52 protein-coding genes and 1 pseudogene (1 of these 53 running past the window's edge) are annotated in these 57671 nt (G+C 43.5%); 20 read left to right on the top strand and 33 right to left on the bottom strand.

Annotation, left to right across the window (positions count from 1 at the left end):
- The 3 genes from ettA to QWZ04_RS20920 form a co-directional block, all read left to right on the top strand.
- Positions 1 to 685, top strand: the 3' end of a protein-coding gene (ettA, locus tag QWZ04_RS20930; RefSeq protein ID WP_290330193.1) for an energy-dependent translational throttle protein EttA. 983 nt of this gene lie to the left of the window's left edge; 685 of the gene's 1668 nt are visible here — the last part of the coding sequence; its start codon lies beyond the left edge, outside the window; the stop codon is at positions 683 to 685.
- 206 nt (positions 686 to 891) lie between these two features.
- Complete coding sequence (locus QWZ04_RS20925; RefSeq protein WP_290330192.1) at positions 892 to 1260, top strand: PilZ domain-containing protein; 369 nt, start codon at positions 892 to 894, stop codon at positions 1258 to 1260.
- An 11-nt stretch (positions 1261 to 1271) separates the two neighbouring features.
- A complete protein-coding gene (locus tag QWZ04_RS20920) occupies positions 1272 to 2330 on the top strand; it encodes a peptidoglycan DD-metalloendopeptidase family protein (protein WP_435433643.1) in 1059 nt (352 codons plus the stop codon).
- A gap of 77 nt (positions 2331 to 2407) precedes the next feature.
- Here QWZ04_RS20920 and tyrA read toward each other — a convergent pair whose 3' ends face one another.
- The gene (tyrA, locus tag QWZ04_RS20915; RefSeq protein ID WP_290330190.1) at positions 2408 to 3535 is read right to left on the bottom strand and encodes a bifunctional chorismate mutase/prephenate dehydrogenase; all 1128 of its coding nucleotides are present in this window, start codon (positions 3533 to 3535) and stop codon (positions 2408 to 2410) included.
- Positions 3536 to 3549: 14 nt separating this feature from the next.
- Positions 3550 to 4623, bottom strand: coding sequence for a 3-deoxy-7-phosphoheptulonate synthase (locus tag QWZ04_RS20910; RefSeq protein ID WP_290330189.1), 1074 nt, complete (start codon positions 4621 to 4623; stop codon positions 3550 to 3552).
- A gap of 216 nt (positions 4624 to 4839) precedes the next feature.
- On the opposite strand from QWZ04_RS20910, the gene QWZ04_RS20905 reads away from it, so the two are divergent.
- Entirely contained in the window at positions 4840 to 6510 is a 1671-nt protein-coding gene (locus tag QWZ04_RS20905) for a sensor histidine kinase (protein WP_290330188.1), read from the top strand.
- A gap of 7 nt (positions 6511 to 6517) precedes the next feature.
- Positions 6518 to 7240 (top strand): two-component system response regulator BtsR, encoded by a 723-nt coding sequence (gene btsR / locus QWZ04_RS20900; RefSeq protein WP_290330187.1) that lies wholly within the window; start codon positions 6518 to 6520, stop codon positions 7238 to 7240.
- 99 nt (positions 7241 to 7339) lie between these two features.
- On the opposite strand, the gene nagZ is transcribed toward btsR, so the two are convergent.
- Complete coding sequence (nagZ, locus tag QWZ04_RS20895; protein ID WP_290330186.1) at positions 7340 to 8326, bottom strand: beta-N-acetylhexosaminidase; 987 nt, start codon at positions 8324 to 8326, stop codon at positions 7340 to 7342.
- 101 nt (positions 8327 to 8427) lie between these two features.
- Here nagZ and QWZ04_RS20890 point away from each other — a divergent pair, with 101 nt between their 5' ends.
- The 3 genes from QWZ04_RS20890 to QWZ04_RS20880 all read left to right on the top strand — a co-directional run bounded on the left by QWZ04_RS20890 (position 8428) and on the right by QWZ04_RS20880 (position 12673).
- The gene (locus tag QWZ04_RS20890; protein ID WP_290330185.1) at positions 8428 to 9549 is read left to right on the top strand and encodes an anhydro-N-acetylmuramic acid kinase; all 1122 of its coding nucleotides are present in this window, start codon (positions 8428 to 8430) and stop codon (positions 9547 to 9549) included.
- Between the two features lie 79 nt (positions 9550 to 9628).
- Complete coding sequence (murQ, locus tag QWZ04_RS20885) at positions 9629 to 10558, top strand: N-acetylmuramic acid 6-phosphate etherase (protein WP_290330184.1); 930 nt, start codon at positions 9629 to 9631, stop codon at positions 10556 to 10558.
- 288 nt (positions 10559 to 10846) lie between these two features.
- Positions 10847 to 12673, top strand: coding sequence for a putative bifunctional diguanylate cyclase/phosphodiesterase (locus QWZ04_RS20880; protein WP_290330183.1), 1827 nt, complete (start codon positions 10847 to 10849; stop codon positions 12671 to 12673).
- Positions 12674 to 12772: 99 nt separating this feature from the next.
- Here the strand turns inward: QWZ04_RS20880 and QWZ04_RS20875 are convergent, their stop codons facing one another.
- A complete protein-coding gene (locus tag QWZ04_RS20875) occupies positions 12773 to 13123 on the bottom strand; it encodes a DUF2799 domain-containing protein (RefSeq protein ID WP_290330182.1) in 351 nt (116 codons plus the stop codon).
- Between the two features lie 237 nt (positions 13124 to 13360).
- On the opposite strand from QWZ04_RS20875, the gene QWZ04_RS20870 reads away from it, so the two are divergent.
- The gene (locus QWZ04_RS20870) at positions 13361 to 14854 is read left to right on the top strand and encodes a carbon starvation CstA family protein (RefSeq protein ID WP_290330181.1); all 1494 of its coding nucleotides are present in this window, start codon (positions 13361 to 13363) and stop codon (positions 14852 to 14854) included.
- Between the two features lie 73 nt (positions 14855 to 14927).
- Here the strand turns inward: QWZ04_RS20870 and ispH are convergent, their stop codons facing one another.
- The 6 genes from ispH to murJ form a co-directional block, all read right to left on the bottom strand.
- Positions 14928 to 15872, bottom strand: coding sequence for a 4-hydroxy-3-methylbut-2-enyl diphosphate reductase (ispH, locus tag QWZ04_RS20865; protein WP_290330180.1), 945 nt, complete (start codon positions 15870 to 15872; stop codon positions 14928 to 14930).
- A gap of 61 nt (positions 15873 to 15933) precedes the next feature.
- Positions 15934 to 16365, bottom strand: a complete 432-nt coding sequence (gene fkpB / locus QWZ04_RS20860) for an FKBP-type peptidyl-prolyl cis-trans isomerase (RefSeq protein WP_290330179.1) — start codon at positions 16363 to 16365, stop codon at positions 15934 to 15936.
- A 107-nt stretch (positions 16366 to 16472) separates the two neighbouring features.
- Positions 16473 to 16985 carry a signal peptidase II gene (gene lspA / locus QWZ04_RS20855; protein ID WP_290330178.1) on the bottom strand — a complete coding sequence of 171 codons (513 nt, stop codon included), beginning with the start codon at positions 16983 to 16985 and terminating at the stop codon, positions 16473 to 16475.
- Positions 16985 to 19825: an isoleucine--tRNA ligase gene (gene ileS, locus QWZ04_RS20850; protein ID WP_290330177.1), complete on the bottom strand. Its 2841-nt coding sequence runs from the start codon at positions 19823 to 19825 to the stop codon at positions 16985 to 16987. The genes lspA and ileS overlap by 1 nt, the downstream gene beginning before the upstream one ends.
- Positions 19826 to 19888: 63 nt before the next feature.
- Entirely contained in the window at positions 19889 to 20824 is a 936-nt protein-coding gene (gene ribF, locus QWZ04_RS20845) for a bifunctional riboflavin kinase/FAD synthetase (RefSeq protein WP_290330176.1), read from the bottom strand.
- Between the two features lie 91 nt (positions 20825 to 20915).
- A complete protein-coding gene (gene murJ, locus QWZ04_RS20840) occupies positions 20916 to 22478 on the bottom strand; it encodes a murein biosynthesis integral membrane protein MurJ (RefSeq protein ID WP_290330175.1) in 1563 nt (520 codons plus the stop codon).
- A 257-nt stretch (positions 22479 to 22735) separates the two neighbouring features.
- Between murJ and rpsT the strand changes: the two genes are divergently transcribed.
- Complete coding sequence (gene rpsT, locus QWZ04_RS20835) at positions 22736 to 22996, top strand: 30S ribosomal protein S20 (RefSeq protein WP_102523005.1); 261 nt, start codon at positions 22736 to 22738, stop codon at positions 22994 to 22996.
- A 127-nt stretch (positions 22997 to 23123) separates the two neighbouring features.
- Here the strand turns inward: rpsT and QWZ04_RS20830 are convergent, their stop codons facing one another.
- Together QWZ04_RS20830 and nhaR are read right to left on the bottom strand one after the other, a co-directional pair.
- Positions 23124 to 23426, bottom strand: coding sequence for an ArsR/SmtB family transcription factor (locus QWZ04_RS20830; protein WP_290330174.1), 303 nt, complete (start codon positions 23424 to 23426; stop codon positions 23124 to 23126).
- A gap of 126 nt (positions 23427 to 23552) precedes the next feature.
- Entirely contained in the window at positions 23553 to 24443 is an 891-nt protein-coding gene (gene nhaR / locus QWZ04_RS20825) for a transcriptional activator NhaR (protein ID WP_290330173.1), read from the bottom strand.
- 402 nt (positions 24444 to 24845) lie between these two features.
- Between nhaR and QWZ04_RS20820 the strand changes: the two genes are divergently transcribed.
- Positions 24846 to 25994 (top strand): Na/Pi symporter, encoded by a 1149-nt coding sequence (locus tag QWZ04_RS20820; RefSeq protein ID WP_331813002.1) that lies wholly within the window; start codon positions 24846 to 24848, stop codon positions 25992 to 25994.
- Positions 25995 to 26163: 169 nt separating this feature from the next.
- Here the strand turns inward: QWZ04_RS20820 and QWZ04_RS20815 are convergent, their stop codons facing one another.
- Genes QWZ04_RS20815 through rppH form a run of 5 tightly spaced genes read right to left on the bottom strand, consistent with a single transcriptional unit; the run spans position 26164 to position 31431 of the window.
- The gene (locus QWZ04_RS20815) at positions 26164 to 27015 is read right to left on the bottom strand and encodes a thymidylate synthase (protein ID WP_290330172.1); all 852 of its coding nucleotides are present in this window, start codon (positions 27013 to 27015) and stop codon (positions 26164 to 26166) included.
- Between the two features lie 3 nt (positions 27016 to 27018).
- The gene (lgt, locus tag QWZ04_RS20810) at positions 27019 to 27831 is read right to left on the bottom strand and encodes a prolipoprotein diacylglyceryl transferase (protein ID WP_290330171.1); all 813 of its coding nucleotides are present in this window, start codon (positions 27829 to 27831) and stop codon (positions 27019 to 27021) included.
- 18 nt (positions 27832 to 27849) lie between these two features.
- A complete protein-coding gene (locus QWZ04_RS20805; RefSeq protein WP_290330170.1) occupies positions 27850 to 28650 on the bottom strand; it encodes a sulfite exporter TauE/SafE family protein in 801 nt (266 codons plus the stop codon).
- Between the two features lie 8 nt (positions 28651 to 28658).
- Positions 28659 to 30908, bottom strand: coding sequence for a phosphoenolpyruvate--protein phosphotransferase (ptsP, locus tag QWZ04_RS20800; protein WP_290330169.1), 2250 nt, complete (start codon positions 30906 to 30908; stop codon positions 28659 to 28661).
- Between the two features lie 4 nt (positions 30909 to 30912).
- On the bottom strand, positions 30913 to 31431 hold the full coding sequence (gene rppH / locus QWZ04_RS20795) for an RNA pyrophosphohydrolase (protein ID WP_290330168.1): 519 nt from the start codon (positions 31429 to 31431) through the stop codon (positions 30913 to 30915).
- Positions 31432 to 32055: 624 nt separating this feature from the next.
- On the opposite strand from rppH, the gene mutH reads away from it, so the two are divergent.
- On the top strand, positions 32056 to 32727 hold the full coding sequence (mutH, locus tag QWZ04_RS20790) for a DNA mismatch repair endonuclease MutH (RefSeq protein ID WP_290330167.1): 672 nt from the start codon (positions 32056 to 32058) through the stop codon (positions 32725 to 32727).
- A gap of 41 nt (positions 32728 to 32768) precedes the next feature.
- On the opposite strand, the gene QWZ04_RS20785 is transcribed toward mutH, so the two are convergent.
- On the bottom strand, positions 32769 to 33074 hold the full coding sequence (locus QWZ04_RS20785; RefSeq protein WP_290330166.1) for a DUF6482 family protein: 306 nt from the start codon (positions 33072 to 33074) through the stop codon (positions 32769 to 32771).
- A 207-nt stretch (positions 33075 to 33281) separates the two neighbouring features.
- Between QWZ04_RS20785 and QWZ04_RS20780 the strand changes: the two genes are divergently transcribed.
- Complete coding sequence (locus QWZ04_RS20780) at positions 33282 to 34316, top strand: NADP(H)-dependent aldo-keto reductase (RefSeq protein WP_290330205.1); 1035 nt, start codon at positions 33282 to 33284, stop codon at positions 34314 to 34316.
- Positions 34317 to 34355: 39 nt separating this feature from the next.
- Here the strand turns inward: QWZ04_RS20780 and QWZ04_RS20775 are convergent, their stop codons facing one another.
- From QWZ04_RS20775 to xerD, 7 genes are all read right to left on the bottom strand, one after another.
- Entirely contained in the window at positions 34356 to 34610 is a 255-nt protein-coding gene (locus QWZ04_RS20775; RefSeq protein WP_290330165.1) for a DUF1127 domain-containing protein, read from the bottom strand.
- Between the two features lie 501 nt (positions 34611 to 35111).
- Positions 35112 to 36449 carry a sigma-54-dependent transcriptional regulator gene (locus tag QWZ04_RS20770; RefSeq protein ID WP_290330164.1) on the bottom strand — a complete coding sequence of 446 codons (1338 nt, stop codon included), beginning with the start codon at positions 36447 to 36449 and terminating at the stop codon, positions 35112 to 35114.
- 310 nt (positions 36450 to 36759) lie between these two features.
- The gene (gene lysS / locus QWZ04_RS20765; protein WP_290330162.1) at positions 36760 to 38292 is read right to left on the bottom strand and encodes a lysine--tRNA ligase; all 1533 of its coding nucleotides are present in this window, start codon (positions 38290 to 38292) and stop codon (positions 36760 to 36762) included.
- A gap of 30 nt (positions 38293 to 38322) precedes the next feature.
- Positions 38323 to 39421, bottom strand: a protein-coding gene (prfB, locus tag QWZ04_RS20760) for a peptide chain release factor 2 (RefSeq protein WP_290330161.1) whose coding sequence is annotated in 2 segments (ribosomal slippage) — positions 38323 to 39345 and positions 39347 to 39421 — 1098 coding nt in all. Because the reading frame shifts where the segments join, the coding sequence is not laid out codon by codon here.
- Positions 39422 to 39652: 231 nt separating this feature from the next.
- Complete coding sequence (recJ, locus tag QWZ04_RS20755) at positions 39653 to 41392, bottom strand: single-stranded-DNA-specific exonuclease RecJ (protein ID WP_290330204.1); 1740 nt, start codon at positions 41390 to 41392, stop codon at positions 39653 to 39655.
- A gap of 45 nt (positions 41393 to 41437) precedes the next feature.
- Positions 41438 to 42163, bottom strand: coding sequence for a thioredoxin fold domain-containing protein (locus QWZ04_RS20750; protein ID WP_290330160.1), 726 nt, complete (start codon positions 42161 to 42163; stop codon positions 41438 to 41440).
- A 62-nt stretch (positions 42164 to 42225) separates the two neighbouring features.
- Positions 42226 to 43134, bottom strand: coding sequence for a site-specific tyrosine recombinase XerD (gene xerD, locus QWZ04_RS20745; protein ID WP_290330159.1), 909 nt, complete (start codon positions 43132 to 43134; stop codon positions 42226 to 42228).
- A gap of 151 nt (positions 43135 to 43285) precedes the next feature.
- Between xerD and fldB the strand changes: the two genes are divergently transcribed.
- A complete protein-coding gene (fldB, locus tag QWZ04_RS20740; protein WP_290330158.1) occupies positions 43286 to 43804 on the top strand; it encodes a flavodoxin FldB in 519 nt (172 codons plus the stop codon).
- 122 nt (positions 43805 to 43926) lie between these two features.
- On the opposite strand, the gene brnQ is transcribed toward fldB, so the two are convergent.
- The gene (gene brnQ, locus QWZ04_RS20735; protein WP_290330157.1) at positions 43927 to 45237 is read right to left on the bottom strand and encodes a branched-chain amino acid transport system II carrier protein; all 1311 of its coding nucleotides are present in this window, start codon (positions 45235 to 45237) and stop codon (positions 43927 to 43929) included.
- A gap of 289 nt (positions 45238 to 45526) precedes the next feature.
- On the opposite strand from brnQ, the gene QWZ04_RS20730 reads away from it, so the two are divergent.
- Positions 45527 to 46261, top strand: a complete 735-nt coding sequence (locus QWZ04_RS20730; RefSeq protein ID WP_290330155.1) for a tRNA1(Val) (adenine(37)-N6)-methyltransferase — start codon at positions 45527 to 45529, stop codon at positions 46259 to 46261.
- 72 nt (positions 46262 to 46333) lie between these two features.
- Positions 46334 to 47572 (top strand): ATP-dependent RNA helicase SrmB, encoded by a 1239-nt coding sequence (gene srmB, locus QWZ04_RS20725; RefSeq protein WP_290330154.1) that lies wholly within the window; start codon positions 46334 to 46336, stop codon positions 47570 to 47572.
- A gap of 121 nt (positions 47573 to 47693) precedes the next feature.
- Here srmB and yaaA read toward each other — a convergent pair whose 3' ends face one another.
- Together yaaA and QWZ04_RS20715 are read right to left on the bottom strand one after the other, a co-directional pair.
- On the bottom strand, positions 47694 to 48470 hold the full coding sequence (yaaA, locus tag QWZ04_RS20720) for a peroxide stress protein YaaA (RefSeq protein WP_290330153.1): 777 nt from the start codon (positions 48468 to 48470) through the stop codon (positions 47694 to 47696).
- Between the two features lie 121 nt (positions 48471 to 48591).
- Positions 48592 to 50022, bottom strand: a complete 1431-nt coding sequence (locus QWZ04_RS20715) for an alanine/glycine:cation symporter family protein (protein ID WP_290330152.1) — start codon at positions 50020 to 50022, stop codon at positions 48592 to 48594.
- 721 nt (positions 50023 to 50743) lie between these two features.
- Between QWZ04_RS20715 and QWZ04_RS20710 the strand changes: the two genes are divergently transcribed.
- Positions 50744 to 50929 carry a DUF3545 family protein gene (locus tag QWZ04_RS20710; protein ID WP_102523042.1) on the top strand — a complete coding sequence of 62 codons (186 nt, stop codon included), beginning with the start codon at positions 50744 to 50746 and terminating at the stop codon, positions 50927 to 50929.
- A 169-nt stretch (positions 50930 to 51098) separates the two neighbouring features.
- Here the strand turns inward: QWZ04_RS20710 and QWZ04_RS20705 are convergent, their stop codons facing one another.
- From QWZ04_RS20705 to nfo, 3 genes are all read right to left on the bottom strand, one after another.
- A complete protein-coding gene (locus QWZ04_RS20705; protein ID WP_290330150.1) occupies positions 51099 to 51650 on the bottom strand; it encodes a hemerythrin domain-containing protein in 552 nt (183 codons plus the stop codon).
- A gap of 107 nt (positions 51651 to 51757) precedes the next feature.
- A complete protein-coding gene (gene ung, locus QWZ04_RS20700) occupies positions 51758 to 52432 on the bottom strand; it encodes a uracil-DNA glycosylase (RefSeq protein WP_290330149.1) in 675 nt (224 codons plus the stop codon).
- A gap of 350 nt (positions 52433 to 52782) precedes the next feature.
- Positions 52783 to 53634: a deoxyribonuclease IV gene (nfo, locus tag QWZ04_RS20695; protein ID WP_435433642.1), complete on the bottom strand. Its 852-nt coding sequence runs from the start codon at positions 53632 to 53634 to the stop codon at positions 52783 to 52785.
- A 344-nt stretch (positions 53635 to 53978) separates the two neighbouring features.
- On the opposite strand from nfo, the pseudogene QWZ04_RS20690 reads away from it, so the two are divergent.
- The 3 genes and pseudogenes from QWZ04_RS20690 to QWZ04_RS20680 all read left to right on the top strand — a co-directional run.
- A pseudogene (locus QWZ04_RS20690) lies at positions 53979 to 54191 on the top strand (autonomous glycyl radical cofactor GrcA); the annotation flags it as partial.
- A gap of 190 nt (positions 54192 to 54381) precedes the next feature.
- The gene (gene grcA / locus QWZ04_RS20685) at positions 54382 to 54759 is read left to right on the top strand and encodes an autonomous glycyl radical cofactor GrcA (protein WP_104216215.1); all 378 of its coding nucleotides are present in this window, start codon (positions 54382 to 54384) and stop codon (positions 54757 to 54759) included.
- A 309-nt stretch (positions 54760 to 55068) separates the two neighbouring features.
- Positions 55069 to 55317 (top strand): plasmid replication protein RepB, encoded by a 249-nt coding sequence (locus QWZ04_RS20680; RefSeq protein WP_104216214.1) that lies wholly within the window; start codon positions 55069 to 55071, stop codon positions 55315 to 55317.
- Here QWZ04_RS20680 and QWZ04_RS20675 read toward each other — a convergent pair.
- Both QWZ04_RS20675 and QWZ04_RS20670 read right to left on the bottom strand, forming a co-directional pair.
- Entirely contained in the window at positions 55310 to 55798 is a 489-nt protein-coding gene (locus QWZ04_RS20675; protein ID WP_104216213.1) for a hypothetical protein, read from the bottom strand. The two genes, QWZ04_RS20680 and QWZ04_RS20675, sit on opposite strands and share 8 nt — an antisense overlap.
- 8 nt (positions 55799 to 55806) lie before the next feature.
- The gene (locus tag QWZ04_RS20670) at positions 55807 to 57438 is read right to left on the bottom strand and encodes a site-specific integrase (protein ID WP_290330147.1); all 1632 of its coding nucleotides are present in this window, start codon (positions 57436 to 57438) and stop codon (positions 55807 to 55809) included.
- Positions 57439 to 57671: the final 233 nt, after the last annotated feature.

Genomic DNA, 57671 nt, shown 5'->3' with positions numbered 1-57671 from the left:
CCTAACGAAATCATTCGGTGACCGCGTTCTTATTGATGACCTGTCATTTAGCATGCCTAAAGGTGCTATCGTCGGTATCGTTGGTGCCAATGGTGCTGGTAAATCAACACTATTTAAAATGCTAAGTGGTGCAGAGCAGCCGGATTCAGGTACGGTTGAACTTGGTGAAACAGTAAAACTCGCCTCAGTAGATCAGTTCCGCGACAGCATGGACGACACCAAAACCGTATTCCAAGAGATCTCTGAAGGCGCTGATATCATTAAGATCAACAACTTCGAAATCCCAGCTCGTGCTTACTGCTCTCGTTTCAACTTTAAGGGTAACGACCAGCAAAAGATCATCGGCGAATTGTCTGGTGGTGAGCGTAACCGTGTTCACTTAGCAAAACTGCTTAAAGCAGGCGGCAACGTATTGCTACTCGATGAACCAACCAATGACTTGGATGTAGAAACACTACGAGCACTGGAAGAGGCTCTACTCGAGTTCCCTGGCTGTGCAATGGTTATCTCGCATGACCGTTGGTTCTTGGACCGTATCGCGACGCACATTTTAGATTACCGCGATGAAGGTCAAGTGAACTTCTATGAGGGTAACTACACTGAGTACACTGACTGGTTGAAACAAACCCTTGGCGCTCAAGCTGCAGAACCACACCGCATCAAATACAAGCGCATCACTAAGTAACTTCTATCATCATATAAGTAACTTTGACTCAGTATGACAATAGGCTGCCTTTGGGTGGCCTTTTTTTATATGACTAAAATGGCGATGTGCCAAGCACGAATGACGATTGTTTATTTCCATCACAATTTTGTGTCATTAGGCACTATTTTTACAACACAAGCGCTATGATTAGAAATAGACCAATTTGTATAAATAGAGAGCCAGTTATGATTGAACGCCGCCGATTTTCTCGTGTGATTTACCAAGCCCCCGCCGAGCTCAAGCAAGGTGATGTAGTGCTGAATGCGAATTTACGCGATCTTTCTCTACACGGTTTGCTACTTTCATCACCAGATGAACGAGACCAGTTGGACCAAAATTTACCGATGGACGTACACTTTACCCTGCCAGAAAGTGATGTTGTGTTATCATTGCAGGCCGAAATCGTCGAGCTAAATGAAAATTACATTCGAATTAGCATTCAACATATTGATATAGATAGCATAAGTCATTTAAAAAGACTTATTGAACTTAACGTTGGCGACGAAACCCTTTTACACAGAGAAATTGAGCAGCTGTCCGATTTAGGTGCTTAAGTAGTAGAACCATGCCTAACAACTCGATACAAATTTCGATACCAACTCGAAATGGAAAAGAATATTTCCACATGACACGAAAGGCCGTTTGGGCCTTTTTGCTTTTTATTGCCCTTAGCCCTGCACTGCTCGTGTACGGATACTTTTACTACATCGATTATCAAGAGATGCAGAAATCAAAGCTCGACCAAATGGAGCTTAACTTTGAATCTGCGCAACAGCAAATTGGCTATCTCGATGGTAAAAGTGAACAGTTTGAAACGCTTTATCAAGCTCAGATCATCACAAACCATAGCCTAGCTCAGGAACTTGAAGACAAGAAAGGTCAGATAGTCAGTCTAGGTCAACGTGTTAATGATGTAGAGAGTGTGCTCGGTTTAGGCGCAGAAGACAGTGAAGAACTATCAACTTTATCTTTGGAAGATCGCATCGATGCGGCCGCCATTGACTCTGCAGTAAGAGCAACATTATTTAGGTTGATCCCAAACCAAGCACCAATGGAGTTTCGTCGAATTTCATCTAAGTATGGCTACCGGACTCATCCAATTACCAAAAAGCGCCACTTTCATCGTGGTCTAGATATGACATGTCAAAGCGGCGAACCTATTTACGCTCCTGCTGATGGTGTGGTTGAGTTTACAAGACCAAGCAAGCAAGGTTACGGCAACTATTTGAAGCTTCGTCATTCGTTCGGCTTCATGACGTCTTACGCGCATATGAAGAGCTTCAACGTCCGTAGCGGCCAGTTTATTAGTAAAGGGGACTTAGTAGGACAATGTGGTAACTCCGGAATTTCTACCGGCGCCCACCTACACTACGAAGTTCGATTTTTAGGTCGCACTCTGAACCCAGCTAACTTTGTAAACTGGAATGCAGAACAATTCGATCAAATGTTTGAGAATGAGCGCAGCATCAACTGGAGTGCGCTATTGGATGTCGTGAACAACGTGGTTAAGCAACAAGTATTGTTGACTCAGCAGCCTGCGGTTAACGAGCCACAAGAGTCTGAAACTATCGTCGCACCAGAAACCGCCAGCCATACTTCAGTGGATATTGCGATAACTCAGTAGCCTGATGCCAGCGGAAAGCACTAACAAAAAAAGAGCGGATATCCGCTCTTTTTTTATTCTGATTCTACTTAAGATCATCAACCGCGATGCAGTGCGTCATTCGCTTGCTTGAGCAAACTTTGACTCTCACTCATGAATTGCTGTGAGTAATCACCAAACCACTCACCTACTTTCTCAAAGCTATCAACAAAGGCTTGCTTGTCTTTTGCCTCTAGTACGTTGATCGCTTGACCAAAGCAGTGGTGGAATCGTTTGATCATCGCGATGTTTTCTGGCGATGACATAATGATATCAGCGTAGAGATTTGGATCTTGTGCAAACAGTCGACCAACCATTGCCAATTCCAGACGGTAAATTGGTGAACTTAGCCCAACCAAAGTATCTAGATTTGGGTTCTCACCGCTCAGGTGTAAACCATAAGCAAATGACGTAAAGTGACGCAGAGCTTGGATCAGCGTCATGCCTTGATCGTGCTCTTGCGCGTCAATATGACAAAGACTCGCACCCCAAATTTCAATCTGCTTAAGTAGCCACTGATAAGCATCTGCTTCACGCCCATCGCAATACACGACGACTTGCTTCGCTAGGCTTGGTACATCAGGACCAAACATAGGATGTAAACCAACGACTGGGCCATCATGGGACGCCAGCATGGCTTTCAACGGCTCAGACTTAACCGACGTTAAATCACATAGAATACAGTCTTTCGGTAAGTTAGATAATTGACCAATTACACTTTGAGTCAGGTGAATCGGAACGGTGACAACAACCAGACCAGCACCGTCTAAAATTTCATCCGCACGACCCCAATCCTTGCTGCCTAAAATTTTAACTTCGTAGCCAGAAAGGGTAAACATACGAACAAACACACTACCCAATTGGCCGTGACCACCCACAACGACTACCGTGCCAAGGTCAGGCTTCAAACACTTAAAACCTGAGTCTTTTTCACTGGTGTAGGACTCGCGCATCGTGCGACGAAGTATGTCTTCAATCAACTGTGGTGGCACGCCCTGTTTCTCGGCTTCAGCGCGCCTAGAGGCCAGCATTGATGCTTCTCTTTCGGGAACATAAATCGGTAAGCCATGCTTACTTTTAACTTCACCGACTTTTTCAACCAAAGCCAAACGTTGAGCAAGCAAATCAAGCATCTGCTTGTCGACAAGATCAATTTGATCCCTTAATTCATTCAGTTCAACGGCCATCCCGTACTACCTTATTAGTCCTTCAAACGATTCTGTAAAAACGGCACAAGCTCTTGGTGTGCGTGCTTTAATAGTGCCTCAGTTGAATCCCAATTGATACATGCATCCGTAATCGATACACCGTATTTCATCTCATTTAGTGGGATATCTGACGGCTGATTGCCTTCATGAATATGACTTTCAATCATTAGACCAATAATAGAACGGTTACCCTCACGGATTTGATGGATGGCATCTTCTGCTACAAGAGGTTGTCTGCGGTAATCTTTGCGAGAGTTCGCGTGGCTACAGTCAATCATCAGGGCAGCATCTAAGCCTTGACTTGCCAATTCTTGCTCACACTCATTCACTGAAACTGAGTCGTAGTTGGTTTGCTTACCGCCACGTAAAATGACGTGCCCATCAGGGTTGCCTTGTGTGGTGAGAAGCGCAACTTGACCATCACGATTAATACCCATGAAACGGTGGCTAGAAGACGCCGCTTGCATCGCGTTAACTGCTGTCGATAAGCTACCATCTGTGCCATTTTTAAAGCCAACTGGCATTGATAAGCCACTGGCCATTTCACGGTGTGTTTGTGATTCAGTAGTACGAGCACCAATCGCCGACCAGCTGAATGTATCCCCTAAGTATTGAGGGCTGATTGGATCAAGCGCTTCAGTTGCTAATGGAATTTCCATTTCGGCTAACTCGACTAACAATCGACGAGCCACATGCAGACCGTGCTCAATATCAAACGTCCCATCCAAATGCGGGTCATTGATTAGGCCTTTCCAACCAACGGTGGTGCGAGGCTTTTCAAAGTAAACTCGCATCACAAGGTAAAGCTGATCGCCAACCACTTCTTGAAGCGCCTTTAAACGCTTAGCGTATTCCAATGCAGCATCAACATCATGAATTGAGCAGGGACCACACACCACTAATAAACGGTGGTCCGTCTTCTTAATGATGTTGGATATGTCTTGACGCGTAGACTGAATGAACTGGCGTCCTTTTTCGCTTAACGGCAACTTTTCTTTTAGTTGATTTGGAGTAATTAGAACTTGTTCGCCGCTAATATGGATGTTGCTTAATTCACTTTTTTGCATCTCTACACCTGTAAACTTTAAGTTACACCCATAAAATAAAATGGGCTTATCAATCTCTATTGATGATAAAATAACAGTATACAAACACTTTTCAAGTGTAAATTTAAAAAAACATCACTGTAAATAAAGCATTACACCCAAGTTTTATTGTCGTTATCACGCTATTTATGAGAAAAGTCCCTTAAAATAAACTAAAACCAACTTTTATGAGTGTATATGGATCTCATTCTTTCACTGCTGCAACAAATGTGTGTCTACCTTATGCTCGCATACATGCTTAGCAAGACACCGCTGTTTTTGCCACTGCTGAATATATCAACCAGACCAAGCCATCGCCTAGGTTGCTATGTGGTGTTTTCTCTGTTTTGCATTATGGGCACCTACTTTGGTTTGCAGATCAATGATGCCATTGCCAATACACGGGCAATTGGCGCCGTTATGGGAGGGCTGTTTGGTGGGCCTTTTGTCGGTTTTGCAGTAGGCCTCACTGGCGGGTTGCATCGATATAGTCTCGGTGGGTTTACAGACATTGCTTGTGCTATTTCCACCACAGCCGAAGGGCTAATTGGTGGCCTATTACATAGTTATTATTTGCGAAAAGATAAACGAGATCAGCTCTTTAACCCAATGATTGTTTTCTCGATCACCTTGTTTGCAGAAATTGTTCAAATGCTGATTATTTTACTGGTCGCCAAACCGTTCGACCAAGCGTATCAACTGGTCTCAGACATTGCTGCGCCGATGATCATCGCTAACTCTGTCGGTGCGATGTTATTCATGAGCATCATTCAAGACCGAAAAACCATCTTCGAGAAATATTCAGCTACCTTTTCTCGGCGAGCCCTTACCATAGCAGAGCGTACCGTTGGGGTATTAAGCGATGGCTTTAATACGACCAATGCGGAGAAAATTGCTCGAATCGTGTATGAAGAGACAAATGTAGGGGCAGTATCGATAACCGATAGAAACAAGATTCTTGCTTTCGTTGGCATTGGCGATGATCACCACAAACCCAATACCCCAATTTCCTCTCAATGCACATTAGATTCCATTGAGAAAAACGACATCATTTATCTTGATGGTGCTGAAACCCCATATCAGTGCTCGCTTTCTCAAAGTTGTAAATTAGGGTCGGCTCTTATCATTCCATTACGAGCGGGTAATGAAGTGGTTGGCACAATCAAACTCTATGAGCCGAAGAACAAGCTCTTTTCTACCATTAATATGTCGATGGCAGAGGGAATAGCTGAGCTACTGTCTAGCCAAATATTGTATGGTGATTACCAACAGCAACAAACGCTGCTCACCCAAGCTGAACTTAAATTATTGCACGCACAGGTTAACCCGCACTTTCTGTTTAATGCGCTCAATACCATCAGTGCCGTTATCCGCAGAGATCCAGATAAGGCTCGTCAGCTTATTCAGCACTTATCACAATTCTTCCGCAGCAATTTAAAACAAAACATTGAGACAGTACGTCTTAAAGAAGAGTTAGCACACGTTAATTCTTACTTAACCATTGAAAAAGCGCGCTTTAGTGATCGACTTGATGTAAAAATCGACATTGAAGAGCATCTACTGGAATACACCATCCCCAGTTTCACGTTGCAGCCTTTAGTCGAAAATGCCATCAAGCACGGCGTTTCTCACTTACTAGAAGGCGGTCAAGTTCACATTTACAGCCAACCGCTAGAAAAAGGGGTGCGCATCATAGTCGAAGACAATGCAGGCAGTTATACTGCACCGCCAGCAGACCACCAAGGACTAGGTCTCGAGATCGTCGATAAAAGGCTTACGCATTTACTCGGTAAGAATTCGGCGCTGAAGATAGATTGCAAAACAGATTGCTATACTCGGATGAGTTTTGTTATTCCAACAACGACATGAGGCCATTATGCTAACTGCCATCGTCATAGATGACGAATTGTTTGCTCGAGAAGAGCTGATCGATCTTCTTATCGAGACCAAGCAAATTGAGGTAATTGATCAGGCCAGCAATGCGATTGAAGGATTAAAGAAAATCAATGCGCTAAAACCTGATGTGGTTTTTTTGGATATCCACATGCCACAAATATCAGGTATAGAACTGCTTGCGATGCTTGACCCCGATACCATGCCGAATGTTGTTTTTGTGACGGCTTACGATCAGTATGCGCTGCAGGCCTTTGAAGACAATGCTTTTGATTACCTGCTAAAACCTATAGAGCCTAGCCGGCTGAAAAAAAGCGTCGCTCGTTTAGTAAAAACCGGTGAGTTGAAGTCCCAACCAAATATCAACGCTATTACACCAAGTACATTAAGCCAAGTTCCATGCATTGGGCACAACAGAATTGTTATTATCCCCATTGTTGATGTCGAATTTGCTTATACCGATATCAGTGGTGTACAAGTCAAAACCGCTCAGCAAACGGCCACCAGCCAACTGACCTTAAAGGTATTGGAACAAAAAACACCGTTATTACGCTGCCATCGCCAGTATTTGGTCAACACCAAATGCATCAGGGAGATAAAGCTGTTAGAGCACGGTTTAGCCGAAATCATTACGGTAAGTGGTCACCCAGTGCCTGTCAGTCGACGTTATCTAAAAAGCCTGAAAGAAACACTCGGTTTTCACTAAGCGAATTAATAGCCCCCTAGATGATAAAATATACGTTAGAGCTGAAAACTTTCGTTCTAACGCATATTACAAGACGGCTTCTATCCACTTTTAACCAACCTATAAGTTAGTTAATGGCTTCATCGCTTCCGTTGCCAATTTCCATTCACTGCTCAACTTAAGATCTGCCATTCCAAATGACTGCGATTTTAACAACGTATCTGCTTGCGGTAAGCTAGTAATTGCTAAATTATCTAACACATCAATCGCTGACGGTCGATGGTTGCACATCAAGATCATATCGCAACCCGCATCCAGTGACTGTTTAGCTCGTTGCGCGGCGCTGCCCATTATTTTCGCCCCTTCCATACCTAGGTCATCAGAAAAGACGATGCCTTTAAAGCCAAGCTGTTGGCGCAATACTTGTTTTAACCAAAAATCGCTGCCGCTAGCTGGCTGGTCATCATAATGAGGATAAATAACATGAGCGGGCATCATGGCGTCGAGTACACCAGCATCAATTTGAGCTTTGAATATCGCCATATCTTGGGCAAAAACGTTATCACGAGGATCGATCGGGGTTTCTAGGTGAGAATCGGCAATCACATTACCATGACCAGGAAAGTGCTTACCTGTCGTTACCATACCGACTTGCTTCATGCCTTGCATAAAAGCATTACTATGGGAAACGATAGTAGAGAAGTCTTCGCCAAATGCCCGGCTACCAATGGCTTTACACTCGTGCCCTTGATCCAACACTGGGGCAAAACTTAAGTCGATATCATGAGCGATCAACTCTGCCGCCATTAACCACCCCGCTTGGGTTGCAAGCTCAACGCCATTTTTTTGCTTAGCAAAGTCTTGCGCAGCAGGAATACGGCTAAATCCGTCTTTAAAACGCTGAACTCGACCGCCCTCTTGGTCAACTCCAATCAGAATTGGTCGACTCGCAGCTTTTCGGATGGCTTTGTTTAACGCTAATAGCTGCTTATTGTCATGATAATTTCGCGCAAATAAAATGACGCCACCTACGGTTGGGTGCTGTAAAAGCTCTCTTTCTTCTGCATCTAACTCACAACCTTCTACATCTAGCCAAAGCGGTCCCATTTTTATCTCCAAGCATCGTATAAATTTCGCTAAGTTATCGAGACTATTCGGTTTAATTTTGCATTACAATGGTTTTGCATCGCTTTTTAAGGAACGAATGAATGAAAGACGCAGAGCTTTATATCGGAGTAATGTCTGGCACAAGTATGGATGGGGTCGATTGTGCACTGGTTAGCATTAAAAACGGCCAAACGACCTTACTTGATCATGACTTCACCCCGATGCCACATGAGCTAAAAGAACAGCTACTTGCTGTGTGCCTAAATCAAGCAACCAACATAGAAACCATTGGGCGCCTAGACCACCAACTCGGCCATCTATTTGCCGATGCGGTCCTGTCTCTACTTGAAAAAAGCAATACAAAGCCAAGTGATGTCTGCGCGATTGGTAACCATGGTCAAACGCTGTTTCATCAGCCTACAGGCCCTACACCATTTACCATGCAGTTAGGTGATGCCAATATCATTGCTACGATAACCCAAATCACGACCATTGCAGATTTCCGTCGTAAAGATTTGGCTTTGGGTGGTCAAGGTGCGCCACTGGTGCCTGCATTTCATCGTGCATTATTTGAAGCACAAGACGCCAGTGTTGTGGTGCTGAATATTGGTGGCATTTCTAATATTTCAGTACTCCACCCAGATAACCCCCTTGTTGGTTACGATACAGGCCCAGGTAATATGCTAATGGACGCCTGGATCAACGTGCAACAAGGTAAAAAGTATGACCATAACGCCGAGTTCGCCTTAAGCGGAAACGTTAATAATGCCCTGCTTAACCAGTTTCTCGAAGAACCTTACTTGTCACTATCTCCTCCCAAAAGCACCGGTCGCGAGTTATTTAATTTAGACTGGCTGAACGCTCAATTAACTCGCTTTGCTTCCCAGCAAAATTTAGCCCCATGTGATATCCAAGCTACATTGACGGAATTCACCGCAGTCAGCATCGCTAACGAAGTGCGTAAGTACGCACATGGCACACAACCCGAACTCGTTGTGTGCGGCGGCGGAGCATGCAATCCACTGTTGATGCAACGCTTACAAAAATCACTTCCTGACTGGTTAGTGGGTACTACCAGCAATAAAGGCGTCGACAGCGATTATATGGAAGCCATGGCGTTTGCATGGCTGGCCTATCGTAGGCAGCATAATTTGCCTAGCAATGTGCCTGAAGTAACCGGAGCATCACAACTCGCTTCTTTGGGCGTTATTTATCCCGCTTAGAGTCAGACGAGTCTAAAAACAACACACTAAATTACATAACAATATAAAAATAAACATCGTCAGTTTAAGGAATACAGTCATGACCAATGATGCATTGATTACTGCGCTTTCTCACCTTGTGTCTGAAGGAAGAAATCCAGAAACCATGGATATAGATTTGCTTTCTTCGCTTGAAATCGTAGAAAAAATCAATCAGCAAGATAAGCAAGTGCCCATCGCAGTAAAACAGGTTCTGCCACAAATAGCTGAGGCGGTGGATGTCATCACTCACGCTTTCACCCAGGGCGGGCGGTTAATCTATTTCGGGGCAGGAACAAGCGGCCGATTAGGTGTATTGGATGCCTCTGAATGCCCCCCTACTTTTGGCGTCAACGATCAAATGGTGGTTGGCCTTATTGCGGGCGGTAAAGAAGCCATGTTTAAAGCAAAGGAAGGCGCTGAAGATTCAGTAAGCTTAGGTGAAGAGGAACTCATGTCGATCAATCTAACGTCACAAGATGTCGTTGTAGGTATCGCAGCCAGTGGCCGAACACCTTATGTCATCGGCGGGCTCAATTACGCGAATCGTTTAGGAGCAAAAACCGTGGCGGTATCGTGTAACCCTGATTCTCCTATAGCGGATATTGCTAATATTGCTATTAGCCCCGTCGTAGGGCCTGAAGCTCTAACAGGGTCGACACGGTTAAAGTCAGGTACTGCTCAAAAGCTGATCCTCAATATGCTGACGACAGCCAGTATGATCCGTCTAGGAAAAAGCTATCAAAACTTAATGGTGGATGTGAAAGCCACCAATAAAAAACTGGTTGCCCGTGCGGTACGCATTGTCATGCAAGCCACAGACTGTGGTAAAACAGACGCAGAAACCGCGCTTATTCAGTCCGATTACGATGCCAAAGTGGCTATTTTAATGCTACTCACAGGAGTCGATGTCAACACGGCCAAGCATCAACTCGAGCATCAACAAGGCTTTTTACGTCAGGCCGTTAATGCGTTAGATACCAATAACTAAATACACTCAGCACACACTTTGCAATGTAAGGGCGTTTCGTCCTTACATTGCACATAGCTAATCCATCTTTTGCTTATTTTCTCACACTTTATTGCCACTTTTTCTGCTAGCTTTATACATTCCGATAACATAATGCCTATACTTACAGCTGACATAATCAATTTATTCATTGATCAACCAATTCAAACGTCAATAGATTGGAATCTTTGTACTTACTTAGAATCGCTTAAATAGGCTCAAGACCACTGAAAGAAAAAACATAACCTGCCCCAAACCGTGAGGACATGCATGCCATTAGTTCGAAAAATTCGTCAGCACTTTCTGACAATTACTATGTTGGTAAGCACTTTTTTTTATGCCGGCACGGCAATAGTTAGCTATACATTGTTTCAGGAACATCAGGTAGGCCGCGCTTTCTATTTGGCTTATCCGGTATTGATGCTCATCGCTTTTCACACCAAGCAGCAACGTCACACAAACATCGCTGCAATCGCCTCTCTCGCCCTCTTTTTCATCGGTGGATTACTTGAACCCCTGTCTATCGACAACGTAGAGGAAGCGTTTATATTAGTGCCCCTTCTCTATTTGGTTTTATACCCGGCAAGCATTTGGCCAGTACTCATCTGTGTGCTATTGATTGCGTCATATCTACTGGATTTGGATCCTGCAGAATTTGGCGAGTTCGGCGAAGATGCTATTGAACTGATACTCATCACCTCATTTGCCACTGTAATGGTTTATTTTCAGCGCCAAGCAAACGTTAAATCAGCTCACTTTAAATTAGAGAGTGAAACAGACTTCCTGACTCAAATCGGCAACCGAAAAGCTTTTTACCTGCACTTAGCCAAGATAAAACTATTAGATCAACCGACTAGCCCACATGCTTTATTGCAAATCAATATTGATAATTTCAAAGGCATAAACGAACAATTTGGACAAAACGTTGCTGATCAACTGCTCAAAAGCCTCAGTCTAAAGCTAGCGATACTCACCAACAGCCACATTAAATTGTACCGAACCGGTGGTGATATTTTTTCTATTATTTTATTGGCACAATCCGATACCAAAGAGGAAGCTACTTCACTTGCGGAATCCATCTTAGAAGTGACTAAGCAAAGTGCCAGCATATTAAATCGCACTCACAAACTCACTTCGAGTATTGGAATATCTCTGTTCGAGGACTCGGAAAACCAAGTCGACATGTGGTGTCGAAATGCCGAGTTGGCAATTTCTGCCGCAAAAAAACAAGGTGGTGGCTGCTATGCGTGGTTTGATCAGCAAATGTTAGAGCGAAAAGCTCGCCGCTACTTGATTGAAAAAGAACTGGAAAACGCCCTGAAAGCACACCAATTCACTTTAGCTTATCAACCGAAAGTGAAGCTGAAGCAGGGAAAATTTACTGATGTTGAAGCATTAATTCGTTGGCACCATCCTACACTTGGGTTCATTAGCCCCGCAGAGTTCATCCCAATTTCAGAAGATAGCCTAAAGATCGTGGCGATTGGAGAATGGGTAATCAACCAAGCTTGCGAGCAAGGTAAATACTGGCTTGATCGCGACATGCCTATTTCAATTTCAGTGAATGTGTCGACGGTACAGTTTTCTCACTGCGATCTCTTTTCCACCATAAAAGAGGCGCTATTTCGGACTGGGTTCCCCGGCAACTTATTACAAATAGAAATCACTGAAACCGCGATCATGACTTCCTATTCGCAAATCGTGGACACTTGCCATAAATTAAGAACACTTGGAATCAAAATTGCGATCGATGATTTCGGCGTTGAGTACTCGTGCTTAAACTACCTCAGACAATTACCTATAGACCTTCTAAAAATAGATAAATCGTTTGTAGACGACTGTGTAGAAGATCCAAAGGCGCACATGCTGATCAGAACCATCATTCAGCTAGGTCATAACCTTAACTTAGTGGTCACCGCTGAGGGCGTTGAAACCGACATGCAGCGCTCTTTGTTAGCCAGCGAAGGCTGCGACAAATACCAAGGCTATTTATATTCAAGACCCGTAGAGCCTGATGCGATAGCAAAACTGTTCACGGAACAAGCTCTACCAGAGCTTCAACAATCAGACATCCAAGTTTCGCAAATCCATAAATGAAAAAAGCCTAACAACGGGGTATGTTAGGCTCGGGTAGACAAATATTAGCAGGTTAGATAAAGCATCTGAACTTAATAAAATAGGGCCGACATAAGAGCGTTATTGAGTGCCTTTTCCATGGGACCAACCTCGTTGCCATTCCATACGAAATTTCTGCGCGTCTTCAGTCCCCTCACAGACACCTTCATAATACGTTCCAGACACACCGATTTGAAACGCATGGTCAGGGTCACAATATAAATCGACCCCGGCTAAGTAGCCCTCGTCGTAATCAGACAATTGTACTTGCCCGAGCTCACTGAGCATTTGGTAAGAGCGCTGTGTACGACCTTTAATGCCATCTGAATAACCAATTTCGTACCAATTGCCAGATTTTGCAAGATCAGACTCACTACTGACACAACCTGCAACTAACCCACATATCCCAAGAACCATGACCATTTTTTTCATTATTTGTCCTAACCAAATCAACCACTTGTTAAGTGTAGCCTGTAAAACATCAAAGCACAGAAAGATATGCAACTAAATAACAGCGCTGACTGTCTATTCGATGAGCCGAAACCACTTAATCGGCAACCCTACCGCTTATTTCGCCATTCTACCACTAACGACCAATCCGAATGTGATTGCCTTAAGGCTGTTTTAATATCAACGCTAAGAATTTCATTTATACATAGGAAGTGAACAATGTTGTGGTTTCTATTTTGCGTTGCCGCGTTACTGGGTGGATATTTTATCTACGGTGCTTTTATCGAGAAAATATTTGGTATTAACGAAAACCGCCAAACTCCTGCTTACACTAAGCAAGATGGCGTCGATTTCGTCCCGATGTCCAACAAAAAAGTGTACTTAGTTCAACTGCTCAACATTGCTGGTGTTGGTCCAATTTTTGGCCCTATCATGGGCGCATTATATGGCCCAGCGGCGATGTTGTGGATTGTTGTTGGCTGTATTTTTGCTGGCGCAGTACACGACTACTTTTCTGGTATGCTGTCCATTCGCAACGGTGGAGCATCGGTTCCAACGATTACGGGTCGTTATTTAGGCAAAGGCGCTAAACACTTTATGAACATCTTTGCCATTGTCCTATTACTGCTCGTTGGCGTGGTGTTCGTATCTGCTCCTGCTGGCATGATCACAAACTTAGTCAATGACCAAACTGATTTCACCATGAGCATGACAACAATGGTTGGTGTCATCTTCGCTTACTATGTCATTGCAACTATTGTTCCTGTCGACAAAATCATCGGCCGATTCTACCCGCTGTTCGGCGCACTATTGATCTTCATGTCTGTTGGTCTTATCACCGCGATTGGTTTCTCTGACGAGCACACCATTATGGGTGGTTTTGAAATCAGCGACATGTTTAACAATATGAATCCTAACGACCTTCCATTGTGGCCAGCACTATTCATCACCATTGCTTGTGGCGCTATCTCTGGCTTCCACGCAACACAATCCCCCCTTATGGCTCGTTGTATCGAAAATGAAAAGAATGGCCGCTTTGTGTTCTACGGCGCAATGATTGGTGAAGGTATTATCGCATTGATTTGGTGTGCTCTAGCGTTATCATTCTTTGGTTCTGTTGAGTCTCTAGCTGATGCGGTAGCAAATGGCGGCCCAGGTAATGTAGTGTACAGCGCATCATTTGGTTTACTGGGTGTATTTGGTGGCGTACTTGCTTTCTTAGGTGTAGTGATTCTACCTATCACATCAGGTGATACTGCTTTCCGTTCTAGCCGTTTAATCCTGGCTGAGTACTTCAACATGGAGCAAAAATCACTGCGTAACCGCCTACTGATGGCGCTTCCATTGTTCGTCATTGGTGGCATTTTAACTCAAGTTGATTTTGGTATTATCTGGCGCTACTTCGGATTCGCTAACCAAACGACAGCAGTAATGATGCTGTGGACCGCGTCGGCTTACTTGCTTCGCTATAACAAGCTACACTGGGTTGCAACTGTTCCAGCTATTTTCATGACGACGGTTGTCATCACTTTCATCTTGAATAACAGCACGCTAGGTTTTGGTCTCCCAATGCAAATCTCTACCATTGCAGGCATTATTGGTTCACTTTCCATTACGGCTTATGTGATTAAGATTTCGAAAGGCAAAGGCGATACTGAACTAAAAGATGGAGAAGAGGCAACAAAACCTGCGGTTGAATCCACTCAATCCTAGTCTTCGCTCACCACTGCACCATTAAAAAAGGGCTCCTACTAGTAGGAGCCCTTTGTGTATAAAGTGTAACAGGTTAATCTATTTGCTTAATTTGCAGCTCTTTTGGTACTTCGAAGAACATGTTTTCTTCTCGACCTTGCAGCTCTTCAACGCCTGTCGCACCCAGCTCTTGAATTCGGTCTAAGATCTGATTCACTAACTCTTCAGGAGCAGATGCCCCCGCCGTCACACCGATAAGGCTTTTGCCTTCAAACCATTTAGCTTCAATCGCCTCTGGGCAGTCAAGCAAGTAACCTTCTGTTCCAAGCTTTTCAGCCAGCTCTTTCAAACGAGTTGAATTAGACGAGTTGGTTGAGCCAACAACAATCATTACGTCGACTTCTTGTGCCATTGCACGAACGGCATCTTGGCGGTTTTGCGTCGCGTAGCAAATATCGTCTTTACGTGGCCCTTGAATTTCAGGGAAAACTTCACGCAATTTGGTGATCACATCAGCCGTTTCATCAACCGATAATGTCGTTTGACTCACGTAATGGAAGTTCGATGGATCTTTCACATCGAGCTTCTCTACATCATCGCTCGTTTCAACGAGGTACATGCCACCAGTATCACTGGCGTATTGGCCCATGGTTCCTTCAACTTCAGGATGACCAGCGTGACCAATCAGCACGACTTCCATATTCTTTCGGCTAGCACGAGCGACTTCCATGTGCACTTTTGTTACCAGTGGACAGGTTGCATCAAATACCGTTAACTGACGTTGCTTCGCTTCTATTCTGACAGCTTGTGATACACCGTGAGCAGAGAAGATCACGATGTTATCATCAGGCACTTCTGACAACTCTTCCACAAACACCGCCCCACGTTGCTTTAAGCCTTCAACAACAAAGCGGTTGTGAACGACTTCATGGCGCACATAAATTGGCGGTTGGTACATTTCAAGTGCACGTTCAACAATGCTGATTGCTCGGTCAACACCAGCACAAAATCCACGAGGGTTAGCTAACAGTATTTTCATTTAATTGCTCATAGCGAGTGTGTTATTAACAACCAGTGTCGCCACTGCTTGTTTTTGTAATTTATTCTACAGACAAAATTTCAACTTCAAAAGTCACATCTTGCCCAGACAGAGGGTGGTTAAAATCAACGGTAATAGACTCACCACTGATGTCAGTAATAATACCTGGAATTTCAGCCCCATCTCGGCCACCAAAAGCCATGATAACGCCAACTTCTAAGTTATCTTGGCCAGCGAATTTACTGCGTTCCATATAATGAACGTTGTCAGGGTTAGGTTGGCCAAATGCATCATCTGCCGTTAGCTCTATTGATTTGTTATCGCCCACTTGTAGGCCCAACAAGCAACGTTCAAAGTTCTCACTTAAACTACCATCACCCACGATCAACTTTGCTGGTTTACCCATACTGTGGGTACTATCGGCTACAGAGCCATCTTCTAATTTGATAGTAAAGTGAAGCGTTACTGCGCTATCTTGTTTTATTGTTGTCACAGTTGAGTTCCTTTCAGTGCTATAGATTAAGGCCACGCCTTGTTATATTAAAAAGCGCCCTCCGAATCAACGGACAGCGCTTAGGGTTATTCACATTATGAGAGCAATTACTTTTCGTCGCTTTCTTTTTTTCGGAAACCGTCGAGTATGATCATCGCCGCACCAATGCAAATAGCTGAGTCAGCTAAATTAAATGCTGGCCAATGGTAGTTACCCCAAAAAAGGTCTAGGTAATCCACTACAAAGCCATGCACTACACGATCAAACACATTACCCATAGCACCACCAATGATGAGTGCATACGCAATATTGTTCCATTTTTCTTTCGCTGGTAACTTACTCATCCAATAGGTAAGCATGCCACAAACACCGAAAGCAATACCGGTAAACAGCCAACGCTGCCAACCGGCTTGATCGCTAAGAAAGCTAAACGCAGCACCATAGTTATGGACATAGAGTAGGTTAAAGAATGGCAAAATTTCTATTCTGCCATTCCAGCCGTACACCATGTTATCCATCACCACCAACTTAATGGCGATGTCAGCAATGAACATCACGACCGCTAGCCAAAGCCAGCGAACGCCCGATTGCTTGATTGACAGTGCTTGCTCGTTACTCATTATGCAAACTTACGCTCTTCGCCTTCGCCTGCAACGTTAGATACACAGCGACCACAAATTTTCTCGTGACCTTCTGTTTGACCAACGTCTGCAGTGTGGTGCCAGCAACGATCACATTTTTCAGCTTCTGTTGCCGCAACTTCTACGAATAGACCTTCAACCTCAGTCGCTTGTGCTGCGTCAGACTTATCTGATAACGGTTTAATAACCGCTTGTGATGTCAACAGAACAAAACGCAGTTCGTCTTCTAGTTTGTTGATGTTAGCCGCTAAAGCTTCATCAGCATAAAGCGTCACTTCTGCTTGCAAAGAACCACCAATGGTTTTCTCTTTACGAGCGTCTTCTAGCAACTTATTCACTGAACCACGAACTTCTTGGATTTGTGTCCAAAATTCGTTGTTTAGGTCTTCAGTTTCAGAAAGGTCAACCAAACCTTGGTACCATTCGCCAGTGAAGACAAACTTATCACGAGCGCCTGGCATTTCATTCCAAATCTCGTCCGCTGTGAACGACATGATTGGCGCCATCCAACGAACAAGCGCTTCTACAATGTAGTAAAGCGCCGATTGACAGCTGCGTTGAGCGTGACCGCCCTGCTTAGCCGTGTACTGACGGTCTTTAATGACATCTAAGTAGAAAGAACCCATTTCGATAGAACAGAACTGCATCAAACGTTGTGTTACGGCGTGAGTGTTGTACTCGCCATACGCTTTAACAATTTCTTCTTGAGCAGCAAAAGCACGGCCTACAGCCCAACGATCCAATGCCACCATATCTTCAGCTGGAACAAGGTCTGTTTCTGGGTTGAAACCGTTCAAGTTCGCCAAGAAGAAACGTGCTGTGTTGCGGATACGACGGTAAGCATCGGCACTGCGTTTTAGGATTTCATCAGAAACCGCAACTTCGCCAGTGTAATCAGTAGAAGCTACCCACAAACGTAGAATGTCAGCACCAAGCTTGTTGGTTACATCCTTAGGCGCAACTACGTTACCGATAGATTTAGACATCTTACGGCCGTTTCCGTCAACAACGAAACCGTGAGTGAGCACTTGTTTATAAGGTGCTTCATCTTTCATTGCAATAGATGAAATCAGTGACGATTGGAACCAACCACGGTGTTGATCTGAACCTTCAAGGTAAAGATCTGCACTGTTGCCTGCGTATTCTTCACGCGTGTCAACCACAGAGTAGTGAGTCACTCCTGAGTCGAACCATACGTCCAAAGTATCGAGTACTTTTTCGTATTTTTCTGCATCTTCAGCGCCCATCAAATCGGCAGCATCGAGATCCCACCAAGCTTGAATGCCTTTTTCTTCAACCAACTTCGCTACTTTTTCAATGAGCGCAGGGCTGTCTGGGTGGATATCCGATGTTTCTTTGTGTACGAATAGAGCAATTGGCACACCCCAAGTACGCTGACGAGAGATACACCATTCTGGGCGACCTTCGATCATACCTTCAATGCGGCTTTGGCCCCACTCAGGCATCCACTCAACACTTTTGATTGACTCTAGTGCTTTAGCACGCAGGCCCGCTTGGTCCATAGAGATGAACCACTGAGGAGTTGCACGGAAGATGATCGGCGTTTTATGTCTCCAGCAATGTGGGTAGCTGTGCTCATAAGCATGATGATGTAGTAGAGCGCCTTTTTCTTTAAGTACTTCAAGTACAGAATCGTTCGCTTTAAATACGTGCTGACCAGCAAATAGTTCGGTGTCTGGCAGATAAACGCCGTTAGAGCCAACTGGGTTCGCTACTTCAAGGTCGTATTGCTTACCAACCACGAAATCTTCTTGACCATGGCCAGGAGCAGTATGCACTACGCCCGTACCTGAATCTGTCGTTACGTGCTCACCAAGAATGGCAGGAACCGTAAAATCGTAGAATGGGTGATTGAATTGAAGCAATTCTAAATCTGAACCTTTGGCAAAGCCTAAGTTGTGGAAGTGCTCAATACCAGCACGATCCATCACAGATTTAGCCAACTCTGACGCTAGGATTAAACGTTGCGCTTTTTGCTCACCTTGAGCTTCAACTTGTACAAGGACATATTCAAGGTCAGCATGCAGTGCTACCGCACGGTTTGCTGGAAGTGTCCAAGGCGTTGTTGTCCAGATAACAACAGCAACTTCACCCTCACCATGATGGCCTTCAGGAGTACTGAATTTGCTTAATGTTGCTGCTTCGTCGGCCGCTAGAAAACGAACATCAATTGATGGCGATACTTTATCTTGATATTCCACTTCAGCTTCAGCTAATGCGCTGCCACAATCAGTACACCAGTGAACTGGCTTAAAGCCTTTTAGTAGGTGACCTTGATCTGCAATTTTACCTAATGCGCGGATGATGTTAGCTTCAGTGTCAAAATCCATCGTGCGGTATGGTTTGTCCCACTCGCCCATGATGCCAAGACGCTTAAAGCTCTCTTTTTGACCTTCAACTTGGTTCGCTGCGTATTTGCGGCACTCTTCACGGAACTCTGAAGCCGAGATTTTTTGGCCCGGCTTGCCTTTCTTTTTCTCAACCATCAACTCAATTGGTAGGCCGTGACAGTCCCAACCTGGGATGTACGGTGCATCAAAACCAGAAAGTGTTTTTGATTTAATAATAATGTCTTTAAGAATCTTGTTCAGTGCGTGACCAATGTGAATATCACCGTTGGCATATGGAGGACCATCGTGCAAAACGAAAGATTTTTTGCCTTTCTTAGCTTTACGGATCTCACCGTAAAGGTCTTCTTTGTACCAACGCTTAAGCATTTCTGGCTCACGATTGGCCAGATTTCCGCGCATTGGAAACCCTGTTTCAGGTAAGTTCAGGGTATCTTTATAATCACTCATCGATTCTTAATTCCGTTATATTGGGCGAAGTTAGACATTATATTAATCGGTGGAATCATCCGATTAACCATTAAGCTGACGCAGCCACACCCTCGCTGCCTCAGCATCCAATTCTATTTGTGCTTTTAAAGCATCAAAAGATTCAAATTTTAGTTCATCTCGTAATTTATGCAGCAATGAAACTTGCAGGGCTTTGCCATACAAGTCTTGTTGAAAATCGAACAGGTGAACTTCAAGCTGCTGCCGTACACCCTCTACCGTTGGACGTTGGCCAATATTCGCCACACCACCAACCGCAATACGATCATCAAAACTGGCTTGAACCACATACACACCAGATACTGGTGAAACACAGCGTTTAAGCGGTATGTTAGCGGTTGGGAAGCCAATAGTGCGTCCCAGTTTCCGACCGTGCGAAACTCGGCCACTGATACTATAAGCTCTACCTAATAGCTCACCGGCTAACTTCAAGTCGTTGCTGGCTAAGGCTTGTCTGATTTCCGTGCTACTGACACGCATATCTTGCACACAAAAGCTTTGTGTACTGACCACCTCAAACCCGTACTTAATGCCGGCCTGTTGAAGCATTTCAAAATTGCCCTGACGACCTTTACCAAAGCAAAAATCATCACCCACAACCAAGAACTTGACTCCTAACTGCCGAACCAGCAAATCACCGATAAAACGTTCTGCTGTTAAGCCAGCAAAACCAGCATTAAAATTAACACACAATAATCGCTCAATAGAGAGTTTATCTAACTGAGTCAGTTTGTCCCTTAAACGCGTTAAACGCGCAGGAGCTTTATTACCGACAAAGAACTCCATAGGCTGAGGTTCAAAGGTCATGACAACGGCTGGCAGCCCTAATTGGGTCGCCTTGTCAGAAACTTGTCTAAGCACTTGCTGATGGCCTAAATGTACGCCATCAAAATTACCAATCGTTAATACACAACCTTTGTGACGAGGTTGAATATTGTGTATGCCTCGAATTAGCTCCATGAAAACTCTATCTATGACTCAGTTGGTGATTATTAATAGTGCGTCAAACCGACGGATTATATACTGATGCTCGCATAAAATACAGGCTAGCTTAATCGGCCGCCACTTTCAGATGATTCAGTCGAATACCTAAAATGAATACGACCACGATATAAACCGAAGCACCCGCCCCAATAAGGCCTGTCAACCACAACGCTCGATTAGAGAAAGTCCAATTCAGCCACACTGACATTTCTGGCAATAACCAAATGATGGTACTTCCCATGGCAACTGCCGCAGCAATTAACTTAACGGCAAAGATAAAGGTCAGTTTCGAAATGCGATAAACCTGTTGTAAGTGCAAACCGCGATACAACAGAGCCATGTTCACAAATGCTGACAGGGCTGTTGCCATCGCCAAACCAATGTAGCCATAAAACGAAGCAAAAATAGCATTAAAGACCATATTGGTAACCATCGCAATGATGCCATAACGCACGGGCGTTTTTGTATCTTGACGGGAGTAATACCCTGGCGCTAACACTTTAATTAGCATGAAATTAAGCAAACCTGAAGCATAGGCCATCAGCGAAAGCGAAGCATGCTCTACGTGGTCTGGCGTAAACTCACCACGCATAAACAAAACCATCAACATAGGTTTGGCCAACACAACCAAACCGACCATCGCAGGAATGCCCAGTAGCAATACCATGCGAACGCCCCAATCCATGGTATTTGCAAAGCCACTGCTCTGCGCATCGACGTGCTTACGTGACAAAGCAGGTAAAATCACGGTCGCGATCGCGATACCAAATAAGCCAAGCGGAAATTCAAGCAACCTATCGGAATAATAAAGCCAGCTGATCGAGCCCGTTTCTAGAAAACTGGCAATAAAGGTATCAAACAGCAGGTTTATCTGGCTAACCGACACCCCAAATAAAGCAGGGATCATCAAAGTGCGGATTTTAACGACACCAGGATCGCGCCATCCCCATTTTGGTTTGACCAGTACCCCCTCTTTAATCAGAAACGGCAATTGAAATACAAACTGCACTAAGCCCCCCAAGAAGACACCAATCGCAAGGCCGACTTCAGGTTGGGCTAATTGAGGAGAAATAAATGCCGCCGAGCCAATGATCATGACGTTCAAAAAAACAGGCGTAAATGATGAAACGGCAAATTTCCCAAGTGTATTGAGTATGGCACCAGACAGCGCAACAAAAGTAATAAACCACAAATAAGGAAAAGTAATTTTGAGCATGAAACTCGCAAGCTCAAATTTTGGTGCCGATGGGCCGTCATTTAGCCAGTCAATGAACCAACCAGCGCCAAATAATGCCGTCACCACACCAGAGCCTAGTACACCCACGATGGTCACTAAGGTAACAAGAACACCCAAAGTGCCTGAAACTTTAGCGATAAGGTCACGAGTTTTGTCTTTATCACCCGCCGCATGATATTCAGTCAGTACAGGAACAAATGCTTGCGAGAAAGCACCTTCAGCAAACAGGCGGCGAAGAAAGTTAGGTATCTTGTTAGCAAAGAAAAACACATCTGCGCTTGCCCCGGCTCCCATCAAGTTCGCCACAACCACATCACGAACCAAACCTAATACGCGAGAGACCAATGTCATCATGCTGACTATCAATCCAGACTTGAGCAGTTTTTTACTCACAACAACCTCTTATAAAACAGAAAAACCGCGCACCAAAAATAAACCCAACTTTAGAAGTCAATCAGCGCACATAATAATTAGCATTGGTTTCAAAATGCTGTTAGAATCCACGCCATCTTAACCGCGATGACCTTACCAATCCAAAGTTTGTTTGGCCTAGGTGGGTTTTTGCACAAATCAGTTGACATTTAAGCGTAAATGAGGGATATTCCTCGCCCTTAAATTGTCACCGAACTAAGTTTTTGGGAGTTAGACCCTTGGCAAACAGTAAATCTGCTAAGAAGCGCGCTATCCAAGCTGAGAAACGTCGCCAGCACAACGCTAGCCGTCGTTCTATGATGCGCACTTACATGAAGAAAACTATCACAGCTATCGAAGCTGGTGATAAAGAAGCTGCTACAGCTGCACTAGTTGCAGTTACACCGTTACTAGACCGCATGGCGACTAAGGGCCTTATTCATAAGAATAAAGCTGCTCGTCACAAGTCTCGTTTCACAGCGGCAATCAAAGCTCTTTAATTAGAAATTTGAATTAGTAAAAACCGACCTAGGTCGGTTTTTTTATGTCTGAAATATATGAATTTCTTCATTATTTGGATTCTATTATCGCAACATCCCCATTATTGCGATAACAGAAAAGCGTTAGTTACGCTTCAGTTTGACAGTACAACCCGTGTAGTAACTTAATCATTTCTTGTACTTCATGACTGTTTAACGAGTAATATACCGTCTGAGCTTCTTTTCGCGTTGCAACAAGTTCATCACGTCTTAACCAAGCTAAATGCTGCGATAACGCAGATTGACTCAGTTCCAGTTGACTGCATAGCTCTCCTACAGAGAGTTCATTATTATGTAGTAAACACAAAATTTGTAGACGCCTTTCATTTGCCATCGCTTTTAACAGCACAACAGCTTGAGCAGAATTCTGCTCCATTTCCTGTAAGTTCATTTACCAGCCTCCATGGGCCAAACTCAAAATTACCACTTATCTAGCCTTATTATTTTTTTTGTATACATGGCTAGACCCCTTTTTTAACCAATACAAACACGTACTGGTCAAACTTTTTACTAGTCATTACTGGAATAAACTAGTGAAATCGGCATCACAAACGTTCTTCACTGTTGGGTGTTGAATCATTCGTTCTGCAAAAATAACATAATACTCTTCTTTTAGATCAGATACTTCATGAATTAGATGCAGTGACGTATCCTCCCCCACTTCAGCCATATATAAGCTGGGTGCGAGGAAAATAGCATCTTGATGATAGCGAGCAAACGCTTTCATGAGTGCCACATCATCAAATTCGCCCAAAATATTAGGCTGTAGGCCTAATCTATCGAACCATTGGAGCACATTTCTTCCCATCGAAGTTCGACTTCCTGGAATCAGCAATTTATGATGCTCTAATAACGCGGGAAAAGCCGTGTTACAGATCGCACGTGAGCTAAAGAAACTCATGCTGCATTCACCTAGTTTCTTACTATACAAGCCAGGGCTTTGGCTCGAATCGACAGGGCAATCAGAGATGATCATATCTAGCTTATGCTTGGACAACTGCTCTAATAACAATTCATGAGTCGACTCAAAACAACGTAAATGTATGCCGTTGTCTTCTGGAACCGTCGTCATTAAAATCTTACTGACTAGCCGTTTAGATAACGCATCAGCAACACCTACTTCAAATAAAATATTCGAACGCTGGCTGTAGTTCACAATATCGAGCATTTCATAGCTCAAACCAAACATTCTATCGGCATATTTAAACACCAACTGCCCCAACTCTGTCGGTTCAACGCTGCGACCGTTTCGCTTAGTCAGTTTGCCATCCATTCGCTCTTCTAGCGCTTTGATCTGACCCGTTACTGTTTGAGGAGTGAGAAACAGAGCATCAGCCGCCTTTGAGACTGAGCCTTGTTTACACACCATCCAAAAGTAGTAAAGGTGATTATAATTCAGGTGGGACATGTTCAAACTCGCTCACATAAAGTTGGCCTGTATGATAATCAATATCGGCTCCATAAACTATGGCTTTCGGATTTTCCGATACATAACTTAATTAATATCGGTATTACCGAAAATTGAATCGCTAATGTGACAAAAATGACATGTAACAAACGAAAAGCGCTGGTCAAACGTGAGTTTTATTTTACTTTTACTATAAAAAACAGCGTTTAATTAGTCAAATAAAACTATATAAAACAATAAGTTAAAAACATCATTCAAGCAGTGAATATTTAAACCGCAAAATCAGCAAAAAAAGCCATTCTTAAATAAAATTGTCATATAACTGAAATATTTCATCTCTAGTATCGCTTTCAGATTCACTAACCGACCTAACTTATTTAATAAAGGTCAACGGAGCAAACTATGATGAACCAAGCTACTACTGCAGCGGCACCGATTTCGAGCACTACTCGTTGGTTACGCTGGGCTAACTTGGCGTTCATGCTTTACCTACTATTACTTGCTGTATCTATGGTAGGAAGCGGTTTTAAATTAGCTACTGGAGAACATGCAAAAACCCTTTTTGAATTTGCATCCCACCCTGTTGCTGGCCTAATGATCGGCCTAGTGGCAACCGCATTAATCCAATCTTCAAGCACCGTCACTTCTATTATCGTTGGCCTTGTTGCCGGCGGTCTTCCTGTTGAAACAGCCATTCCGATGATCATGGGGGCAAACATTGGTACAACAGTAACCAATACTATTGTTAGCCTTGGTCACGTACGCTGTAAAGAAGAGTTCAAGCGCGCATTTGCTAGTGCAACCGTACATGATTTCTTCAACCTTCTAGCGGTTTGTATTTTCTTACCACTAGAAATGATGTTTGGTATTTTAGAAAAAATCTCACATTGGTTAGTTTCGCCAATGCTAGCGACTGGCGATATGAGCATGGGAAGCATGAACTTCATCAAACCGATTACTAAACCTGTTATCGGCGCTATCCAAGAGCCTCTAGCGGCTTACGGTAGTGTGTTTGGTGGTGTGGCGATGATCGTTCTAGGTATTGCGACAATCTTCGTTGCTATTACCGCTATGGGTAAACTGATGAAGAGCCTAATGGTTGGCCGCGCTCGTGAAATTCTAAAGAACGCTATTGGTCGTGGTCCTCTACATGGTATCGCGTCAGGTTCAATCGTTACTATCTTGGTTCAGTCATCTTCAACGACAACTAGCCTGATGGTGCCACTTGTTGGCAACGGTGTATTAAAAGTTCGCGATGTTTATCCGTTCACCTTAGGTGCAAACATCGGTACTTGTATCACTGCTCTACTGGCTGCAACCGCTGTTTCTGGTGAGTACGCTGTTTTTGCTCTGCAAATTGCACTGGTACACTTAGCGTTTAACTTGCTAGCGACTCTACTTATCTTTGGCATCCCGTTCTTACGTGAACTGCCAATTAAAGGTGCAGACCTTATCTCTGATATGGCCGTTAAGAACAAATCAGTGGTTGCAGGTTACCTAATCGCTGTCTTCCTTGTGATGCCTGGTACGATTCTGGCTCTTACCGTTTAATTCATCGCCCCAAAAGCGCTCGATTACAACCGGTAAAATAGAAAAGGCCCCAACACTGCAAAGTGTTGGGGCCTTTTGATTTATGTGCTAAAACCTTATCAATCTTAACCTAGTATCAGCACTCTGCTTTTACTTAGAGTTTCGAGCTAAGTACTTAGAACTTCACTTCCTACACAGAGAAAGGGTACTTAATCGCGTCATGGCACTCGTAGTCTTCCACCCAGAAGTCATCCAAGGTTACCCAGGCTTCTAGATCTTCTAGAGATTTAATCTCAGGGTTAATATGAAAAGTGGCGCCTGGTAATGGCTCACGAGTGAGCTGAATGTCTTTCATTGGTGCTAGCTGGTCTTCATAAATATGAGCGTTCACAATTTTATGGTACGCCACACCTGCTTTATGGCCGGTGATCTGTGCCATGATGGCTAGGAATACGTACACTTGAACCATATTGAAATTCAAGCCCAGCGGGACATCACAAGAGCGTTGGGTGCTATTGAGGTACAAAGTATCACCAAGTAATGAAAAGTGATGACTGTACATACACGGGCGTAAACAGCCCATGTGAAATTCACCTGGGTTATAGAAATTTAAAATCTCTCCACGGTCATCGACACCACGAGACAGTTCATCGACGATTTTACGTAATTGATCAACTGAACCACCATCAGGCTTAGCCCAAGCTCGCCCTTGAACGCCATAAACGCGCCCCATGTCGTCTTCACCCTTACGATGAACATTATTAAGCCACGCTTCATTTAGGTTCGAGTTGGCATCCCATGTTTTGGTGCCTAGCTTGCGAAAATCTTCTGCATTATCGTAGCCACGAATATAGCCTAGCAATTCAGCGACCGCTGACTTCCAGAAACTTTTGCGTGTTGTCACTAAAGGAAAAGCCTGATTTCCAACATCGTAGCTCAAGTCGGCATTAATCACGGTAAGGCAACGTTTACCTGTACGTTCATTTTCAATCCACGTTCCTTGATCAACGATGCGTTGGCATAAATCTAAATATTGTTTCACAGCTTAACCTTTTGAATGACTAGTTTGATGATTGAATTTGTACGCCCACAACACAAGTAAGCCACCAGCAATCACCATTGGTAGAGAAAGTATTTGCCCCATGGAAATGAAGTTACCAAACAAGCCTAAATGCGCGTCTGGTTCTCTGAAATATTCAACGATGAAACGAAAAGCACCATAACCCGCTAAGAATAAACCAGACACAGCGCCTGCTGGACGCGGTTTCTTAATAAACCAATTAAGAATGAAGAACAACACCACACCTTCTAGTGCAAATTCATACAGCTGAGATGGGTGACGCGGTAAGAATCCACCACTTGGGAACAATACTGCCCAAGGCACGTCGGTTACACGCCCCCACAGTTCATCATTCATAAAGTTACCAATGCGACCCATACCCAAGCCAAATGGCACTAATGGCGCAACAAAATCAGCAACTGCGAAAAAGGTTCGACCGTTTTTGCGGGCATACCAAATCATGGCAGTGATCACACCAAGTAGCCCACCGTGGAATGACATCCCGCCCGTCCAAACCTTAAATAGGTATAGAGGATCTTCTAAGAACATATCGAATTGGTAAAAGAATACGTAGCCCAGTCTGCCGCCTAATACCACACCAAGGAAACCAGCAAAAAGCAGATCGGAAACTTGCTCACGAGTCCAACCGCTGCCTTGTTTATCTGCGCGTCTATTGGCTAACCACATAGCGAACATAAAGCCCACTAAGTACATAAAACCGTACCAGCGAAGCGCCACAGGGCCAATCTCAAACATGATAGGATCAATTTGAGGAAAGGCGATAAAACCTTGATTCATATTATTTTCTCTTATTAGTTACAGTGGCAACAACATGCGGCACGCAATAAACAGCAGGAAAAGAGCAAAGATCTTTTTAAGCACTGCCGTCGGTAAACGTGAGGCCAGTTTTGCCCCTAAACGAGTAGTGAGCATTGAGGTGGCTACGATACCAAATAACGCAGGCAAGTACACATACCCTAAGCTATATTCTGGTAAACCATCCGCCTGAACACCGTTAAGAACAAAGCCGCCCATACCTGCAATGGCTATTACACAGCCACAAACTGAGGAGCTACCAATCGCTTTGCGCATATCAACGCCGTGGCGGCTTAAGAATGGAACCGTTAAAGACCCTCCACCAATCCCCGCCAAAGTGGATAAAACACCAATAGCACTGCCTGAAAGCAGAGTTATTGGTTGGCTAGGCATGGGGTAGACTTTCGTCGCTTTGATGGAAATGAGCATTTGTAGTGCAAGTAAGAGCACAATAACGCCAAATACTTTTATAAGGTACTGAGACGGTATCGCCTCTGCAATGAATGACCCTGCCGCACCACCAATGACAACTCCGGGCAATAGCCATTTCACAACGAACAAGTCCACGTTGCCCAGTTTAAGGTGATTGAAGGCAGAAGATCCTGAGGTAAGAATGATTGTCGCTAATGATGTGCCAAGTGCGACATGCATGACAATACTGTCATCAACGCCCGCTTGCGGTAATAACCAAGAAACTAAAGCAGGAACAACAATAAGCCCTCCACCAATACCCAGTAAACCGGCCATAACGCCAACAAAGGAGCCTAGCGCCAAAAACTGCAATAATAATTCTATGTTCAATGGAGCCTCTACTTCTTACCTGCTCGCACAAAACCAGCAAGTTCTTTGCTTTCTAAATAAGCCAACACTTGGCTATAAATAGTGTGGCCGTAAGCCTGTGTCAACGCTGATTCCGCCAAGGCTTCCAGTTCCGTTAAGTTCACCTGTCGTAGTATGTATTTCACACGAGCCACATTTGAGGTATTCATACTTAACGAGCGGTAACCTAAACCAACAGCCAATAGTGCTCCAACCGGGTCACCCGCCAATTCTCCACAGATAGACACAGGTAAAGCATGTTGCTTACAAATCGAATGAATCATGGCTAACGCCTGCACAACAGCAGGGTGTACCGATTCATAGACATCGGATACTCGAGCATTGTTCCGATCGACAGCCAATAAATATTGAGTCAGGTCGTTGGTTCCGACAGAAACAAAATCGATACGCTCAGCAATGAGTGGTAACAGAAACAGCATTGATGGGACTTCAAGCATCACACCAACTTTAGGTTGCACCAAGGTCGGTTGACTCAATTTTATTTCATCATAAGCATGTTGAATCAGCTTCAACGCCTCATCGAGCTCTTGGCTACCCGAGACCATCGGCAGCAGTATACTCAAGTTTTCTAGCCCTGCACTGGCTTTCATCATCGCTCGCAGCTGCATCAAGAAAATATCGGGGTGATCCAGCGTAAAACGAATTCCCCTCCAGCCAAGAAACGGGTTGTCTTCTTCGATAGGCAAGTATGGTAGCGGTTTGTCTCCTCCAACATCAAGGGTTCGCATCACCACCGATTTTTTAGGATAACTCTGGAGCACACTTCGGTATTGCGCCACCTGCTCTTCTTCCGAGGGGAACCTTTGCTTCAGCAAGAATGAGATTTCAGTCCGATATAGCCCTACGCCATTCACGCCTTTGTTGATGGCAATTTGGCTGTCGGCACTCAAGCCGGCATTCAGTAAGACGTCGATATCACAACCATCGAGCGTGCAAGCCGGTTGCGACAATTCGCTTTCAACTAGATCGGACAGTTCATGTTCTTCGCTTTGCAGCTCTTCGTATTCATTAAGCACTTGCTCTGACGGGTCAACAAAAATATCGCCACTGTAACCGTCTACAATCCCCACCTTGCCAGTCAGCATTTTAGGATTAAGATTTGCTCCCATCACAGCTGGAATACCCAGCGCTCGGGATAAAATAGCAGCATGAGAGTTTGCAGCTCCCTCAATCGAAACCACCGCCAATAATTTGTCTCGTGGCATGCTGGCCAATATTGATGCGGTAAGCTCTGTGACGACTAATATGACACTACGATCGAAAGTTTGCTCACCAAATTCATTGCAATGCAAAAAATACAGCAAACGCTGACCAAGCTCACGGACATCTTGTGCTCGCTCTCTTAAATAGACATCCGACATTTGTGCAAAGCGATTTGAATAGCGCTCAACCACTTGTCTTAACGCCCAATCAGCGCGATCACCTTTTTGGATCTGAAGTTTCAGATCTTTACGAAGCATGGGATCATTTAACAAATGGGTGAACAAATCAAAAATAGCTAACGCGTCTTTGTTAATGTCGTTATCGAATTTTTTTCTTAAACGACGAAACTCACCAACCGCACTTTCAATCGCAAGAGACAACCACTCTTGTTCTAATTCGATGTTCAGCGTGCTCGCCGGGTAAACATCGGATAACTTGGGTTGGGTGTCGTCCCACCAGTACTCACCAATCGCAACACCTGGTGAGGCAGCAATGCCCGACAACACCTGGCTACTCGCGTCATTAATGAGCCAGTGGCCTTGAGCCTGGGCATGAGCGATGATTACCGCTAATTGTGCCGATAGGGTAACGAAGAAAGACTCTTCAATTTCACTGAACAAACGCGGTGTTTTCTGCTGGATAACTAACACGCCTAACACCTGTTTACGATAGATGATAGGAGCGCCTAGAAATGAGCTGTATATCCCCTCACCAAGTTCAGGAACATATTTAAAATTAGGATGAGAGGTAACTTCAGCTAAATTCAGGGGCTCAGCAGAACGCCGAACCAACCCAACAAGCCCTTCATGGTAGCCAAGAGAAACTTGATCACCTTCAAAATGCAAACCTTTGGTCGCCATAAGCTCCAAACGCTGCAATTCATCATTGGCAAAATAAACCGTGCAACACTCAGTTTGCATAGCCAAACAGGTTTCTTGTACTAAAACATCCAAAGCTTGATGAATGTTTTCAACTCGAGAAACTTGTTCAACTATTTCCCTTAGCTGAGTGAGCATTGATTTATCCTCTACGATTTTTACGCTTACCTTTTATTTTCCGTTCTCTAAAAGGCATAGCAAAAGTCGCGAATTCTTTCATTGCGCGGCGATACACATCACGCTTAAAAGAAACGACCTGACGAACCGGGTACCAATAACTTACCCAACGCCAACCATCAAATTCAGGGGTACTACCACGCTGCATGTTAATTTGAGATTCATCACAATCCATTCGCAGTAGAAACCATTTCTGTTTTTGTCCGATACATACTGGCTTTGAATCCCATCGAACTAACCTTTTAGGTAGCTTATAGCGTAGCCAATGACGGCTTGTCGCTACAACTTTTACATCCTGTTTGGTTAAACCGACTTCTTCATATAATTCTCGAAACATCGCTTCTTCAGGTGTTTCACCCTCATCAATTCCCCCTTGAGGAAATTGCCACGAATGTTGCCCGTATCGCTTCGCCCAGAATACCTGACCATGGTTGTTACAAATTACAATTCCCACATTTAAGCGGTAACCATCGCCATCGATCACTGGCTAACCTCTAATATAAATCTCTGTTACCTGCGATTTTTCCACATATCCCCAACAGGGGCAAACTTCCATGTCGCAGAAAGCATTTTTTTCTATGCCATAATCACCGCATTGGATAAGTTTTAATCAGATCGATAGTTATCAACAAATAAGTGAGACATGAGCCACATTTATTCACCTTTTCTGTGCGTAACTGTGTGAAGAAAAGAATAAAAGTCAGAATGATCAAACTATACCATTGATATTACGTTAACGAAAAAACAACAAGGCCAGCCGCCTAAGCATTTAATATCAATTACTTATAACAATAGCATTAACCTTACCTCACTAACTTAGATCTTATCAAACTAGCAAAAAAACAGATCGAACAAAGATCCATCAATAACAGTATTATCCACACTCACTGTTCATTTGTTACGCTGAAGCGAGGATATCAATGGCTTGAACGGCTCTAAAACCCCTGATTATCGATCCAGTAATGGCTTTTTTTAAATTTCCAACCTGCAGCCTGTGGATAACATGGTAAAAGATCATTTTCTGCTCGTGCTGATCAGTTTTTCCTCACTATCACGGTACAGCTCTACCCTGTGATAACATCTCGGTGATATTAATAAAGAGCAGCTTATGAAGACCACTCCAACAACCGAATCTGAACTATTTGAACGAGCACTATCTATCTCTGGCTATTGCTTTGACGAGTTAGCAAAAGAAGCAAAGATCGACGTCCCTGAAAACCTTAAAAAAGACAAAGGCTGGGTTGGACAATTGCTCGAGTGGCACTTAGGCGCGACTGCCGGAAGCAAACCACAACCCGACTTCGTAGAGCTTGGCATTGAATTAAAGAGTATTCCAATCAGCCACGAGGGCAAGCCACTTGAAACCACTTTTGTTTCTGTTGCGCCACTGATTGGGGTCCATGGCTTAAACTGGCAGGACAGCCATGTTCGTCATAAGTTAGCCAAGGTGCTGTGGATCCCGGTCGAAGGGGAGCGAGAGATCCCATTAAAAGATCGTCGAGTTGGCACCCCGATCATGTGGAGCCCAACCGAAGCCGAAGAAAATCAATTACGCCATGATTGGGAAGAGTTGATGGAGATGATTGTGCTGGGGCAAGTGGAGCAAATTACCGCAAAACACGGTGAAGTAATGCAACTCAGGCCGAAAGCCGCCAACAGTCGAGCACTCACAGAAGCCTATGGAAGCAATGGCAAACCTATAATGACACTGCCACGTGGCTTTTATCTACGGACACAGTTCACTCATCAGATTCTGCAAAATCACTTCTTCTCTGATTAGCGCCTATTATTCTATCGCTAGCCTAACGCTCGATAGAATAATTAGTGAATCGCTAGCTTAATATCGTGATAAGGCGCCATTTCGGGGCTTCCACACTCGTCATAAACGTTGTGAAGCCTCAAATACGCATTATGAACCCCTAAGCGATGCAATTCCTCTTTCACTTGGTCAAGCGATTTGTAATGCACAGGCTCATCTTTTAGTCGTATGGGCTCTAAGTGATGCTTGTATTCCACTGCTAATAAATAACTCGTCAAATTAGCACAACTGATCACATATATTTTTGGCTCTGCAGCACGGTCTATATGCTTTGCATGCAGCCAATGGTCTAGTTGCTCCTTATTCATGGCTTCTTCCTCTCCTTAGTATCGTAAAAGATCCGTGTCGTTGATGGCAAAAGATCACCAGCAGCAGCCTGCTCTTAACGGCAAGCGTAAATTGATAGTGTTGTAAATAAGCATAGACGGAGATCCTTAATTAGGGAGGCGCACAAAACAAATATTGACCAATAAACAAAAAAGGAGGATATATTGAAAGAAAAACAAGGAAATATTATGCAGCTAAGGAAGCTCCCTCATTCGACATTAGAAATCAGCCCACTGTGTTTGGGCACCATGACGTTTGGTGCGCAGAATACTCAACAAGAAGCATTCTCCCAACTAGACTATGCCATCGAGCGTGGTATTAACTTTATTGATACCGCTGAAATGTACCCCGTCCCACCGACTGAAAAAACACAAGGCCTCACAGAAAGTTACATTGGAAAATGGCTGGAAAGATCAGGAAAACGAGAAAAGGTCGTGCTTTCTACAAAAGTCGCAGGCCCAAGAAATCTCCCCTATATTCGCGATAATATGGCCCACGATTGGCGTAATATCCATCAAGCCGTCGACGACAGCCTTAATCGCTTAAACACCGATTACATCGATCTTTATCAGCTCCACTGGCCTCAGCGACAAACCAACTGCTTTGGTCAGCTAAATTACCCTTACCCAGACGAGCAGCAAGAAGTCACCTTAATCGAAACCCTAGAAGCACTGGCAGACGTGATAAGGCAAGGAAAGATACGCTATATTGGCGTATCTAATGAAACGCCATGGGGAGTAATGAGCCTTCTAAAACTAGCGGAAAAACACGGGCTTCCACGCATTGTCAGTATTCAAAACCCTTACAATTTGTTGAATCGAAGTTTTGAGGTTGGTCTATCTGAGATCGCCCATTTTGAAGGGACTCAGCTATTGGCCTATTCACCACTGGCATTCGGATGTCTGTCTGGTAAATATTTAAACAATGCTCAACCTAAAGATGCTCGCTGTACATTATTTGAGCGCTTCGTCCGTTACTTTACTCCACAAGGGATCGCCGCTACTCAAGCCTATGTCGATGTGGCTCATAAACATGGAATAGATCCTGCTCAGATGGCATTAGCCTTTGTGAATCAACAACCATTTGTGGCTTCTAATATCATTGGTGCAACCAATCTGGAGCAACTAAAAGCCAATATTGATAGTTTGGATGCCTGTTTGTCAGACGAGCTTATGTCTGACTTGCAAAAGGTTGGAACCACTTACTCCAACCCTTGCCCTTAGTTAAATTTGTGGGGCAGTATTTTGTGGCTGCCCCTTCTATTACGTAGGAATTCTAGTCCGAACTAAGCGACGAAGATGACGAACACGGCGCTCAGCAGTCACAGCCGGTGGCTCAGATAATGTGCCAACAGGTCGACCTTCACCGTCTAAACCAATATCACGTAGTAGATGTGCATTTTCCCACGGAATATGGCTGCGCACTCGGCGAACTCGGCTTTTCCATTCACGTTCTTCACGCTTAAGATCAGCGGTTAAAAGTAGTGTCGCTAAACGAATATAAATTGAATGACGCATAATATTTCTCCAGATAAGGCGACTGGAAAAAGCATCTGACGTTCGGAGAGATCTGCATTGAGATTTACCCTGTTAGGCTGCTTCTTCCGCAGCCCAAGGGTTACGGATTAATTAATTTTTTAGTTCAGTATCGCGATGTGTACTGCTGGTGCAGGCCATATCAGCGTATTTAATGAAACCAAAATCGGCACAATCATGTTGTGTAGAAATGAAATTAAACATGTGTACCTCCTAACAATTAATCCAAAAATTTTGAGTAGAGTCGTAACGTGATGTTACGGTTAAATAATAACCTAATGAGTTATTTCTTCAACAACTCATTCACAGCACCGATAATTAAAAGCATTTATTCTAGCTTGCGGCTTTAAGAGGAATAAAGTGCAGTACATCTTATTGCAAAATGGTTATATCATAGACGATAAAGTTACAAAGCACCGGGGAACGCCAGTGCTTTGTATCGATATTACCTGTTATATGACAATTACTTAACTAACATTAATATCAATTAAGCTGTTCAGATATCAAGCTGTGTTTATTCAACAGACGATACATCGTTGCGCGAGAGACACCCAACTCTTTTGCCGCTGGCGTCACATGCCCTTGATGTGATTCAAGTACCGTGATCAAAGCATCTCGTTCTGAGCGCTCTCTAATCGCCTTTAGGCTTCTGCGGTTATCGCTGCGTTTTGGCAAATCGAGTTGAGACTCTTCAATGATGACGCTATCCGACATCAAGACAACGCGCTTTATCTGGTTACTTAACTCGCGTAAGTTTCCTGGCCAATAATGTTGTGTAAGCGCCTTAAGTGCTTGCTCTGAGAAGCTGCGAGCTTGCGCGTTATACTCTTGAGAATAAATCATCAAATAGTAATTCGATAGGTAAGCAATATCACCAGAACGATCTTTTAAGCTAGGGACATTAATTCTCAAGACGTTCAGTCGATGGTATAGCTCTTCATTAAAGCTTCCTTCAAGCAGCGCTTTTTCCATATCGGAGTGGTTGGCAACCAGTATTCGTACATCAACTGACTTAATACCTGTTTTTGTTTCAACCTTCCCCTCCTGTAGGTAGAACAGTAAATGCTGTTGCTGAGAGTTAGGCATATTGAGAATATCGCTAAACAGCAGTGTTCCACCGTCAGCTTGTTCCAGTATCGACATCTCTTTACCAGCAGCAGGACCGCCGATCCCAAAGACTTCTTGCTCTATACGGAGCTCTGAGGTTGCGCCGCAATTCACGTTGACAAAAGGCTTCTTTGCTCTTGATGAGGTGGAATGGATCGCCCTAGCGACGTTTTCTTTACCAGCACCGGATTCGCCAAAAATAAGAATGCTGACATCCGTTGGGCCAATTCGTTTTACTTGATCTCTCAAGCGCTTGATCGCCATCGACTCACCAAGCAAGCCCATGTCATCGTTCTGACCGTAATAAGGCCAAACTTTTCTCTCCAGTTTTAGCATGCCTAATTGATGCCCAATCGCACTATGAAGCTGTGCATCTGGAATTGGCGCGGTAAAAAAGTCGATACAGAAGTTAACAATAAACTGGCAAATAGTATCAGAGCTCAGTTGAGACTCTCGAATAAAGGCTATCCAGCGAACTTGCTTATGGCTACTGACTAGGTTTGCTAACCCGTTTAAACTAAATTCGTCTTGGCTTAGATCGACAATTCCGATACACGGGCCGATCTCGTTAAATAGTGTGTGAGCTTCTCTTAAATCATCGCAACGCTGACAACGCCAGCCGACTTGTTCTAATACTGCAAGCCAAGGTTCGTATGTGCCGCCGACAACAACCAGTGAACCTGGTACAGAATCCATTCGGAACTGAGTACCCATTATTAATACATCCTTAACTTAATATGCTCTGCTGTACATCCACGCTATCGTAGCGATATCTTGAGCTCAATTTACAAAACGAATCAACAAAATGGTCAATTTCTCAATATTAAGACTAATTATAGACTCTCAACCACCAATACGCCGCATGCGCCTATAGAATAATTATACTCATAAAGGTTCTCATAACTAAACCTAATCCATAAGTCTCGTTTTCTAGAGTTAAATCACACTCCTTACTAAATAAACTAAAGTTTGAGTTAAAAAAAAGCCACCTAAAAAGGTGGCTTCTAATATTGAGTAATTGGGGTTATTGCTGTGGTCGCATCGCCGGGAACAAAATTACGTCACGGATAGTGTGCGTGTTGGTAAACAACATAGCCAGTCTATCAATACCAATGCCTTGACCAGCCGTTGGCGGTAAGCCGTGCTCTAGTGCTGTAATGTAATCTGCGTCGTAGTACATCGCTTCGTCATCACCTGCATCTTTCGCATTAACTTGTGCTTTAAAGCGCTCATCTTGGTCTTGAGCATCATTTAGCTCAGAGAAGCCATTGGCAACTTCACGGCCACCGATGAAGAACTCAAAACGGTCAGTGAAGAATGGATTGTTATCACTACGACGAGCTAATGGAGAAATGTCTGCTGGGTAGCCAGTGATGAACGTTGGTTGAATTAACTGAGGTTCAGCGGTTTCACCAAAGATTTCTTCAAGAAGTTGGCCACATGTCCAGAACGTTTCTACATCAACGTGTACTGATTTAGCAATAGATACCATCAGGTCACGATCTTGCAAGTCTGCTTCTGTCAGAGCTTGAATTTGAGCGTGCTCAGGATTGTACTGCTTAATGGCTTCAAACATGCTCATGCGAGCATATGTGCCGCCAAACTCTACTGTTTCGTCACCGTAAGGCATCGAAGTTGCGCCAAGAACGTCCATTGCTGCCGTGCTTAGCATCTCTTCAGTCAGATCCATCAGATCTTTGTAATCAGCATACGCTTGGTAGAATTCCATCATAGTGAATTCTGGGTTGTGACGAGGAGACAAACCTTCGTTACGGAAATTACGGTTGATTTCAAATACGCGATCAAAACCACCTACAACCAAACGCTTCAGGTAAAGTTCCGGTGCTACACGTAGGTACATATCGATGTCTAACGCGTTATGGTGAGTGATGAAAGGACGTGCCGTTGCACCACCAGGGATAACATGCATCATTGGTGTTTCAACTTCTAGGTAGCCTTTCGCGCTCATGAAGTTACGGATAGAAGAAACCAGCTTAGAACGAACGATGAATGCATTACGTGAATCTTCGTTCACAATAAGGTCAACGTAACGCTGACGGTAACGCATCTCTTGGTCAGTTAGGCCGTGGAACTTCTCTGGGAGCGGACGAAGTGCTTTAGTTAGCAATTCAAACTCTTCCATGTTCACGTAAAGATCGCCTTTACCTGATTTGTGCAGTGCGCCTTTCACACCGATGATGTCACCGATATCAAGACCTTGGTATTTCTCTTTCAATACTTTTTGAACATCTTTCGCTGCGTATGCTTGAATACGGCCAGACGTTTCTTGAATTGCAAGGAAAGGACCACGCTTTGCCATAATACGGCCCGCGATCGCAACAATGTGGTTCAGTTCTTCTAATTCTTCTTTGCTCTTTTCACCGAATTGCGCTTGTAGATCACCCGCTAGGTTTTCACGACGGAAGTCGTTAGGGTGACCGTTTGATTTACAGTTCTGGCGAATGTGATCTAGCTTGCTACGACGCTCAGCGATCAGTTTGTTCTCTTCAGGTGAAGAAGCTTCTTGTTGATTTTCGTTTTGAACAGCATCAGTCATTTTAGATGTACCCGTTAAGTCGCTAAAAGCTTACAAACCTGATTTCAGGCTAGCTTCGATAAATTTGTCTAAATCACCGTCAAGAACCGCTTGAGTATTGCGGTTTTCAACGCCAGTGCGTAAATCTTTGATACGGGAGTCATCCAATACGTATGAACGGATTTGACTTCCCCAGCCAATGTCAGACTTGGCGTCTTCATTCGCTTGCTTCTCAGCATTTTGCTTGTGCAGTTCTAACTCAAATAGCTTAGCTCGTAACTGCTTCATCGCTTGATCTTTGTTCTTATGTTGAGAACGATCATTCTGGCACTGCACAACCGTATTAGTGGGTACGTGAGTAATACGTACCGCAGATTCGGTGGTGTTAACGTGCTGGCCACCCGCACCTGACGCTCGATATACATCGATACGTAAGTCTGATGGGTTTACTTCAATATCGATGTTGTCATCAATCTCTGGATAGATAAATGCAGAGGCAAATGAAGTGTGGCGACGGCCACTTGAATCAAATGGAGACTTACGAACCAAACGGTGAACGCCGGTTTCAGTACGTAACCAACCGTAAGCGTATTCACCAGAGATACGTACTGTTGCGCCTTTAAGGCCAGCAACTTCGCCGCCAGATACTTCGATCACTTCAGTTTTGAAACCTTTGGCTTCAGCCCAACGCAAAAACATGCGCAGCAACATTGAAGTCCAATCTTGCGCTTCAGTACCACCAGAACCAGATTGAAGGTCGATGTAGCAATCTGATGCATCATGATCACCGGAAAACATGCGACGAAACTCAAGCTTTTCTAGCTTGCCTTCTAACTCAGCAAGTTCAGGTTCAACTTCATCAAACGTTTCTTGATCTTGTTCTTCAACGGCAAGCTCAAGTAGGCCTTCGACGTCTTCTACGCCCAAGTCTAATTGGTCGATGGTTTCAACAATCGCTTCTAGTGAAGAACGCTCTTTACCAAGTGCTTGTGCGCGCTCAGGTTCGTTCCATACATCGGATTGCTCTAGCTCTGCATTGACTTCTTCTAAACGCTCTTTTTTAGCGTCATAGTCAAAGGTACCCCCTCAGGATATTTGTGCGTTCAGACACATCCTGCAGGCGGTTTTTAATAGGATTGATTTCGAACATGTTGTCTCATCATTTATGAGTAGAAAATAACCGAATAATTCTACTCAAAAATGTGATGAAGATACAGGAAAAATTCATTTGAACAGCAATAGAAAAAGCGCACTTTGCCTTTAAGATAAAGGCTCAGAGCAGGCTACAATACGATATCACGACCAAAACCAACAAAAACCAAACCATAACATAAACTTATGATTTTCATTTTTGCTTTTGTTGGTCTATTGAATATCGGGGCTAGTTGGCTTCGATATGATCGATCATCAACTGTAGGGTTTGGTTACCTCGAAACTCGTTAATATCCAGCTTGTAAGCCAAACGCACCGTTTTTACCGAGGTGTCAGGCCAGCGACGTAGATCAACGTTAAATGCAATGCCATCAATCATGGCTTGGCTGCCCATACCTTTATGCAAAGGCTCTAACATCAATTTAAGGTGCTTCTCACCCACCAGTTTTTGATGCAAAACTTTAAACTCTCCATCAAATAACGGCTCTGGGAAACCTTGCCCCCATGGTCCACCAGCTCTGAGTTCTTCCGCTGTCGACATATTAAAGCTTTCTGGTAGTAGCTCACCATCAGAGAGTAATATTCCTTGCAATGAACTATCAGCTAACTCTTTGCGAACCACGTCATCAAATAAAGCACTGAATCGGTCAAAATCCACCTCTTTAATGGTCAGCCCGGCTGCCATGGCGTGACCACCAAATTTAGCAATCAAACCTGGATTTTGTGTATCAATGCAGTCTAGGGCATCGCGCATGTGCAATCCCGGAATAGAACGACAAGATCCTTTTATCAGCCCTTCACCACCATCAGCAAAGGCCACCACAGGGCGATGAAATTTTTCTTTGATTCTCGATGCTAGAATTCCAATCACACCTTGATGCCAATCACTTTGGAACAATGCCAGCCCATAAGGCAGTTCATTGCCCTCACCAAACTGTAAGCGCTCACAAAATGCCATTGCTTCTTGTTTCATTCCCTCTTCGATCTCTTTACGAGTTTGATTGAGGGAATCTAATTCACTGGCCATACGGCGAGCAGCATGGATGTTGTTACTCATCAATAGCTCAACCCCAAAAGACATATCGTCAAGACGACCAGCAGCATTAATTCGTGGGCCTAAAGCAAAGCCAAAGTCAGAGGCGATCAATCGATGAGCATCACGCTTAGCCACTTCAATTAGTGCTTGAATACCCGGGCGAGCTTTACCAGCACGAATACGCTGCAGACCTTGATGTACTAAAATTCGATTGTTTTCATCCAACGGCACGACATCGGCTACGGTTCCTAGTGCAACCAAGTCGATAAGCTCCATGAGCTTAGGTTCAACCATATTATGATCAGCAAACCAATTAACTCGACGCATTTCAACGCACAGAGCCATCATCAAATAGAACGCAACGCCAACACCGGCCAACGCTTTAGATGGAAAGCCACAACTGGCTAAGTTTGGGTTCACCATGGCATCTGCAATAGGTAGAGATTGCCCTGGTAAGTGATGATCAGTCACCACTACGGTGAGGCCTTTTTCTTTGGCATAACGCACGCCATCGATAGAGGACACCCCGTTGTCTACCGTCATGATTAACTGCGCACCAATTGCAATGGCTTGATCCACTACTTCAGGGCTCAGTCCATAACCATCTTCAAACCGGTTTGGCACCAGATAATCGACATTTTGGCTACCTAACATGCGCAATGCCATCACAGACAGCGCAGAACTCGTTGCCCCATCGGCGTCAAAGTCGCCAACCACGATAATACGCTGCTGCTGCTTTATTGCTTCAAACAGGTAATCCACCGCCACTGAAATACCATCCAACTGGCGATAAGAGTGCAAACCTTTGGCACCGCGTTCTAATTGCTTTTCAGAGGTAATTCCCCTTGCAATGTAAATTTGGCGCAATAACTTAGGAATGGTATCAGGAAGAAGAGATAGATCGGGTTCGGGACGGCGTTCAATTTTCATTATATTTGACCAAGGGCTTAGCGATCGACCAAGCCCTGTATTCTAAAATTAATTAAGTAATTCTAAGCGTTCAAGTAGATCTTGTGGCGACAAGTAACCGCCCACAATATTGCCACCATCAACCACAATCGCAGGGGTGCCACGTACACCTAACTTAGCACCAAGATCGTGCTGCTGCGCAATGGTTTCAACACACTTTTGAGCGTTTTCGGGTTTATTGCTCAATGTGCGCTTAAGTTTCACTTCGTCCATCGCTGCTTTAGGGTCAGCTGAACACCAAATATTTGCCATTTGCAGCCCAACATCGCTAGCAACACCAGCACGAGGATAGGCCATATAGCGAACGGTAATACCCGCTTCATTATACTGAGCCATTTGACGGTGTAGCTTTAAGCAGTATCCGCAATCAATATCGGTAAATACGGTGACCACGTGTTTCTCATTGTCAGCTTTGTACTCTATCCAGCTGTCTGAGTAATCTTTGATTTTTTCAGCATAACGCTTGGCGACAACATCGGTAAATTGGCCTTTTTCGTCCAAAGAGTACAGTTTCCCTTGGAGAAAATAGTCACCTTTAGCGGTCGCAAAGAACAGACCTTGATTGGTGCTCACTTCAAACAAGCTACCCACTTCACTTGGTGCTACGTCTTCGACAACAATGCCAAGTTTGGCGAAACGATCCGTAATTGAACTTACATCGGCGCTATCAGCTAAAGCAGAAAAAGAAAGTAAAAATGTCGAGCCGATTAATCCGAGTTGGCGTAAAAAACGCATGATAGGTTCACCTTTTAACAATTAATAACGAGTAACTAAATAACGAACAGTAGTAGCGAATACTATGCACGAGGGTGGTGCTGTTGATGAATCTGTTTCAGTCTTTCTGTTGCTACGTGAGTATAAATTTGCGTGGTAGATAAGTCACTATGCCCAAGCAGCATTTGTACGACTCTAAGATCTGCCCCGTAATTTAGCAAGTGCGTAGCAAAAGCATGGCGCAATACGTGCGGAGACAATGTCTCTGCATCTATCTGAGCAATGGCAGCATAGTACTTGATCCGGTGCCAAAATGTCTGACGAGTCATTTGTCTAGCGCGCCGACTAGGAAAAACCACATCAGATGAGTTTTCTCCTAATAATGTTGGACGACCTTGCTGCAAAAAAGTTTCAATCCAATCAACAGCATTTTCTCCCATTGGCACCAAACGCTCTTTACCGCCTTTACCCATGACTCTCACTACGCCTTGACGCAGGCTGACGTTTTCCATGGTCAAGCTTACCAACTCTGTCACACGCAGCCCGGTTGCGTAGAGTAATTCAAGCATGGCTTTGTCTCGTAATTCCAGAGGATTATTGGTATCTGGCGCATCAAGCAAAGCACCAACTTGATCTTCTGATAAGTCTTTTGGTAATCGTTGTGGCAGCTTAGGGCTAACCAGTAATGCGCTGGGGTCATCAGCACGCGCTTTTTCTCTATGCAGATACTGAAACAACCGACGAATCGCAGATAACATTCGAGCACGAGAGGTTTGCTTGTAATCCTGGTCAGTTAACCACATTTGATAGTCTTGAAGCCCAGAAGTACTGATAAAACTCAATCGGTAGTTACGCTCTTCCATCCATTGGTGCAATTTTGAGAGATCATTTCGGTAGGAAGCCAGCGTATTATCTGACAAACCACGTTCCATCCACATTGCATCTAGGAATTGTTCAATCCAAGCTTGATCGGCTTGATTAGAGTTCGACACGCTATGCCCTTCACTAATAGTAAATACTCGCTACAGAGTATGTGAGGGGTAGTGATAATGCTATAAAAATCATTATTGCCGCTATAAACCATGCAATTTTGTCTAAAAGTTGGGTAGAATTTGTCATCTTCTCTATAAACCTGACTCGAACATGAAAATTGGACTTTTTTACGGCTCAACGACTTGCTACACCGAAATGGCAGCAGAAAAAATTCGTGCTTTCATTGGTGAGGACTTAGTCGATATCTTCAATGTCAAAGAAACGCCTCTTAGCAAAATGAATGAATACGATCTTCTGATACTGGGTATTTCAACTTGGGACTTCGGAGAAATTCAAGAAGACTGGAGTGCAGCTTGGCAGCAGATCGACGGAATTGCGATTGAGAATAAGCACGTTGCTCTATTTGGCTTAGGTGATCAAGAAGGCTATGGAGAATGGTTCCTCGATGCGATGGGACTTTTACACAAAGAACTTGAAAACACTGGGGTGAAATTCATTGGCTATTGGCCAACGACAGGCTATGAATTTGATGCATCGAAAGCGCTAACACAAGATGAAAGTCACTTTGTCGGATTGGCGATTGATGAAGATTCACAGTATGAACTTAGTGATGAACGCATAGAACAATGGTGTGAACAAATTCTAACGGAATATCACGACAGTTTGTAAACAGCAGCAATATAAGACTCAATGTATAAAAAAGGTTGGTGCTGTCACACCAACCTTTTTAACACTCGTATGCATTCTGACTGAGTCAGTGGCATTGTTATGCAAGCAGATAGACTGCGCTGTTATGCCGCGTCGTTTGCAAGCTCTTTGGCAGGAGAGCCTATAAAGAACATTGAAACTGTCGCAGCCAGTGTTGGCAGTAACCAACCCATACCAATTTCAAACAACGGCAGCATGTTAAATGCGCTGACGTTAATGCCTGAAACTTTAGCCGCATCGAGCAATGCAAATAAGAACGATACTAAGATAACCACTCGGTAAGCTACGGCTGGGTTTGGTAAGTAATTACGCAAGAAAGCCAACATAACCAACGCAATTGCAATTGGGTAAAGAGCAAACAAAACCGGCACAGACAAAGAAATCAGCTGCGACAAACCAACATTAGCAACAACAGCACACGCTACACCAATGATCACAACCCAAGCTTTATAACCAACTTTCGTTAAGCTACTGAAGTAATCTGAACACGCAGAAATAAGGCCAATCGCAGTAGTTAAGCACGCCAGTAAAACGATCAACGACAGAACGATTTGACCAGAGCCACCAAATAAAGATTGCACATACAAGCTTAAAACCACACCACCATTATCCGATCCGGCGGCAACAGCTGTACTTGTTGCACCTAAATAGAATAAAGACACATAGACAAATGCCAGGCCTGCTGCTGCGATGGCAGCCGCACCCACTAAATATTTAGTCGTGGAGGCTTGATCTGTAATGCCTTTGTTTCTGATAGCATCTACAATCAACATGCCAAACATCAGCGCGCCAAAGGTGTCCATCGTGTTGTACCCTTCAAGGAAACCTGTCGTCAGTGGCTGAGTGATATAATCACCTTGAGCAGCCATGATGTCTCCTTGTGGGAACAAGAACACAGAAACAGCTAACACAATAAGAGCAACAAATAATGCCGGCGTTAACAGCTTACCAATGGTGTCGATGAGCTTCCCTTGAGACCAAGCGAAGAACATTGCCACTGCAAAAAATAGAATGGAAAAAAGAGTTAGATGAAGCTGGCTCGCATCAAGAATGAACGGCTTTATCGCCATTTCGTACGCCACTAAGCCAGTACGCGGAGCGGCAAATGCAGGGCCAATGATGATAAAAATAAGCACAGCAATTATCATTGCCGCTTTTTTTGGCAAGTGCTGAGTAAGGTGTTCCCATGTACCACCAGAGATTGCAATGGCAATAATAGTGAGCAAAGGCAACCCAACCGCGGTAATAAGAAACCCGATCATCGCTGGCAATACATGATCACCGGCTAACTGGCCTGCAAGTGGGGGGAATATGATGTTTCCTGCCCCCAAAAAGAATGCAAAGAGCATAAAGCCCAATGCGATAACATCAGTTGTTTTTAATTTCTGATTCACTGATAACCCTTATAATAATCTTGTGTTTGTCATTATTCTGAAGCTTTCGTCTAGAATAAAGGCGGAAGATAATGACCAATTAGAGTAAAACAAACAAGCAAATGACAAAAAACACAACAATAATTCACAAAACAAACCCTAAGGCAGATACATTCACTAGTTATAGACAAAAAAGCAGTGTTATTTACCACCAAAATAATTTACAAGATCAATCATATTTAGATAAATAACCCAACAAGAAGAGCTATAGCAGTAACATTCACCAATAAATGAGCAACAATTGAAACTTATGGATAAACGAGCGAGCAATCAGAAAACTGCAATCACAAAAGACTTTAACTTTAAGCAGTTTTCAATCTATGGAGGAATGAGTGGCATGCCCGTCAGCACGGACGGTGTATTACTCGGCGCATGGAGTAATATTGAAAACTCGAAAAAAATCCTAGATATAGGCACCGGAACCGGCTTACTTGCACTCATGAGTGCTCAACGAAACCGTCAAGCAGGCATCACCGCGATTGAGCTAAATAATCACGCTTATCATGCCGCCGCACATAATTTCACCCATAGCCAATGGCATGATCGCTTAACCCTAAAGCATCAGAACATTTTAACTTGGCAACCAAAGGCAACGTTCGATCACATTATCTGTAATCCGCCTTACTTTAATCATGGTGAACAGGCCCGCGTCCAACAACGCGCCGTCGCGAGACATACGGATACTCTACCCCACCAAGAATTATTGCTCAAAGCTTGGGATTTACTCGATACACACGGTAGTGCCAGCTTCATTTTACCGAAAATGGAGGGAACTCAATTCATTGATCTCTCCCTACCTCTAGGCTGGCATTTAAGTCGCTACTGTGAAGTCAAAACAAGTACTCGAAAACCCGTATCTCGACTTTTATTTGAATTGAGTAAAAAACCATCAGAAACACTTATAAATGAGCTAGTTATCCATACTCAAGAGCAATACAGTGATGACTTTATTTCCTTAACACGTGACTTTTACTTAAAGATGTAGTGATCCAAACCATGATTACCTCTATAATTCGCGCCCAAATAATTTTTTACTTCTCGCTTGTGGAGAACAACTGTGATCAGAACCTTTGCTGAACTCGACCTCGATTCAAACATCCTTGCCGCTATCGAAGATATGGGTTACGAGCGCCCTACCGATATTCAAGCTCAAGCGATCCCGCAAGCTCTAGAAGGTAAAGACATTCTTGCTTCTGCGCCAACGGGAACGGGTAAAACCGCTGCATTCATCATCCCTGCGCTGCAATACTTACTTGATTTCCCACGTAAGAAAGCAGGCCCAGCACGTATGCTGATCCTAACGCCCACTCGTGAATTAGCGATGCAAGTAGCTGATCATGCACGCGCAATGGCGAAACACACTAACTTAAACATCATCACCATTACTGGTGGTGTGATGTACCAAGATCACGCTGATATTCTGTCCAAAACTCAAGACATCGTCGTGGCCACACCGGGCCGTTTGATGGAATACATCGAGTCAGAGCGTTTTGATTGCCGTGCGATTGAATGGCTAATTCTAGATGAAGCCGACCGCATGCTAGACATGGGTTTTGGCCCAGTGGTAGATCGTCTTTCGGCTGAGTGTCGCTGGCGTAAACAGTCCATGTTGTTCTCTGCAACATTGGAAGGTCGCGGTGTTGCTGGTTTCACAGCGGATCTACTGAATAACCCAGCTGAACTTGCAGCAGAGCCACCACGCCGCGAACGCAAGCCAATCACTCAGTGGTATCACCGCTGTGACACCGCTGAACATAAACTGGCACTGTTAAAAGAAATTCTTTCTAACCAAGCAGAACGCAGCATCGTTTTTGTTAAAACACGTGATCGCCTAGCTGAGCTTAGAGCACAACTCGAAAGCGCTCAGATCCCGTGTGCTTGGATTCAAGGCGAAATGCCTCAAGAGCGTCGTAACAATGCAATTCGTCGTTTCCGTGATGGTGAGATCAACATCTTACTCGCAACTGACGTTGCTGCTCGTGGTATTGATTTACCAGACGTAAGCCACGTCATCAACTATGACATGCCTCGTAGCGCAGACGTTTACGTACACCGTATTGGACGCACCGCGCGTGCTGGTAAAAAAGGCAACGCACTTTCTCTAGTAGAAATGCACGATCATCCAATGCTGTCTCGCGTCGAGCGTTACATCAAAGAAGAGATCAAAGAGCGTTTCGTAGAAGGCATGCGCCCGACTCACAAGAAGCCTGTATTTAAGAATAAGACGAAGAAAAACGCTAAGAAGAAAGCGAAAGAAAACGCCAAGAAAAAGACAGTGAAAAAGAAGAAGAAATAAGTGCTAAAAGCTAGGTACTAAAAGCTAAGTTCATTAAAAAGCGCCCTGACATCGTCAGGGCGCTTTTTTTTATCTTTATCTTAAGCTTCGTACTTAGGGCTTAGCTTTTAGTACTTCGCTGTTAGCTCTGCTCTTCGCGCTTAAAGACCAAGTTAGTCTCTGTCGATTCATCTTCGGCAAAGTAGTAACCAGCCACATCGAATTGTTTGAGTTTTTCAACGGAGCTAATTTGGTTTTGAATAATATATCGAGCCATCATACCGCGTGCTTTTTTAGCAAAGAAGCTGATCACTTTGTACTGACCATTTTTGCAATCTTTAAACACTGGGGTGATAACCGTTGCATCAAGTAATTTTGGCTTCACTGCTTTGAAATATTCATTCGACGCCAAGTTTACCAATGTTTGGTCCCCTTGTGCGCTCACAGCGTCGTTAAGCTTATCTGTAATGATAGAGCCCCAGAATTGATAAAGGTTACTTCCTCGTTCGTTTGAGAGCTTAGTACCCATCTCCAATCGGTATGGCTGCATAAGATCCAACGGTTTTAGCAATCCGTACAAGCCCGAAAGCATTCTTAAATGCTGCTGAGCGTATTTAAAATCTTGTTCTGAGAAACTTTGCGCATCAAGACCAGTGTATACGTCGCCTTTAAACGCCAGTACTGCTTGACGAGCGTTATCAAAAGTAAAGTCTGGGCTCCATTGTTCAAAACGCGCCACATTGAGGCCTGCAATTTTGTCACTCACTTTCATCAAACCTGCAATATCTGACGGAGAAAGCTTGCGGCACTCTTTCATCAACTCAGCGCTGTGATCAACCAATTCAGGAAGCGTGAATTGCTCTGTCGCCAATGGCGACTCGTAGTCTAGGGTTTTAGCCGGTGATACAACAATTAGCATGACTTTACTCTTTCATTGATTATTTTGTCTTAGGGTATAAAAAAAGCCATGCCCAGTCATTATAAACTGCACATGGCCTTATCTATCATTTCAATTGACGTGAGCTATCAATCTTAAGCTATCAGTCTTTTTTGTTGTTATCCCAAATGCCGTCTTCAAGCTGAGATTTAAGCTCAGGGAAATCATTCGAATCAAAAGTAGGGACTTTGCCGTCTTTCAATTGCTGATTGTAATCTTTTGCTAACTTAACCACGATGCCAGACAGCAGCAAAATTGCCACTAAGTTGACAATGGCCATCAAGCCCATCGACACATCCGCTAGGCCCCATACGGTAGGCAACGAAGCCATTGAACCAAACATCACCATGCCCATAACCACAACACGGAAGATATTGAGACCCACCTTCTTGTTATGCTCAAGGAAAATGATGTTAGTTTCTGCGTACGAGTAGTTTGCAATGATTGAAGTAAATGCGAAGAAGAAAATCGCTACAGCAACAAAAATCCCCCCCCAGTCACCGACTTGGCTCGTCATTGCTCGCTGTGTTAGTTCAATACCGGTGATCTCACCATGAGGTACGTATTCACCAGACATTAAAATAATGGCAACCGTAGCAGAACAGATAACCACAGTATCAACAAACACACCTAGCATCTGAACATAGCCTTGAGATGCAGGATGCGGAGGATACGGTGTCGCGGAAGCTGCTGCGTTTGGCGCAGAACCCATACCCGCTTCGTTCGAGAACAGACCACGTTTAATACCGTTAATCATTGCTTGTGCAATTGCGTAACCAAGACCACCAGCTGCCGCTTCTTGCATGCCAAAAGCACTCTTAAAGATAAGGCTCAATACGTCGGGTAACTTGTCTAAGTTGGTCAGCATGATGTAAACAGCTATCGCTAAATACGCCAATGCCATAACTGGCACGATAAGTTCCGCCGTACGGGCTATCTTACGAATACCACCAAAAATGATAAACGAAGACAATGCAACTAGGCCTAAACCTACATACAATGGCTCAAAACCAAACGCTGTGTGCATCGCACCAACAATTGAGTTCGCTTGAACCGCGTTGAATACCAAACCAAAAGCAATAATAAGGAAGATAGAGAACAAGACGCCCATCCAGCGCATCCCTAGTCCTTTTTCCATGTAATAAGCTGGGCCACCACGGTAGTTGCCATCGTTATCACGTGTTTTGTATAGCTGAGCAAGAGTACTTTCGGCAAACGACGTCGCCATACCAAGCATGGCAATCAGCCACATCCAGAAAATCGCACCTGGGCCACCAGCAGTCAGTGCTACGGCAACACCGGCCATGTTACCAGTACCAACACGAGCAGCTAAAGATGTACATAGTGCTTGGAAAGATGAGATCCCTGCTTTGTCGGATTTACGGCTGTTTTTCAGCACAGAGAACATGTGTCCAAAATGTCTGAATTGGATGAAGCCGAGTCGTACCGTAAAGTAGATACCAACACCGACCAAAAGATAAACTAAAATCGATCCCCAAAGAAGATCGTTCATTAAATTGATTAAATCTGTCACGCTAACCTCGAAATTGAGTTTATGACACCAGCACACTGAAAATGTGTACTCCCTGTATTTGCCTGTCGACATGGTGGATAAACAACGGTAAGGAGATGAATATTCCCCTTACTGTACGCACCAAAAATGCCTGCATTGATTCTGGCGTTTTATGGAAATTGCCAGTTATGATTATTTTAACCGCGGGGGATAATGCGGATTACGGCCGGAAAAATCAATATGCAAACGATAAAGTATCAATACGATATTTCACTGCAAACGGTTACCTTGTTAACAGATATAACAAGTTAAAATGGAAAACAAAGGAACAAAAAGCCAAGATTTATTGACAGAGTTCATATCACGGCTGCCATTATAAATTTGCAACAACAAACCCTCTCAAACCCTTTATGTGCCAATGGAAAACCGAATTACCCCTCATTGGAGTATGGATTCATTCCTTTCCCCAAAATTCCTATCCTGTCATTTTCCGTTCGAATCCTAATCGCCAAATTATTGCTCAGCCTGATTTAACATATCTAAGCCGGATAAAATAATTGAAAAAAATTTTCACTTGCTTGTTTTTTAGCCAATTTTATCCGTGGAAATTGTGAGTGCTGCAATAGTTCTCATAAAAGCTTCATAAAAGAGAAGCAAATGAGAAATACGTCAAGGATATGCTTAAGCCAATTGTGATACTTAAAAGGCTCACGTGGAGTTTCAATAACTAGAGAGGTTGCATATGGATGGCTTTCAACTCGAAGATATTATGACAATGGATAACCACAGCTCTCGTTCAACGAGAAGCAAACCCGTTAAACGTAAATGGCGAGAAATAGAAGCAATAAAAGATAGACAACGTTTACAGCGCGAATTGATGGACCTAGATGCTTGTCAAAGTTACGACCTTGACGACATAGATCTATAAACTCAACTAACTAAATCAGTTAGACTTTTATCAACCATTCAGCAATTTTACGCAAATTGTTGATATAACTTGCTAACAATTAATGGGAAATAGGCATCATTCTAAACGAATAATGCCTATTTTTTTTACCTACTTTGGCTTATCGCACCGAGCCCCTAAAGCTTACCTATCAATTTTCAACTAAATCAGAAGCTTTAACCCTTTCGGCCAACTGCTTGTAGCGCTCGGCGATCGTTTCACCAAATACTGGGTCGTCATCTTCCGCTTGCCATTGCAGTTCGACTGCTTTCCAATCTTCATGAGTAAAGTGCTTGTCAATCAGTGGCAAGATCTCTTTTTCTTCAATTTCTAGATGCTGTTTCTGGCGAGTGATGAACTCTTCTAAGCGATCAGCAAACATGTCCAATGGCACTACCGCGTCTTGCAAAATCATGTCGATCGTATTTAGGAAGTCATCCGTTAAGCCAGAAAGGTCTTTATGCTCTTGTTCTAAATTTTTAATGGTACCAATGTCTTTATAATGAGCCTGATAATAAAGATATAAGATGTCTTCTTTCGGGTGGTGCACTTTTTCCGAGTGATTACTTAGATAATCCACCACCTCTTTAAGCAGAGAATAATTTACTGACTGCTCATTACGAAGCGCTACTAGCTTTTTGTTTAAAATGGCCAACAGTCGCATCATATAACCGTGCTCTCGACGTATCCGTTCTAACATCATCGCGTCCATTCCTCTTTATTCTTATGTTTATCAAAAGAAGCTCCTTTAGAGTACAGACTAGCGAACAATCAAAACCGATACCTTGATGCTGATTAAAAAAACAACACTTACAGAATGGGCTGCCAATTAATTTGCTCTTTACCCATATCATCAAGAATTTGATTTACTTTAGAAAAGTGACCACAACCAAAAAATCCGCGATGGGCAGACAAAGGAGAGGGATGAGGAGCCGTCAACACATGGTGCCTATCACGACTTATCATTTTACCTTTCTTTTGAGCATGAGCGCCCCACAACAAAAAGATAATCTCATCGTCTTTTTCATTTAACTCAGCAATGATCTTGTCAGTAAAAGTCTCCCAGCCACACTTTGCATGAGAGTGCGCATTGCCTTGCTCGACAGTCAGCACCGTGTTCAATAACAGCACACCTTGCTTAGCCCAGCTTTGTAAATAGCCATGAGAGGGGGTACAGAATCCGTCGATGTCCTGCATCAACTCTTTGTATATATTAACAAGAGACGGCGGCGTCTTAATGTCAGGGCGGACAGAGAAACATAATCCGTGCGCTTGCCCTAACCCGTGGTAGGGATCCTGGCCTAGGATGACAACCTTAACCTGCGTAAGAGGCGTTACATCAAAGGCACCAAACACCTCATTGGTTGGAGGAAATATGGTTTTTCCAGAGTCGCGCTCTTGCTTAACAAATGCCAAAGTTTGTTGAAAGTATTCCTGCTGTTGCTGTTCAGAAATCACATCTTGCCACGTTTTATGGACGGACATAAAAACACCTCGCTATTAATTCTGATGTATTGTAACCAGATTTAATTACGAGGTGCTATAGGGCTTGTGATCTAACAAAGATCAAACCAAGCAAAATTTATCTTAGTAAGTCTTCTGAGGGGTTCTCCAGTGGCCGCGGCCTTGAATAGGTCGATTTGGTACCGGAATATTGCGAGGCTGAATTGCTGCATTCGTTTTTAAAAATGACATCATAACGTTCTCCTACAGACCGTAAAACAAGTCGGTTGCTAGCTTTGTTGACAAGTTATCTCGTACTCACCAGCTAGCGGTAATAGGATCTATGAAAGAATGATGCCAGTTTTTCACCCCGGCCTACTAAGTAAATAAAATTACGCTAGTTTTTTCTCAAAACGACGTAACTGTTGTATTTCATCCGGCCAAATTGACGGCTCAATTGTTTCTAAAATCAATGGGATAGAATTAAATCGTTCATCTTGCATGATGTATTCGAAACACGGCCAGCCAATCTCCCCCTTGCCTAATGAATGATGTCTATCCACCCGACTTGCAAATTCTACTTTAGAATCATTAATGTGCATTGCTTTCAAATAGTGCATACCCACCACTTGATCAAACTGCGCGAACGTCGCTTCACAGGCTTCTTTAGTGCGAAGATCGTAACCTGCGGTGAATGTGTGGCAAGTATCGAGGCAAACTCCGACCCTTTGCTTATCTTCAACTTGGTTGATGATTTCCGCTAGGTGCTCAAAACGCCAACCCAAATTGGTTCCTTGCCCTGCCGTATTTTCGATCACTGCAACGACATCCGGAACGGCTTGATGAGCCAAATTGATTGACTCAGCAATACGAGCCAAACAGTCAGACTCAGAGATTTTCTTTAAATGACTGCCTGGGTGAAAGTTCAATAAGTACAAACCCAGCTGATGACAACGCTCCATTTCATCGATAAAAGCATCACGAGATTTTTGCAGCTTTTCTTCTTCAGGGGCACCCAAATTAATCAGATAAGAATCATGGGGCAAAATACTTTCTGGGCCAAACCCCAACATCTTACAGTTCGCTTTAAATGCAGATATGGTTTTTGCATCTAGTGGTTTTGCCACCCATTGCCGCTGGTTTTTTGTAAATAGCGCAAATGCGTTTGCACCAATCTCTCTTGCACGCATCGGTGCATTATCAACACCACCCGCAGCCGATACATGTGCCCCAATTAACTTCATAAACCCTCTGTAATTTGTTTTTGTAATCACTTTCATCTTTAAAGTAAGAAGCAATGACTTACCGTTGATATGACCTAAATTGTGTATATTTTGTAGTAAAATTACCACAAAATACCAATTAAACTATTTTTTATAGTATCAAATATTTTGTACTTACACTGTTTTTTAAGCATTTATTGATTTAACTCAATCTTTTTACCGTAAAATAATTATGGTTTTTAGTTGTCTTTTGATCTAAATCAATATTATTATAGTGGACATTAGCTATATAATAACCGTAGCTCAACAATAATTCGAAAATTAACACCACTATAACAGCCACGAAAGTGGACTAGGAGAAAGTTATGATTCAAGGTATTCAAATCACTAAAGCAGCAAATGATAATCTTCTTAACTCTATCTGGTTACTGGATAGCGAAAAGAACGAAGCACGTTGTGTTGCAGCAACATCAGGCTACGAAGCTGATCAAGTTGTTTCAGCTGCTGACCTAGGTGAGTACGAAAGCCGTGAAGTTGCTATTGAAACAGCTCCTCGCATTGAAGGTGGTCAACACCTTTAATATTGGAAAGCCTAACTACTAAAAAGTATGACTTAATCGCATCAAGCCCTTTATCAACAATGGATTTGATAGTCATAAAGAGAGAAAAATCTCATATTTTTTATTAGTCATGTTTTTTTAAGAAGTCAGCACTTAGAGTCATGCTTTAAGTCATAAAAATCAAATCAAAAATTAAAAGGAAATCCATATGATCCAAGGTATCCAAATCACTAAAGCAGCTAACGATTCTCTACTTAACTCAATCTGGTTGCTAGATACAGAAAAGAACGAAGCACGTTGTGTTGTTGCAGTTGAAGGCTACGAAGCAGACCAAGTAGTTCCATCAGCAGATCTAGGCGAATACGAGTCTCGTGACGTTGCTATTGAAGTCCCAGCGAAGATCGAAGGCGGCCAGCATTTGAACGTGAACGTCTTAAAACGTGAGACTTTAGAAGATGCAGTAGCTAACCCTGAGAACTACCCTCAGCTAACAATCCGTGTATCGGGTTACGCTGTTCGCTTCAACTCTCTAACTCAAGAACAACAACGTGACGTTATCGCACGTACTTTCACAGAGTCTCTATAAGAGCTAAGTACAATGAATGATAAAGGCGCAATTAGCGCCTTTTTCTATTGATCGATTTTGCTAACACCATTACTAAACAACTTATTTAATCCACACCAATTTAATATGCACTCCTACATACATTGAAACCTACTACCTTCTTCTGTCCAGTCGCTTAAATCCACATCAATTCCCAATCTTGATACTTCGTTATAGATAAACGACACTGAAATCAAATTTAGCTTTTGATGACTCACAACTCCGTATTGATGAATTCCAATCTTTGTCGTATTGTAGTGATATTCATTGAATTATTTGGATGCACTCGATATGCAACAAGCTGAGCTAGAAATCAGATTTCAAGCAGGTGAATTAACCAAAGCCATTGTAGTTCCAGAAGCATTTGGCACAGATTGGAATCTAATGCTACAAGGGAAGAACAAGTCAACACAATACACCGTTACTCCACAACGTGGAGATGATGCTAGAAAATTCAAAACCATTGATGCAGCAGCGAAAGTTGCACGCAAAATTGGCTTTATTGAAGTGTCAGTAAAGTTTCCAGAGCTAGTTAGATAGGCGCTACACGCCTATATTCATTTATATTCGTTACTTCTCCGTTCAAAGAGGAGTCATCAAGTGACTTTATTGCCTCCTCTCTTTCATTGATCGGTATTTTAAAGAACAAAGCTGTTACTGTTTGATGATACTCAGACTGATACTCTTTTAGGGTCTGTTTTGCTTGCTCTGCATCCTTTTTATCACGGGCACTCTCGGCTTTTAGCTCTCCATTTAAAGCCTTCAGTTTATCAACCTTTTTAGTCAAGCTCGCTACATCATCACTATGATTCTTGTTAGGGCTAGGGTTCTCTATCAACTTAACAATATCAGGGTGATGACGAAGAGCGCCAACAGATAGTCCAGCTTCCTTTTCGACATTTGACTTGTTTAGTTTTACAACATTTTTCTTTTTCAGATCTTTATGCGTGTAGGTCTGCTCTTTAATTCTAGAGATTGCATCGAGTAGTGCCTTACGAGAAGCATCCTTGTTACGAGCCATAGTTACCTCTATATGTTTTGTACAGGGATTAACTGAGATACATCATCTGGTATCTCAAAGACTTCATATGGGAAGTTTAGATCAGACATGATTTTCTCTGCCGAGCGTATGTCCATCACATACTTCGAAGCTGAACTGCCATTAAGCTCCCCCGATTCCTGTAAAATTAGTAGGTCTCTCATAGCCGTCATTCGTATAGATTCAGCCTCGCTTGCATCTTCAATAATATCCCAGCCACAATCAGTACATTCTGAAAGATCAATAGCAGCTCTCATTGCGCACTGCCTCTTTGTGCAGTACATACCCTTCCCAATCACATGGACATGCACCTTACCAGTTCTGATTTCCTCTTTCCAAAATCTAGGTAAAAGTTTTCTGCCATTAACGCCTTGGTCAAAAAAATTAGCGTTCTCAATAACTTCCTTCAAAAGATTTTTACCTAACCCTCCAGCCAAGCGCTCTTTGTTTGCTAACTTGTTATAGGTGCGAGACATTACTCTAGCTGAACGCTCCTCTCTTTCCTCTTTAATTTCACCAAAAATTTTCTTCAATGAGTGTGCATTTTTTGCGTACCAACGTGTCATAGCAATAGATATATGACCCAATTGTTGCTTTAACTGTGGGAAGTCCATTAACTCTAGACCAATCAGGTAGAACGCAAAACTTCTTCGGCATTGGTGGTTTGTATAAGGAAAACTATCACCAACTTCAAGGAGTCTGCTATGTTCTGGATTAGATGCCCTAAGGGCATCTAAATCATGAGAGTTCAAAACAAATGTATCTTTGTATAAACGCTTTATGGTCTCTCTAATTGTTTGTCCTAATCCGACCTTTTCAATAGGTCTTGGGTGGTACACCTCTGTTAAGGCTGCAAAGAAGGTACTGTTGGAACCTTCTTCAAAGCGCTTTCGATAAGGTCGATGGATAGCGTTGAGAACATGAAAAGCCCTAAAGCCTGTCCGATTTGTTATATAGACGTCATCGGCAGTCTGAGAATCTAGAGTCAACTTCTCCTGCTTTGTTGTAAGCGCATAAATAGTATTAATTCCTATTTTAATATGATCCCGAGCACCATACACGGGAGATATCCCAAAAAGCTCACCAATTCTCATACCACTTAATGCCATCACTAAAAATGCCGCATTGGAATTAAGAGCACGAAGATACTCTGAAAACTCAGACCTAACTCGAAAAGACTTCGAGCCAATTTTAACCTGAAAATCTTCCCAAATACCTCTAGCTTTAGAGCCATTCCAGTTTGCGCCAACACAACTTGCCCAAACATCCTCCCACAACGGCTCTTGCTCATTGTCAATGATTGGAATGCCTTCACTTTCAAACACCTCACGGATACTGTTAGCTTTAGAATCACTTGGAATGGCGCTTTCCAGTGACAACTCACCTCTTCTAACTTTTCTCATTAGTTCAGACTTTACTGAACTCGAATGAGTCAGGAAAACTTCAACTGCATTTTCAAGCTCTACTCTATTTTTGTATGCTTCACTAATTTCAGAAATAGCACAATTCACCATTTCAAAGTAAATCCTGAATGGGATAGCAAAGTGTTGATCAGGCGGTAACACTGGCAAGCTAAAATGTTTCGGCTCCAACGATTTATTTATCTCAATCTGGATAGGCAATGACTCTTGGCACTGAACCAACCTGTTAATCGCAGATAAGACTTTATTCCCCTTAACGTTAATGTTCAGACCGCTCTCTTGAAGTCGAAATATGGTATCTTCATCGATATCAGAAAAGCTAGTAATCCCAATTTCTGTAGCATGTTTGGCTATTACTGTGAGCTTGCTAACCGTATGTAGTGGTCAACTAATATTGGCCACGATCTTAGAGTTTAACCAGAACAATCGTTCTG

This window comes from Vibrio tapetis subsp. quintayensis, assembly GCF_030409945.1.
GTDB classification, from domain to species: domain Bacteria; phylum Pseudomonadota; class Gammaproteobacteria; order Enterobacterales; family Vibrionaceae; genus Vibrio; species Vibrio quintayensis.
This window is presented reverse-complemented; position numbering and strand designations above follow the sequence as displayed.

Coding starts and splice junctions, on each gene's coding strand:
- QWZ04_RS20780 (WP_290330205.1), top strand. CDS start 33,282: ATGCAGCTAAGGAAGCTCCCTCATTCGACATTAGAAATCAGCCCACTG.
- tyrA (WP_290330190.1), bottom strand. CDS start 3,535: ATGGCCGTTGAACTGAATGAATTAAGGGATCAAATTGATCTTGTCGAC.
- QWZ04_RS20875 (WP_290330182.1), bottom strand. CDS start 13,123: ATGAAAAAAATGGTCATGGTTCTTGGGATATGTGGGTTAGTTGCAGGT.
- QWZ04_RS20775 (WP_290330165.1), bottom strand. CDS start 34,610: ATGCGTCATTCAATTTATATTCGTTTAGCGACACTACTTTTAACCGCT.
- btsR (WP_290330187.1), top strand. CDS start 6,518: ATGCTAACTGCCATCGTCATAGATGACGAATTGTTTGCTCGAGAAGAG.
- QWZ04_RS20680 (WP_104216214.1), top strand. CDS start 55,069: ATGCAACAAGCTGAGCTAGAAATCAGATTTCAAGCAGGTGAATTAACC.
- QWZ04_RS20870 (WP_290330181.1), top strand. CDS start 13,361: ATGTTGTGGTTTCTATTTTGCGTTGCCGCGTTACTGGGTGGATATTTT.
- ptsP (WP_290330169.1), bottom strand. CDS start 30,908: ATGCTCACTCAGCTAAGGGAAATAGTTGAACAAGTTTCTCGAGTTGAA.
- fldB (WP_290330158.1), top strand. CDS start 43,286: ATGAAAATTGGACTTTTTTACGGCTCAACGACTTGCTACACCGAAATG.
- QWZ04_RS20910 (WP_290330189.1), bottom strand. CDS start 4,623: ATGCAAAAAAGTGAATTAAGCAACATCCATATTAGCGGCGAACAAGTT.
- lgt (WP_290330171.1), bottom strand. CDS start 27,831: ATGAATCAAGGTTTTATCGCCTTTCCTCAAATTGATCCTATCATGTTT.
- QWZ04_RS20920 (WP_435433643.1), top strand. CDS start 1,272: ATGCCTAACAACTCGATACAAATTTCGATACCAACTCGAAATGGAAAA.
- ribF (WP_290330176.1), bottom strand. CDS start 20,824: ATGGAGCTAATTCGAGGCATACACAATATTCAACCTCGTCACAAAGGT.
- QWZ04_RS20905 (WP_290330188.1), top strand. CDS start 4,840: ATGGATCTCATTCTTTCACTGCTGCAACAAATGTGTGTCTACCTTATG.
- QWZ04_RS20730 (WP_290330155.1), top strand. CDS start 45,527: ATGGATAAACGAGCGAGCAATCAGAAAACTGCAATCACAAAAGACTTT.
- lysS (WP_290330162.1), bottom strand. CDS start 38,292: ATGACTGATGCTGTTCAAAACGAAAATCAACAAGAAGCTTCTTCACCT.
- QWZ04_RS20785 (WP_290330166.1), bottom strand. CDS start 33,074: ATGAATAAGGAGCAACTAGACCATTGGCTGCATGCAAAGCATATAGAC.
- QWZ04_RS20820 (WP_331813002.1), top strand. CDS start 24,846: ATGATGAACCAAGCTACTACTGCAGCGGCACCGATTTCGAGCACTACT.
- nhaR (WP_290330173.1), bottom strand. CDS start 24,443: ATGTCCCACCTGAATTATAATCACCTTTACTACTTTTGGATGGTGTGT.
- QWZ04_RS20830 (WP_290330174.1), bottom strand. CDS start 23,426: ATGAACTTACAGGAAATGGAGCAGAATTCTGCTCAAGCTGTTGTGCTG.
- QWZ04_RS20890 (WP_290330185.1), top strand. CDS start 8,428: ATGAAAGACGCAGAGCTTTATATCGGAGTAATGTCTGGCACAAGTATG.
- QWZ04_RS20705 (WP_290330150.1), bottom strand. CDS start 51,650: ATGATGTTAGAACGGATACGTCGAGAGCACGGTTATATGATGCGACTG.
- QWZ04_RS20880 (WP_290330183.1), top strand. CDS start 10,847: ATGCCATTAGTTCGAAAAATTCGTCAGCACTTTCTGACAATTACTATG.
- nfo (WP_435433642.1), bottom strand. CDS start 53,634: ATGAAGTTAATTGGGGCACATGTATCGGCTGCGGGTGGTGTTGATAAT.
- QWZ04_RS20770 (WP_290330164.1), bottom strand. CDS start 36,449: ATGGGTACTCAGTTCCGAATGGATTCTGTACCAGGTTCACTGGTTGTT.
- QWZ04_RS20925 (WP_290330192.1), top strand. CDS start 892: ATGATTGAACGCCGCCGATTTTCTCGTGTGATTTACCAAGCCCCCGCC.
- lspA (WP_290330178.1), bottom strand. CDS start 16,985: ATGAGTAACGAGCAAGCACTGTCAATCAAGCAATCGGGCGTTCGCTGG.
- murQ (WP_290330184.1), top strand. CDS start 9,629: ATGACCAATGATGCATTGATTACTGCGCTTTCTCACCTTGTGTCTGAA.
- ung (WP_290330149.1), bottom strand. CDS start 52,432: ATGTCCGTCCATAAAACGTGGCAAGATGTGATTTCTGAACAGCAACAG.
- ileS (WP_290330177.1), bottom strand. CDS start 19,825: ATGAGTGATTATAAAGATACCCTGAACTTACCTGAAACAGGGTTTCCA.
- QWZ04_RS20710 (WP_102523042.1), top strand. CDS start 50,744: ATGGATGGCTTTCAACTCGAAGATATTATGACAATGGATAACCACAGC.
- grcA (WP_104216215.1), top strand. CDS start 54,382: ATGATCCAAGGTATCCAAATCACTAAAGCAGCTAACGATTCTCTACTT.
- ispH (WP_290330180.1), bottom strand. CDS start 15,872: ATGAAAATACTGTTAGCTAACCCTCGTGGATTTTGTGCTGGTGTTGAC.
- nagZ (WP_290330186.1), bottom strand. CDS start 8,326: ATGGGACCGCTTTGGCTAGATGTAGAAGGTTGTGAGTTAGATGCAGAA.
- mutH (WP_290330167.1), top strand. CDS start 32,056: ATGAAGACCACTCCAACAACCGAATCTGAACTATTTGAACGAGCACTA.
- yaaA (WP_290330153.1), bottom strand. CDS start 48,470: ATGCTAATTGTTGTATCACCGGCTAAAACCCTAGACTACGAGTCGCCA.
- QWZ04_RS20750 (WP_290330160.1), bottom strand. CDS start 42,163: ATGCGTTTTTTACGCCAACTCGGATTAATCGGCTCGACATTTTTACTT.
- QWZ04_RS20675 (WP_104216213.1), bottom strand. CDS start 55,798: ATGGCTCGTAACAAGGATGCTTCTCGTAAGGCACTACTCGATGCAATC.